At 54.8% G+C, this 47,572-nt stretch carries 48 protein-coding genes and 1 other RNA gene; 6 read left to right on the top strand and 43 right to left on the bottom strand.

Annotation, left to right across the window (positions count from 1 at the left end; all coding sequences use genetic code 11):
- Positions 1-120 precede the first annotated feature (120 nt).
- The 8 genes from VNL73_03650 to VNL73_03615 all read right to left on the bottom strand — a co-directional run bounded on the left by VNL73_03650 (position 121) and on the right by VNL73_03615 (position 12,214).
- Positions 121-1,308 (bottom strand): hypothetical protein, encoded by a 1,188-nt coding sequence (locus VNL73_03650; protein HXF48507.1) that lies wholly within the window; start codon positions 1,306-1,308, stop codon positions 121-123.
- 18 nt (positions 1,309-1,326) lie between these two features.
- A complete protein-coding gene (locus VNL73_03645; protein ID HXF48506.1) occupies positions 1,327-2,001 on the bottom strand; it encodes a hypothetical protein in 675 nt (224 codons plus the stop codon).
- Between the two features lie 473 nt (positions 2,002-2,474).
- Entirely contained in the window at positions 2,475-5,090 is a 2,616-nt protein-coding gene (locus VNL73_03640; protein ID HXF48505.1) for a DUF5916 domain-containing protein, read from the bottom strand.
- A 144-nt stretch (positions 5,091-5,234) separates the two neighbouring features.
- Positions 5,235-8,495, bottom strand: coding sequence for an LPS assembly protein LptD (gene lptD / locus VNL73_03635; protein HXF48504.1), 3,261 nt, complete (start codon positions 8,493-8,495; stop codon positions 5,235-5,237).
- Complete coding sequence (locus VNL73_03630) at positions 8,488-9,678, bottom strand: alanine--tRNA ligase-related protein (GenBank protein HXF48503.1); 1,191 nt, start codon at positions 9,676-9,678, stop codon at positions 8,488-8,490. The genes lptD and VNL73_03630 overlap by 8 nt, the downstream gene beginning before the upstream one ends.
- Positions 9,675-10,073, bottom strand: coding sequence for a DMT family transporter (locus tag VNL73_03625; protein ID HXF48502.1), 399 nt, complete (start codon positions 10,071-10,073; stop codon positions 9,675-9,677). The genes VNL73_03630 and VNL73_03625 overlap by 4 nt, the downstream gene beginning before the upstream one ends.
- On the bottom strand, positions 10,037-10,579 hold the full coding sequence (locus tag VNL73_03620; protein ID HXF48501.1) for a DMT family transporter: 543 nt from the start codon (positions 10,577-10,579) through the stop codon (positions 10,037-10,039). The genes VNL73_03625 and VNL73_03620 overlap by 37 nt, the downstream gene beginning before the upstream one ends.
- On the bottom strand, positions 10,580-12,214 hold the full coding sequence (locus VNL73_03615; GenBank protein HXF48500.1) for a serine/threonine-protein kinase: 1,635 nt from the start codon (positions 12,212-12,214) through the stop codon (positions 10,580-10,582).
- A gap of 85 nt (positions 12,215-12,299) precedes the next feature.
- Between VNL73_03615 and VNL73_03610 the strand changes: the two genes are divergently transcribed.
- The 6 genes from VNL73_03610 (at position 12,300) to VNL73_03585 (ending at position 19,437) form a co-directional block, all read left to right on the top strand.
- The gene (locus VNL73_03610) at positions 12,300-13,697 is read left to right on the top strand and encodes an MATE family efflux transporter (protein HXF48499.1); all 1,398 of its coding nucleotides are present in this window, start codon (positions 12,300-12,302) and stop codon (positions 13,695-13,697) included.
- Between the two features lies 1 nt (position 13,698).
- Positions 13,699-14,637 carry a histone deacetylase gene (locus VNL73_03605; GenBank protein HXF48498.1) on the top strand — a complete coding sequence of 313 codons (939 nt, stop codon included), beginning with the start codon at positions 13,699-13,701 and terminating at the stop codon, positions 14,635-14,637.
- Entirely contained in the window at positions 14,638-15,405 is a 768-nt protein-coding gene (locus VNL73_03600; GenBank protein HXF48497.1) for a fumarylacetoacetate hydrolase family protein, read from the top strand.
- Between the two features lie 77 nt (positions 15,406-15,482).
- Positions 15,483-17,330 carry a M1 family metallopeptidase gene (locus VNL73_03595; GenBank protein ID HXF48496.1) on the top strand — a complete coding sequence of 616 codons (1,848 nt, stop codon included), beginning with the start codon at positions 15,483-15,485 and terminating at the stop codon, positions 17,328-17,330.
- A gap of 36 nt (positions 17,331-17,366) precedes the next feature.
- On the top strand, positions 17,367-18,281 hold the full coding sequence (locus tag VNL73_03590) for a hypothetical protein (GenBank protein ID HXF48495.1): 915 nt from the start codon (positions 17,367-17,369) through the stop codon (positions 18,279-18,281).
- Complete coding sequence (locus VNL73_03585; GenBank protein ID HXF48494.1) at positions 18,271-19,437, top strand: aminotransferase class I/II-fold pyridoxal phosphate-dependent enzyme; 1,167 nt, start codon at positions 18,271-18,273, stop codon at positions 19,435-19,437. The genes VNL73_03590 and VNL73_03585 overlap by 11 nt, the downstream gene beginning before the upstream one ends.
- A gap of 28 nt (positions 19,438-19,465) precedes the next feature.
- On the opposite strand, the gene aroQ is transcribed toward VNL73_03585, so the two are convergent.
- From aroQ to VNL73_03410, 35 genes are all read right to left on the bottom strand, one after another.
- A complete protein-coding gene (aroQ, locus tag VNL73_03580; protein ID HXF48493.1) occupies positions 19,466-19,909 on the bottom strand; it encodes a type II 3-dehydroquinate dehydratase in 444 nt (147 codons plus the stop codon).
- The gene (gene aroB / locus VNL73_03575; protein HXF48492.1) at positions 19,906-21,021 is read right to left on the bottom strand and encodes a 3-dehydroquinate synthase; all 1,116 of its coding nucleotides are present in this window, start codon (positions 21,019-21,021) and stop codon (positions 19,906-19,908) included. Before aroB ends, aroQ begins: the two co-directional genes overlap by 4 nt.
- Positions 21,011-21,559, bottom strand: a complete 549-nt coding sequence (locus VNL73_03570; protein HXF48491.1) for a shikimate kinase — start codon at positions 21,557-21,559, stop codon at positions 21,011-21,013. Before VNL73_03570 ends, aroB begins: the two co-directional genes overlap by 11 nt.
- Entirely contained in the window at positions 21,540-22,004 is a 465-nt protein-coding gene (locus VNL73_03565) for a nucleoside recognition domain-containing protein (protein ID HXF48490.1), read from the bottom strand. Before VNL73_03565 ends, VNL73_03570 begins: the two co-directional genes overlap by 20 nt.
- Positions 22,001-22,459, bottom strand: a complete 459-nt coding sequence (locus VNL73_03560) for a nucleoside recognition domain-containing protein (protein ID HXF48489.1) — start codon at positions 22,457-22,459, stop codon at positions 22,001-22,003. Before VNL73_03560 ends, VNL73_03565 begins: the two co-directional genes overlap by 4 nt.
- Before the next feature lie 7 nt (positions 22,460-22,466).
- Positions 22,467-23,315: a shikimate dehydrogenase gene (gene aroE / locus VNL73_03555; GenBank protein ID HXF48488.1), complete on the bottom strand. Its 849-nt coding sequence runs from the start codon at positions 23,313-23,315 to the stop codon at positions 22,467-22,469.
- Complete coding sequence (aroA, locus tag VNL73_03550) at positions 23,312-24,673, bottom strand: 3-phosphoshikimate 1-carboxyvinyltransferase (GenBank protein ID HXF48487.1); 1,362 nt, start codon at positions 24,671-24,673, stop codon at positions 23,312-23,314. The genes aroE and aroA overlap by 4 nt, the downstream gene beginning before the upstream one ends.
- 5 nt (positions 24,674-24,678) lie before the next feature.
- Positions 24,679-25,704 carry a 3-deoxy-7-phosphoheptulonate synthase gene (aroF, locus tag VNL73_03545; protein ID HXF48486.1) on the bottom strand — a complete coding sequence of 342 codons (1,026 nt, stop codon included), beginning with the start codon at positions 25,702-25,704 and terminating at the stop codon, positions 24,679-24,681.
- 2 nt (positions 25,705-25,706) lie between these two features.
- Complete coding sequence (locus VNL73_03540) at positions 25,707-26,540, bottom strand: prephenate dehydrogenase/arogenate dehydrogenase family protein (protein HXF48485.1); 834 nt, start codon at positions 26,538-26,540, stop codon at positions 25,707-25,709.
- Positions 26,537-28,234 (bottom strand): arginine--tRNA ligase, encoded by a 1,698-nt coding sequence (gene argS / locus VNL73_03535; protein ID HXF48484.1) that lies wholly within the window; start codon positions 28,232-28,234, stop codon positions 26,537-26,539. Before argS ends, VNL73_03540 begins: the two co-directional genes overlap by 4 nt.
- Positions 28,234-29,247, bottom strand: coding sequence for a 3-deoxy-7-phosphoheptulonate synthase (aroF, locus tag VNL73_03530; protein HXF48483.1), 1,014 nt, complete (start codon positions 29,245-29,247; stop codon positions 28,234-28,236). The genes argS and aroF (VNL73_03530) overlap by 1 nt, the downstream gene beginning before the upstream one ends.
- Positions 29,247-29,528 (bottom strand): chorismate mutase, encoded by a 282-nt coding sequence (locus VNL73_03525; GenBank protein HXF48482.1) that lies wholly within the window; start codon positions 29,526-29,528, stop codon positions 29,247-29,249. The genes aroF (VNL73_03530) and VNL73_03525 overlap by 1 nt, the downstream gene beginning before the upstream one ends.
- Positions 29,515-30,306, bottom strand: a complete 792-nt coding sequence (gene trpA, locus VNL73_03520) for a tryptophan synthase subunit alpha (GenBank protein ID HXF48481.1) — start codon at positions 30,304-30,306, stop codon at positions 29,515-29,517. Before trpA ends, VNL73_03525 begins: the two co-directional genes overlap by 14 nt.
- Positions 30,303-31,505 carry a tryptophan synthase subunit beta gene (gene trpB / locus VNL73_03515; GenBank protein ID HXF48480.1) on the bottom strand — a complete coding sequence of 401 codons (1,203 nt, stop codon included), beginning with the start codon at positions 31,503-31,505 and terminating at the stop codon, positions 30,303-30,305. Before trpB ends, trpA begins: the two co-directional genes overlap by 4 nt.
- Positions 31,483-32,112: a phosphoribosylanthranilate isomerase gene (locus VNL73_03510; protein HXF48479.1), complete on the bottom strand. Its 630-nt coding sequence runs from the start codon at positions 32,110-32,112 to the stop codon at positions 31,483-31,485. Before VNL73_03510 ends, trpB begins: the two co-directional genes overlap by 23 nt.
- A complete protein-coding gene (gene trpC / locus VNL73_03505; protein HXF48478.1) occupies positions 32,099-32,902 on the bottom strand; it encodes an indole-3-glycerol phosphate synthase TrpC in 804 nt (267 codons plus the stop codon). Before trpC ends, VNL73_03510 begins: the two co-directional genes overlap by 14 nt.
- Positions 32,899-33,909, bottom strand: a complete 1,011-nt coding sequence (gene trpD / locus VNL73_03500; protein ID HXF48477.1) for an anthranilate phosphoribosyltransferase — start codon at positions 33,907-33,909, stop codon at positions 32,899-32,901. The genes trpC and trpD overlap by 4 nt, the downstream gene beginning before the upstream one ends.
- Complete coding sequence (locus VNL73_03495) at positions 33,902-34,489, bottom strand: aminodeoxychorismate/anthranilate synthase component II (protein ID HXF48476.1); 588 nt, start codon at positions 34,487-34,489, stop codon at positions 33,902-33,904. Before VNL73_03495 ends, trpD begins: the two co-directional genes overlap by 8 nt.
- Complete coding sequence (trpE, locus tag VNL73_03490; GenBank protein HXF48475.1) at positions 34,486-35,964, bottom strand: anthranilate synthase component I; 1,479 nt, start codon at positions 35,962-35,964, stop codon at positions 34,486-34,488. The genes VNL73_03495 and trpE overlap by 4 nt, the downstream gene beginning before the upstream one ends.
- Positions 35,961-36,782: a diaminopimelate epimerase gene (dapF, locus tag VNL73_03485; GenBank protein ID HXF48474.1), complete on the bottom strand. Its 822-nt coding sequence runs from the start codon at positions 36,780-36,782 to the stop codon at positions 35,961-35,963. Before dapF ends, trpE begins: the two co-directional genes overlap by 4 nt.
- Before the next feature lie 205 nt (positions 36,783-36,987).
- A complete protein-coding gene (locus tag VNL73_03480) occupies positions 36,988-38,514 on the bottom strand; it encodes a glycosyltransferase family 39 protein (protein ID HXF48473.1) in 1,527 nt (508 codons plus the stop codon).
- Between the two features lie 12 nt (positions 38,515-38,526).
- Positions 38,527-39,303: a hypothetical protein gene (locus VNL73_03475; protein ID HXF48472.1), complete on the bottom strand. Its 777-nt coding sequence runs from the start codon at positions 39,301-39,303 to the stop codon at positions 38,527-38,529.
- Between the two features lie 81 nt (positions 39,304-39,384).
- Positions 39,385-39,756, bottom strand: coding sequence for a VOC family protein (locus VNL73_03470; protein HXF48471.1), 372 nt, complete (start codon positions 39,754-39,756; stop codon positions 39,385-39,387).
- Between the two features lie 98 nt (positions 39,757-39,854).
- Positions 39,855-40,199 (bottom strand): cupin domain-containing protein, encoded by a 345-nt coding sequence (locus VNL73_03465; protein HXF48470.1) that lies wholly within the window; start codon positions 40,197-40,199, stop codon positions 39,855-39,857.
- The gene (locus VNL73_03460; protein HXF48469.1) at positions 40,196-40,426 is read right to left on the bottom strand and encodes a LapA family protein; all 231 of its coding nucleotides are present in this window, start codon (positions 40,424-40,426) and stop codon (positions 40,196-40,198) included. Before VNL73_03460 ends, VNL73_03465 begins: the two co-directional genes overlap by 4 nt.
- Entirely contained in the window at positions 40,419-41,213 is a 795-nt protein-coding gene (locus VNL73_03455; GenBank protein HXF48468.1) for a PhzF family phenazine biosynthesis protein, read from the bottom strand. The genes VNL73_03460 and VNL73_03455 overlap by 8 nt, the downstream gene beginning before the upstream one ends.
- On the bottom strand, positions 41,214-41,792 hold the full coding sequence (locus VNL73_03450; protein ID HXF48467.1) for a GNAT family protein: 579 nt from the start codon (positions 41,790-41,792) through the stop codon (positions 41,214-41,216). It lies immediately after the preceding gene.
- 10 nt (positions 41,793-41,802) lie between these two features.
- Positions 41,803-42,081, bottom strand: a complete 279-nt coding sequence (locus tag VNL73_03445) for a hypothetical protein (protein ID HXF48466.1) — start codon at positions 42,079-42,081, stop codon at positions 41,803-41,805.
- A complete protein-coding gene (locus VNL73_03440) occupies positions 42,066-42,668 on the bottom strand; it encodes a hypothetical protein (GenBank protein ID HXF48465.1) in 603 nt (200 codons plus the stop codon). The genes VNL73_03445 and VNL73_03440 overlap by 16 nt, the downstream gene beginning before the upstream one ends.
- Positions 42,669-42,753: 85 nt before the next feature.
- Positions 42,754-43,113: a transfer-messenger RNA gene (gene ssrA, locus VNL73_03435) on the bottom strand.
- Between the two features lie 115 nt (positions 43,114-43,228).
- Positions 43,229-44,038: an inositol monophosphatase gene (locus VNL73_03430; protein ID HXF48464.1), complete on the bottom strand. Its 810-nt coding sequence runs from the start codon at positions 44,036-44,038 to the stop codon at positions 43,229-43,231.
- Between the two features lie 295 nt (positions 44,039-44,333).
- Positions 44,334-45,536, bottom strand: coding sequence for a restriction endonuclease subunit S (locus VNL73_03425; protein ID HXF48463.1), 1,203 nt, complete (start codon positions 45,534-45,536; stop codon positions 44,334-44,336).
- A gap of 12 nt (positions 45,537-45,548) precedes the next feature.
- Positions 45,549-46,067: a hypothetical protein gene (locus VNL73_03420; protein ID HXF48462.1), complete on the bottom strand. Its 519-nt coding sequence runs from the start codon at positions 46,065-46,067 to the stop codon at positions 45,549-45,551.
- Positions 46,064-46,651 carry a hypothetical protein gene (locus tag VNL73_03415; protein ID HXF48461.1) on the bottom strand — a complete coding sequence of 196 codons (588 nt, stop codon included), beginning with the start codon at positions 46,649-46,651 and terminating at the stop codon, positions 46,064-46,066. The genes VNL73_03420 and VNL73_03415 overlap by 4 nt, the downstream gene beginning before the upstream one ends.
- Positions 46,648-47,572, bottom strand: a 925-nt coding sequence (locus tag VNL73_03410; protein HXF48460.1) for an N-6 DNA methylase, incomplete at its 5' end; no start/stop codon positions are given. The genes VNL73_03410 and VNL73_03415, both read right to left, overlap by 4 nt.

Here is a 47,572-nt window from a genome sequence, read left to right as displayed (position 1 = left end):
AACGGCTGGATCGAAACGTACAACGAAACCTACCTGCACTCGGCCCTGGGCTACCAGCCGCCGAACAGGTTCGAGAAAACCTATAACCTCAGCCCGATGACTCCATATCAGGCCGCTTGACTAAAGGGGAGCAGTACAGTGTCCTGTGCCGCCAGTTCCCGGCCCACTTAGCTTTTCTAATTCAAGAGTTGCTATTTTGTTCAGTTCTTTTACCGCTTCTTGAAATCGTTTTCTGGTATTTTCGTTTTCAAGCTCTCTTTCTCTCTGTTTTTCTTTTTCTTTTTCCTCTTCAACTATGGTTTTCAAAATTTTCTTTGCTTCCCTGACCAAACATTTTGTGAACGGATGGTTTCTCATCAAACCATCGCGATTCCTGTCCACAACTGGCTCAGAGGAATGTTGGAGTTCATATATGTATTCACATCTTAATTCCCCAAATAAATTAGCAGCAAATGGATCCGAATCATATTCAAATAGCGTTGCTTCATGGACCGTTCTACGTGTAGTAATAAGAATTCCCCCTGTCCGGCAGGAACCTTCCTGGCTTAGTGGAAAGGAACCTTTTGCTTTCTTAACTGTAAATTGGATTTGGGCGTTTGGAAATTCCGGAATTGGTACGACTTTGTCGAAAAGAATTGCATCGATTTCCGGTTCTTGATAAAAAAGTGTGCTCTCATTTCCGCTCCGCAAGTCTCTTAATACAATAGTTCGATGTGTATCGGACATTATTAAACGAAGCAGAATATGATTTTGAAGATCTTCTCGGAGGTTTTCAAAATATGGAATTCTCACTCTCGGATTCGTTACGAGAATTTCCACGACTGTTCCATTATTGGGAATAGAGAGCTCCTTCCGAATCCTTTTGTCAGCAGTTGTAGGATTGTAAAGAGTAAAATCATCTGCTTTAAGTTTGCACCGATAATACTTTGCATCCTTTATTGATTTTATCTCTCCTTCCCCAAAATTGATGATGGTGTCTTTTAATCCCATCCCAAAAAACCCTCTTCCTGTATCGCCGCTAACGTTCTCGCCGTAGTAGCCTACACACTCGTCCATTCTTTGATTGTCGATACCCTCGGCAAAATCTCTTATTCGGATTAGAGTTTGTTTGCTTTTCGGTCTTCTGTCAATTTCTATTTCAATTTTGCCCGACCCCGGTATTCCTTTACTTTCGAGTCGATAATAACTGTCGTCACCGTTTGTAATTATCTCCACCAACCCTTTTAATAGATCGTTCCCTATTGATTGAGAAGCTAAGGTTACAAATGCTCTGCGGCCTGCCAGCAGTTTCCTTTTAACCAAAACCATTTTGAACTCCTTTCGCGTTTACGTCTTCTGGGGTAACATTCCACCCCTCATTTTAGCAACCACGAACCGATTAAGAAATTTATTACGGAGAGCTTTCAAGAATTCGATCAGGTCATTTCGCGGAAAATCATTGAGATTTTGAATAACTGTTTCATAATTTTTTGCTAAAGTCTCCGGCGAACTCTCAAGTGTACCATAAAGCAAATCACACATCTCATATTCGGTAACATTTTCTATAGAATTATTTTCAAGGAATTTTTTATATGCCATACTTTTCTCTACTCTTGAAACGACTCTCCCGGCAATACTTCGTCGGTCGCCTTTTTTTGTGGCTGTTTTTATTTCAACAAAATTCAACCTTAAAAGCGTTTTTTCTGCGACTTTTTCTCCTTTGGGGGTTAAAGTAAATCCAGTTGCTACACTACCGGTTATTAGTTGCTTATCTGCTCTGCACCTCAACCAGGATTTGTTTATTAATGCTGAGTCGGGCCATTGAGGATACCCGACCATCGCAAAACGCTCGGGAAATAGTTCGTACGCTTTCGCCACAAGATTTTCAAATGTTGGGGTTTTCTCGGATCTTTGAAGGAAGTATAGAGCGGCTGTAACGAGGTCATCCATACCAATCTTCAAATACGTAGAAGGTGCAAATTCTTCCTGGACAGTTTGCTTTGAATTTATTTTACTGGTCATCAGAGTTTGAATTCCTTTTCTTTGGGAAAATAGAATCGGGTTTTTACTTCTTGAACCTGCTTTTCGATGATCGAAAATATTTTTTTTATGTCCTCCTCCGAGTAATCGTAGTAATGTCGATTTGCACAGTTGCCAAGAACCTTTAGCCTTCTTAGTACAGCATTTGTTCTAAGCGAAGCCAATCGCTTAAAACGGTCCCTGGCCGTTTCAGGGTTAACACTTTGTTCTTCACCATTGTAAATACGCTTCATATTTTGGAATGTACAACGCCCTTGCAAATCTGTCAAGCGGTTTTTTGTCGGTGGTTTAGATTCTTTTCACGAGGCCCCGGGTGACGTTGTAGGGCAAGAAGAAACGGGCGAATACCCATTCGGCTACGCTCAGGGCAAGCAAGATTCGCCCCTACGAAAGCAGGAATTGGTGAAAAACAAAAAGCCCTCCAAAAAGGAGGGCTTTTTGCGCGGAAGGAACCCCTAACTGACCGGGATCCAGTAGCTGATTTTTAACGCGACGAAAACATCCCCGCCGGTGGTAAAGGCGTCCCAAAGCCGGCTCGGGCGAACGTGCCGCCCCTGCGCTTCAAACTCGGATAAATTCCGCGCCCAGACAAAATACATCGTGCTCCCCCGCAGCCACTCCCATCGCAAAACCACGTTGCTGCGGAAGGAGAGAATGTTGAAATCCGGATTGTCGAGCGTAAAGCTGGACGTGCCGTCCGTCACCGTGTACGTCCGCGAAGAACTGTCGTAAGTAATGGTGGTGCCATTGGTTCCATACTGCGCGGGCAAGGTCGTCTTGGGCGCCTCCAGCTCCCCGAAGTTGTAAAATTTTCCGGAGGCCGCAAACGGCTCGGCGTACAGTTCAAGCGTCAAATCCGGGGTGAAGGCGTAGTTGATTCGAAACTGCGTCGCCAAAGTGCTCTGGTCGAGATAGGCAAAAACGTAGCGGTTGCCGAACGTTTCCGGCCTCCCCCCGCCCAGTGTGGCGATATACTGCCGAATCGTAAGCCCCCGTTCGTAATACGGCAGAACGGAAAACTCCCACCGCCCCGAAGTCCGCACCCCCAGTTTGCTTTCCAGATAGTAATACCAGTGCCCGATTTCGTTTTTGTCATACATCCCGTACAAATACCAGTTGGTATTGGAGGCGAAATTGCTTGAAATCTGCGCGGCAACGTTCCAGCCGAAGGGGTCTTTCATCATGGGGCCGCCGCGGGTGACGTCGTCGCTGAAGGAGCGGGGATAAATTTCGGAGCCGAGAAAAAGTCCCCAGAAATTCTTGAAGGTGAAGTTGTTTTCGAAATCGAAAAAGGTGTACTGGTGGGCGCCGCCGAAATTCCACCCCCGCCCGGCGTAGAAGGCGAGGTTGTAGTTTTGCAGATATTTCCCCGGCTGGTTTTCCCGGTATTTCAAAGCGCCGAAAAAGTCGATGTCGTCCGCCGAATTCAAACGGCCGGCGTCGTTCAATTCGAAGCCGGGGGATTCCGCCCCGATGCTCGTTTCCCAAAGCCAGTGCTTGCCGCTGTTTTTTGAAAAGCGGAGAAACCCCTGGTAGCCGGAAAGGGAGGTGCGCCCCGGTTTGAATTCCACGTGGTCCGCATCCGGCCTTTGGAAGTAATGGGCGCTGGAGGTTTGCACCCGCTGGAGGGCGTTCGAGTCCCCTTTAATGTGGCTGAAGCCGAACGTCCCCAAAAGCACATATTCCCCTCCCTTGAAACGCAAATTCAGATCTCCGCCGCCGGCATACGCCTGGTGGGTCAGGAGCTGCCAGAGCTCCCGGCTTTTTGACAAATCCCGCCCCACGCCGGTGAGCGAAAGCCCGGCCGTAGAGGCGGAGGGGCCGAACTCCTGCTGCAGACGCAACACGCCAAAGCCGGTGCGGGGGGCGACCAGCGTTTTGCTGTAGGAAACGCCTGCCGTGTCGTAGCTTTCGGCAAACTCCTCGTCGGTGAGCGCCGCCAACGCCCCGATGGAAAGTCCGGAGGCCAGCCGCCCGGTCAGCTTGCCGGCCCCCAGAATGGTGGAGGTGTTGGGACGGTCCACGTAATCGCCGGAAGCCGAACCCCGCGGCGGCGCGCCGATCCGCCGGGAGTAGTAGTAGGCCGGGCCGTTCCCCCGCAAAAGCTGGTTTCCCTCGACAAAGAAGGGGCGCTTTTCGTCAAAGATGATTTCGAAGGCGGAAAGGTTCACCCGGGCCGGGTCGGCTTCCACCTGCCCGAAGTCGGGATTGACAGTGGCATCCAAAGTCAGATTTGGCCCCAAACCCATTTTGATATCCGCCCCGGTGCGCCCTTTCATGTTCACCCCGTCGTCGAACGGGTTTTTCTTGTCCCGGCCGTAGGTGAAAGTGGCGTCCGAGGCGCCGTAGGGAATCACTTCCAACCGCCGGGCGGGCTTGATGCCGGTGATGCCGTTCAAGCGGGCCATGCGGGAGGACCAGCCGGTCTCTTTTTTCGGAATGTACACGTAATAGTCATCCTCGTTGCGGGTGGGAACCCAGCGGTTGATGTTGAATCCCCAAGTGTGCACATCCTTGGCGTTGAAGCGCAGCTGTGAAAGCGGAATGCGCATCTCCGCCGTCCAGCCGGCCGAATCGATTCTCGTTTTCGCCTCCCAGACCGGGTCGAAGGAATAATCCCGGTTGTATTCGTCGTCCGTGGCGTGGTAGTAGTCGGCCCGCGTGCCGGAGGCCGCCACGGCGAAGGTGTAGGCGGTGCGGCGGTCCAGATAGGTGTCCAAGGAGATGATGATCCGCTCCGAATTGCCGGTCTGGTCCCGGCGGGAAACCAGGGAGCGGATGCCGAGCGAATCGGGGCAGTGCATCCGGGCGCCGATGAAAAGCGCCTCGTCGTCGTAGGCGAACCAGACTTTGGTGGAATCGGAAGCGGGCTGCCCCTCCTTCGGGTCTTTTTGGATAAATCCGGTGACAGGGGGGGTCTGCCATTCCGTCTCGGAGAGGATGCCGTCCAGTTTTATGGGGTTGGTGACCCGGACGGCCTTGTGTTCGGGGACTTTTCTTTCCGTGGAATCCGGCTCGGCCGCCAAAAGCAGCGCCGGTGAAGCCAGCAAAAAAAAGATAGAGACCCGCATAAATCCTCCTGCACCCCCGGTTTCGCCTTTACCCGGCATCGGCAATATAAAAACGCAAAACGAACCTGCAACCAGAGCCCATTGCGGTATCTATTACGGGCGGAGGCCGTTTCGGGTTGCGATTTTTTTGAACCGGCGCCCGGATTATCTAAACGTGCTGGGCAGGAAAGTGCCGAGGCCGACCGGTTCCTTGGAGATTTTGAGTTCGGGGAGGGCCTTGACCGAGATGGTGAAGTAGTATCCTTTGCGGAAGCCGGAGGGGCGCCAGGAAAAATACCCCTGCCAGCAGTGCAGGTCTTTGTTCAAAACCACCTCCTGATAGCTGGAGGCCTTGGAACTCAAATCGTAGCTCTGGGCATAGGAGATCTGCCAGGTTTTGGTCAGCCGGACGGAGGCGTTCAGATTTACCTGCTGGGTGGTTGCGACCGGGCGGGGCTGCTTTATTTGCGTGATCGTGTGGCTGATGGAAAAACTGAAGGGCAAATTGTCATCCCCGCCCAATCCGGCCAAGGAAGCAAAACCTTCACTTGGTGACAAGGGCGGGCCGAAGGAGAAGGTGCGGTTGAAATTGTAGGAGGAGGTTATCGAAAAATTCAAAAGCCGCGGGCGGTCAAGCCCGTTGCCGAGCGTGTCATAAAAATCGTGGCGGGCCGAAAAGTCGACGGAGAAATTCGGGACGGCCGAGGTGCGAACGGCCGTGGCCAATTCCGACCAGCGGCGGAAGTTTGCTTCCGCATTGTAACTGGCGCTCATGTTGGCAGTGAACAAATCCAGCTTCCGTTCCCCTTTTTCCCCTTGAAATTTGGCCTGGAAAAGCTGGGACAAGGAGAAATTCAAAACCTGTGCGGTCCGGGTCTGCACGCCGACCCCGACAAAGGCGGCTTCCTTTTGATGGCGGGTGGACTTCGGAATCCAAGAGTAGGAAACAGATGGACTCAACACGTGGCGCAGTCCGGTCAAACTTCCCAGCCGGAAAAGAAACGTGCCGTAGAGATTCGTGGTGGAAGAGATTCCCATCGAGCCGGAGCCCCGGCGGAAGCTGCCGGAAGAGACCCCGGCCGCCTCCGAGCCGTTCGTCCGGTAAATGTGAAACCAGTTCTCCGTGTAGCTGAAATTGGGGGACAAGGTCAGCCAGAAAATCTTCTGCGGGGCGGAAAGCCCGAAACTATGGTTGGCGGTGGCCCGCTTCCGGTCGGTGGTGGTCGAATCCGTGTTGCGCACCCGGTTGTAGTAGTTCAAAAAATTGCCGCTGTAGCTGTAGAAAATCGAATGGTACCAGGCCGGGCCTTTCCCCCGGCCCGGGGAGAAAAACGGCTTGGCCGGCTTGGTCAGCGATACCGAGGGGAAGGAGGAGGTGCGCTCGTCCGTGTCGAGATTGAAGGTTTTCTGGGCGACGATCGAAAGCCCCCCCCAACCCAGATTTTTGCTGAAGTTGACCTGCGGGTTCAAGACCCGGTTCAAACGGGTGGAGAGGTCGAGGGACTGGTCCGGATAATAATTTTTGTCGGAAACGAAATTGCCGGAGCCGGACAAGGTGGCCGTGGGGGACAGGGTCTGGTAATGGTTGAAGCGAAAATCCCAGCGGTCGGAGCGGCTTTTCAACAAATTGGCGGCGGAATCGATGGCGAAAACGGAACGGACCCGCCCGTAGGAACCGCTCAAGCTCCCGTTGAACCGGTAACGCCAGGCGTAGTTGACGCCGGAGCGGAAAAGCAAATTCAAATCCCCGCCCGTTTCATCCACGTCCACCGCGGTGGTCAAATCGTAGTAGTCGGACAAGGCGAAATAGTAGCCGATGTTGTGGATGCCGCGCCGGTCGTTGCCGAAGCTGCCGATGCGCAAATTCAGAATGCCGGAATGCCGCCCCGGCTTTAACGGGAAGATGTAAAACGGGATGGCGGCCAAAGGGACGCCGGCGATGCGCAGAACCACCGGCTTGGCAATCATCCGGTTCCGGTGGATGAGCTTCATATGGGCCGACGAAAAGTAGTAATGGGGGTGCTCGGCGTCGCAGGTGGTGAACCAGCCGTTCCGGATGAAAACCTCTTCCTCGGAGACGCGGGAAACGTCCGCCCCCCGGTAGTACCCCTCCACCAACTGGGTGCGGGAGCTTTTCATCTTTCCCTTCTTTGTGGAAAAATCGTACGCCAGCCGGTCGTAGGCCACCTCATCCTTGCCGTCTTTCAAGACCCGCTTGGTCACGTTCTTCATCGTATCCGCAAAGCCGGAGGCGTACAGGAGCTCGGCTTTCCCGTCGTAAAGCATCGAGTCCGCTTCCAAAGTCAGATTTTGATAGCGGGTTTCGGCCCGGCTTAAAAGAAAGATTTTATTGGGGGGGATTTGATATTCGATTTCCCCGGCCTGATAATAGACGGTATCCCCCCCCGGTTTATTCTCCGGAAAGGCGTAATAAGTCCCCTGCCCGCCGCCGAGGACGGAGACCTTTTCAACTCTTCGGTCTTTCAAATGCAGATGAACGGAATCGCCGGAGGCGTGGTTTTTTAGTTTGCCGTCCGCCTGATTATAGTAGATGTACGCCTGCCCCAGGGCGCGGATCAAAGCCGGAGCATCCCCTTCAAAATGGAAGGTGATGGAATCGGCGGCCAGCTCGGAACGGGTGGTGTCGGCCAAGTCCCGATAGAGGGCGCGGGCTTTCTTTTCGGCCGAAAGCCGGTGGACGCGGTTATTCTTGAAATGCAAAGTCAACCGCTCGCCCGCGACTTCTGATTTGTCATCCCCGCCGCGCGGCTTTTCGGTCAAAACGAGTTTCTCCTCTTTGCGCAAAAAGACCGCCTTCTGCGAGTACGCAAAAACCTTTCCCCGGCGGATGCGCACCGAGTCCGTCCCAACTCCCTTCTCCTCGTCGCCGTAAAATTCCAGTTTCCTGGCCCAGACGAAAGTGGTTTCCGGCTTGGAAGTATCGGAGGCGGCCGGCAAAAGCTGCATTTCCGGCTTTTGGTCAATAAGTAAATATTTTTTTTCCCGCTCATAGCGCCCCCGTTCTCCAAGCAGAACCGTTTTTTCCTTCAAATCCTCGTAGCGGATTTTGCCGTAAGCCCACCCCTCTTTGGTCTTGGCGTCGTAGCGGACGGAATCGGCGCGCAGCTCGTATTCCGGGTAGCGGATTTTGACCCGCCCGGCCAGAACCACCCGGTTGGCTTTTTGATGCCAGCGGGCGGAATCGGCCCGGAAATCCCCCTCCCCCTGCCGGAAATGTACGTTGCCGACGACCCAGGTCACCTCCTCCCCGCGCACTTCGGTGTGGAACAAACTGCGTGCGCCGGGAAGCAGCTCCAGCCGTTCGCTTTTTTTGGAAGAGGTTTGCTGGGCAAAAACTGATTGACACGGAAGGAACAACAAAAGGAAAACCCCGACAGCCGGTAAAGAACGAAGAATGTTATGCACCAAGTTTGTTCTTCAAATATTCAAGGACTTTCGAACAGGCGGCGCCAAAATCTTTCAACCCTCCTCCCTGCCGGAAGTTGCCGCTGCCGCCCCCCTTGGCTCCCAGCGGAAAAAGAATCTCCTTCACCAAAACCGTCAGATCCACGGCCAAGTCGGGGGAGGTTACCAAAACCCAACTGCCCGCATTCGAGGCCAGAAAGACGGCGCGGCCCGGCTTCTGAACCAGAAGTTGTGCCAGCTTTTTCATCTCCTCGGCCTCCCGGTCGTAAATTTTACCCAGAAAGGAAAAACCAGCAGCGTTGGCGAATTCTTTTTCAAGCTCGGCCGCTTTCTGCGGCAGGAGCTGTTCGCGCAGAAAGGAGGCCTCCCGCCGCAACTTCTGGCTTTCTTCTATTAATGTGGAAACCGCCGGGGCGACCTCGAAGATTCCACGGGTCATCTTCTTGGCCAAAGCCGCCAAATCCTCGTAACTCTTGGCGAAAAGCCGATACGCCCCCCAGCCGCAGGCGAAATAGACCCGTTGCGTATCGCGCACTTTTTCGGTGGAAAGAATTTTAATCATCCCAATCTGGCCGGTGGAATCGAGATGGGTGCCGCCGCAGGCGGAGCGGTCCACCCCCTCGATTTCGACGATGCGGTATTTTCCGAAAACTTCCGGCGTTTTGCGCAATCCCAGGGCAGGCAATTCTTCTTCCGTTGCCCAGAAGATTTTGACCGGGACGTTTTTGAAAACGAGCCGGTTAGCCCGCTCTTCGATCTTCCTCAAAACTTCGGCACCAAGCTCCCGCCCGGACAAATCCAGGGTCGATTCCTCTTCGCCAAAGTGCACGGAAACGGTCGGCCACCCTTCTTTTAAAAAAACGGCGGACAGAAGATGCTGGCCGGTGTGCTTTTGCATGTTGTGGAAGCGCCGCTCGCCGTCGACTTGTGCGGAAACGGTTGCGCCGATTTGCGCCGGAAGGGGCTTTTCCAGAACGTGCCAGACCGCGCCGTCCGTTTTCTGGCAGTCGAGCACGGCGACCCCGCCGACGAAACCCCTATCCGCAGGCTGCCCTCCCCCCTCCGGGTAGAAGGCGGTCTGGTCCAGCTCCACGGCCGGTTTTCCCTTGAATTCCCCGGCGGCGATCACCGACGCGGAGAACTCGAAAAGCCATTTGTCCTCGTAGTACAAAAGTTTGGTCATCGGTTTTTTCCCAGCTCGGCAATCAAGATGGCGGTCAGCATCAGCCCGCCGCCAATCCAGTCCTGCCGGGAGAGCTCCTCGCCGTGAATAAGATAGGCAAAAAGGACGGCAAAAACCGGCTCCAGGGCGTAAATAATCCCCGCGCGGGTGGAGCTGGTGTCCTTTTGATAGCGGGTCTGCAAATAAAAGGTGAGCGTGGTGGCCAAAGCGGCGGTGACCAAAATGGAGGTTATGAGATTGGGGGTGAAGGCCGGCGTTTCCGGCTCAAACAAAAGGGCGCCGGGAACCGAGAAAAAAAGACAGGTGAAAAGCTGAAGAAAGGTGAGCTTTTCCGCCGAGTAGCGGCGGGCAAAATGGCTTAGGAATACGACCTGCAGGGCAAAAAAAAAGCGCACGCCAGGGTGAGCCAGTCCCCCCGGTTCAACTGCCCGGTCTCCGGCCGGTTCAAAAACCACATCCCCGCAATCGCCACGCCGATGGCGGCCCAGTGGGAGAAGGCCGGGCGCTCCTTTTCCACGAAAAGGGAGATGAACGGCACCCACAAAACCAATAAGCTGGTCAGGAAGGCGGAGCGGGAAGCGGAGGTGTAGGCCAGCCCGTAGGTCTGGAAGGCGAAACCCAAAAAAAGAAAGATGCCGACCGCCACGCCGGCCCGGAGGGAGAGAAAATCGAGCGGAAAGATCTTTCTGTAAAAAAGGGCCAGAAAAATCAGGGCGGCCAGCAAAAAGCGGATGGCGTTGAAGTAAAACGGCGTGGTGTCCGCAAGCGCCCCTTTGACCACGGTGAAGGTGGAGCCCCAAATCAGGGTTATAAAAACGAGGACCAAATCCGCCCGGAGCTGTTTTTTTCCCTCCGGCAAGGGAGTGGAGCCCGAGGTCAACGGTTCGGAGGAGGCGGCCACTTACGGCGTGCGCTCCCGCCGCAAATCGACGTTGACCAGCTTCGATTCCCCCGGTTTGATCTTCACGTTTTTGGTTTTGGTCTCGTAGCCGGGATAGGTGTAGATAATGGTGTGCCGCCCCCCCTCCACTTTGAAGGCCCGGGGGGGCGGGACTTTGCCGTACGGCTTGCCGTTGATTTTGATGTAGGCCCGGCGCTTGGCGGAAACCACCAGATACGCCTCCTGCCCGGCGGGAACGGGACCCAACTGCACCCAGGAACCGGGGACGGGCCGGGTGGAGAGCGCCTCTTCATCCCCGTCCGTTTCCTCCCCGCTGAATTCCGGACCATAAAATCCGGCGTTTTCTCCCCCGGCGGCATAGGGGCTGATCGGTTTGCGGCGGGCGTTTATGGCCGCCAGCCGGTTTTCCTTCTCCTTCAACTCCTTTTCCACCTTGAACTGGCGGGTGGCGGTTTCCAGAACGCCGAAGCCGAAGTACAGAAAAATCCCCAAGACGAAAAGCAAAACCAGCCCGTAGGGGAAAAGCTTCCGATTCAACGCCTCCTGCTCGACGGCCCAGGCCGCCTCCAAAGACTCGGTCGGCTCGGCGGACATCCGCTCCAGGTATTCGCGCGCCAGCGGGTTTTCCCGATCCCAGCGCAAGGCCTCGCGGAATTCCCGCTGGGCCTCGGCCATTTTTCCCCGCCCCAGATGGAAATAGTAAATGCCGGAATCGAGGTGGCGTTTTATCCTCTGGCTTTGCGCCTCGCGGGTGAACTGGTCCGGGGAGGCCAGAAATTTCCCCAAAAGCCCGCGCCGCTGCACGCCGTAGTAGCGCATCAACTCTTCCAGCCGCTCGGCCGCCTCCTCCATTTTGGAAACCCGGCGGTCGGGGTCCTTTTCCAGCATCTGGGCGACCAAAAGGGAGAGGCGCACCGGAATTTCCGGCGAAAGGTCGCAGAGCGGTTTGGCCTCGGTGGTCAGAATGGAGGTGATGACCGCGGAGTAGTTGTCCCCGTCGAACGGTTTTTTGCCGGAGAGCATTTCGTACAGGACCACCCCCAGGGAAAAAATATCCGCGCGCCGGTCCACTTCCATGCTGCGGAGCTGTTCGGGGGCCATGTAGGCGGGGGAACCCAGGGTGGTGCCGGTGACGGTGATGGAGGCGTCCTGCGCCTTGGCGATGCCGAAGTCGGTCAGCTTCACCTCCCCCTCTTCGGAGAGGAGGATGTTGGCCGGCTTGACGTCCCGGTGCACCACGCCTGACTCGTGGCAAAAGGCGAGCCCCGAAGCCACCTTATGGGCCACCATCAAGGCCACCTCGAGGGGGACTTTCCCCTTTTCCAAAACCTCGCGCAAAGTCCGGCCGTGGACGTATTCCATCACGATGAAAAAACCCTCGGCGTCCCGGCCGTAGTCGATGACGGAAACAAGGTTTTCGTGGCGCAACGAGGCGGCCGATTTGGCCTCCTTTTCGAAACGGGCCAGAAAGGTCTGGTTCTGGATCAAGTAGGGGTGCAGCCGCTTGATGGCGACTTCCCGCTCGAGGGAAATCTGAATGGCGCGGTAGACGTTGGCCATTCCGCCGGAGCCGACCAGCTCCACCAGGCGGTAGGGGCTCTGCTCGGCCGGTTTTTCTTCCAGTTCGTTGGGCATCTAAAAGGTTTGCTTAAATTTTTTTTCGTCCTATCTTTTTAAACTTTGCCAAAATAAAAGTTCAACTTGAAAAGGCAAACCTAAAATGACGACCCTGCCCGAATCCCCCCCGCTGCCGACCGAGCCGACCCATCCCCTTTCCGGACCGCTTTCGGTCCAGATTTGGCGGCTTTTCTGGCCCGCTTTTCTGGCCATGCTCTTCGAGACCGCCAACACCGTGGCCAATGTCTTCTGGGTCGGCAAACTGGGGACTCAGCCGGTCGCCGGGGTGGTCTCCTCGATGTTCATCCTCTGGCTTGCCTTCTCCTTATTGAATATCGTCATCTCCGGCGTAATCGCCACCGTGGCCCGCGGTCTGGGAGCGCGGCGGCCGGGGCAGGCCCGGCATTACGCCACCCAGGCCTTTTTCTTCGCTTTGACCTTCGGCGCGGCGGTCGGCAGCGGGGGGGTCCTCTTTGGCGAGTATTTTTTTCGGGTGATGGGGAACGAACCGGAGGTGGCCAAGCTGGGCTACCGTTATCTGGCCCCCCTTTCCGCTTTTCTCCCGTTTCTTTTCGGGGCGGAAACGGTGGCTTCCATCTTCCGTGCCTCGGGAGATGCCAAAACGCCGATGATGGTCACCAGTTCCGCCTTAGTTTTCAACATCGCCTTAAACCCCTGTTTGATTTTCGGTTTGGGGCCCTTTCCGGAATTGGGGGTAAGCGGCGCCGGGCTTTCCACCGGAATAGCCTATTTTGCCGAGCTTTGCGCTTTTGTCGTTCTGATTTACCTCCGCAAGCCCCCCTTTGCGCCGGGGGTTAACGCCAGAATCAAACCGGACTTTAAAACAATCGGGGAGATCGTAAAAATCGGCCTGCCGATTTCAATTTCCGGCATCGCCTTTACGATTGTGTATCTTTTTTTGGACAAATTGGCCTCTTCCTTCGGGGTTTTTGCCTTGGCGGCGCTCGGCTTTGGCAACCGCATCGAAGCGATCTCCTTTTTGACCTGCTTTGCCTTTTCGGTGGCGGCGGCGACTTTGGTGGGACAGTACTTGGGGGCCAAAGACCCGGAGGGGGCCCAGCGGGCCGCCTACAAGACAACCTATTACGCCTCCCTCGTAACGGGCGTGCTGATGCTGGTTTTTTTAATCCTGCCCCACCCCATCGTGCGGCTTTTTTCCTCCGACCCCCAGGTGATTGAAGCGGCCGCGGCCTATCTGCGGATTATCGCCCTGTCGCAGATTTTTATGGGGTTTGAAATCGTTCTGGAAGGGGCTTTTTCCGGCTCCGGCGATACGTTGCCGGCGATGCTGATCTCCGTTCCGGGGTCGCTCGCGCGAATTCCATTGGCTTACTTTTTCGCCCAGAATCTCGGTTGGGGGGTTTCCGGCATTTGGTGGGCGCTTACGTTGACCACGGCCGTCCGGGGAGCGGCGATGCTTTTCTGGTTTTCCCGCGGCGGCTGGAAGAAAAAGAAGGTGGCCGGACTCTCGGCGGTGTAAGATGGCGACCGGTTTTTTTTATCACCCCGATTTTTTGAAGCATGAGACCGGGGCGGGGCATCCGGAAAGAGCCGAACGGCTGGCGGCCATTCTCGAAAAGTTAAAGAAGGAAAAGCTTTTCGATACGTTAATCCGGCCCGGCTTCGGGCCGGCCCGCCTGGAAGCGCTTTCGCGCGTGCACAGCATTGACTATCTGAATTTTTTGGCCAAAACCGAGGAAAAAAAGTTTTTCGCCTTGGACCCGGACACCGTCGGCGGCAACAAAAGTTGGCACGCCGCAAAATTGGCGGCGGGAGCGGTCGTCCAAGCGGTCGAGGATGTGGACAAGGGGAAGTTGAAAAACGCCTTCTGTGCCGTCCGCCCGCCCGGCCATCACGCCGAGCGTGACCGGGCGATGGGGTTCTGCCTCGTCAACAACGTAGCTGTGGCCGCCGCGCATTTGACGGAGGCGTTCAATTATGAACGGGTTTTGATTGTGGATTGGGACGTGCACCACGGCAATGGTACGCAAAATATTTTTTACAGCGACCCAAAAGTGTTTTACTACAGCTCTCATCAGCACCCCTTCTATCCCGGCACGGGGGCGGCCTTTGAAACGGGAGCGGGGGCCGGCAAGGGAACCACGCTGAATTTTCCGCTTGCGGCCGGGAGCGGCGATGCGGAGTTTTTGTCCGGCATAGAGGAAAAATTAATTCCGGCGGCCCAAAATTTTCGGCCGGAATTTATTATAATCTCGGCCGGGTTCGACGCCCATGCCGAAGACCCCCTGGCCGGGCTTAACGTGACGGACGAAGGGTTCAAGGAGGCATCCCGGCTGGTGAAAAAACTGGCCGAAGAAGAATGCGGGGGGAGGCTGGTTTCGGTTTTGGAGGGAGGATACGACTTGGAAGTGCTGGGGCGCTGTGTTTGCGACCATATAAAAATTTTATGCGAGGAATAAATGGCGACTTTTGCGGCCTTTGACAAGGACGGGACGAGATCATACGGCAAGCTGGAGGGTGAAACCATCTTCGAGCTGGCCGCACCCCCCTGGGTTTCGGATAAACCCTCCGGAAAAAAATTTCCGATTCGGGAAATGAAACTCCTCTGCCCGGTGGAGCCCTCAAAAATCATTTTGACCGGCCTGAATTACAAGGACCACATCAAGGAATCGGCCTCCGCCACCAAAGAGTTTGACGAACCGGTGATAGCCTTGAAGGCCCCTTCCGCCCTGATCGGGCCGGAGGAGCCGATTCGCCATCCGGGGGGCGGGCTGGAGGTGCATTTTGAAGGGGAGCTGGCGGTGGTCGTCGGCAAAAAAGCGCGCAAGGTTTTCAAAGAGGAGGCTCCCAAGTACATTTTGGGTTACACCTGCCTGAACGACGTGACCGCCCGCAATTTGCAGAAAAAGGACGTGCAGTGGAGCCGCGCCAAGTCGTTCGACAGCTTCTGCCCGGTCGGGCCCTGGATTGTGACCGATATCGATCCGAGCCATTTGAAACTTACCACCCGGCAGAACGGCTTGGTGCGCCAGAGCGGCGACACCTCCAAAATGATTTGGAATCCCTTTGAGCTGTTCAGTTTTATTTCCAGCGTGATGACCCTCCTTCCCGGGGACGTGATTTCGACCGGAACCCCTTCCGGGGTGGGAGCGGTTCTGCCGGAGGATGTCATCGAAATTGAGATTGAAAAAATAGGCGTATTGAGGAATAAGGTGGCGGCCGCCTAAATCCCTCCCCTATCGGGGAGGGAAAAACTCTATCTTTAACCCAAAAAATTCAATCTTTTTAAAAAAGGTTGGCAAAAGTGAAGAAGCGATATATCTTCCCGGCCAAGATGAAAAAAATAGCGTGGGGGATTTTTCTTATTCCCGCCCTGGCGTTCTCGCAAACGCTGCCCAAACCGTTTTTAAGTTATCAGATTGCCGGGGAGCTGGACACGGCCAAGAAGGAGTTTTCCGGAACGTGCGTCGTCCGGCTGGAAAACCGCACCCCCAAGGCGCTCGACCGGCTGGTCTTCAACTTGTATCCCAACGCCTTTCGCAACACGAATACCACTTTTATGCGCGAATCGGGCGGACTGAAGGGGGAGGCGAAGGAATTTCTGGACTCCGGGTTTCTTATCGTGGAAAAAGTCACGGACGGCGCCGGGAACAATCTGACCGGCAACCTGAAAGAAACCATCTACACCCTCCCCCTGCGGACCTCCATCGGCTCCGGGCAGACCGGAACGGTGGAGTTGAAGTTCAAAACCCATTTTCCCCGGCCGGTGGAGCGAATCGGCTGGACCAAGGACGGCAGCTTCATTTTTGCCCAGTGGTATCCGATTCTGGCCAAGCTGGATTCGGACGGGGAGTTTAAGGCGTACCCCTTCCACTATATGTCGGAATTTTATTCCAATTTTGCCGACTTTGACGTGACCGTGACCTTGCCCAAGGGGTACAGCTTCGAGGCGACCGGCTATCCTTTGCGGGACTCGGTCATCGGGGAGAAGAAAAGCTTTCAATTTCAGGCGCAGACCGTGGTGGACTTTGCCGCCATGGCCGCGCCGAAGGCCAAAAGCTACTCCCGCATCTTTCAGGGGGTGCTTATCACCTTCTTTGGCCCCAAAAGCAACGAGGCCAAGCTTGCCGAAATTTTTTCAATTGCGGAATCCACCCTGAGCTACACCGGGCGCACCTACGGGCCGTACCCGTACAAAAAGCTGGTGATTGCGGAGGCACCGGTGGGAGCGGGAAGCGGGATGGAGTTCCCGATGTTTGTCACCGCCAGCTTTTCCCGGCTGCCGCCGGTCATCGGAAAGCTTTTTTTCCGTGAAATCATCTCCCACGAAATCTGCCACCAATACTGGTATCAACTGGTGGCGACCAACCAGTTCGAGGAGCCCTGGCTGGATGAAGGGTTCACCACCTACACGACGGCCAAGATTCTGGAGCGATACCATCCGGTTCATCCCATCTGGGCCACCCGGCTGGGGTTCGAGCTGGCTCCCGCCACCCTGTATTCTTTGACCCTGCAGCGTTTCGGGATGTACGATTCCCTCACTTCCAAGGCATGGGAATTTCTCTCCCCCCGGCAGTATTTTTCCAACGTCTATTCCAAAACCTACCTCTGGCTGGCCACCATCGAACGGCACATCGGGACGTTGCGCACGAACGTGATGCTGCAGACGTACTACGACAAATACCGCTTTACACACCCCACCGCCAAGGATTTCCTGAAGACCGCGGAGGAGTTCGTGCCGGATTCCATTCTGACCCCCCTTTCCAAATGGCTCTACGGCCCGCCGCCGGTCTGCGATTTTGCCGTGGGAAATTTCGGCTCCAAAAAGGAAAAGGACAAGGTGTTCAAGGGGCGGCTCGAACTGTTCAACCGGGGGAACTTCGCTTTTCCGGTCGGCGTGAAGGTGACGTTTGAAAACGGCTCCGTCAAGGAGACCACCTGGACGGGGGAACCGAAGGCGGTCCGGATGGAGCTTGCCGGCCCGGCTAAAATCCGCTCGGTGGAGATTAACCCCGGGCGGAAGCTGGCCCTGGAAACCGATTACACGAACAACTTCAAGACCGCCTCCGGCAACAAAGCCGGGGGCTGGGCGCAGGTTTTGCGAAAGGTTTACGGGATGGAATCGGTAATCAGCTGGCTGACGGCGCTATAAATTATGTGGCTCCTTCTTTTTCGGGGATTCCCTCTTTTGCGGCGAAATTTCCTGCTGGCGGTCGGTTTTTACTTTTTCAAGCTTCTGATGTCCCTTCTGGTCGTTCTGCCGGTCGGGTTTTCGCTGGTTGGCTTTTTGTCGCAGATGTCCGAGGCCAAAAACTTTTTGCGGAAAATCGACTGGAATCTTCTGGCGGAGTTCTTCGCGGCCCGGCCGGGAAGCTTGACCACCTTGGGGGTCAGTTTCCTTGTGGCCCTTCCCCTGGTCATCCTCGGCTATCTTTTCTTTCTGGGGGGGGCGCTCCGCTCGCTCGATTATTCCCGCGGCGGCGGGCAGTACAAGGTCTCCGGCTGGACCTTCTTCGCCGACTCGGCCCGCTTTTTCAAGCCGCTGCTTCTCCTTCAGCTTCTGCTCTATGCCCTCTATATTTTCGCCGTCGTGGCTGGTCTGCTCTTGAACACCGCGTTCTCCGCCTTAATTCCGGATTCCTTCGAATATCTCGGCCGGATTTTCTGGGGGGCAATTATCTTCGCAATCGCCGCCCTGCCGTTCTTTTTCGTAAACATGACCGGCGATTTTGCCAAGCTGATTTTGGTGACGGAAGAGCGGAAACCGATGGAAGCGTTCCGCGATTCCTTCCGCTATGTCAAAGGCAACTTCCGGCTGACGGCGGGGGGCTACTTCATCCTTTTGGGCGGGCAGCTTTTCCTTTCCGCCGTTCTCTTGATTGCCGAAAAGGGGCTTTCCCTGCCCACCATCTTTCTGGGGATTTTCGGCCAGCAGTTGGCCAGTTTGCTTAAATCCGCCTACCGGGTTTTTGCCTTCGGAGCGGAACTGGAAATTTTGAAATCCCTACCTCCTTTGCCGGTCAAGCCAGCAACCCTGCCGGAGGTTGAAAAGACCCCGGTGATGGACCCGGCCTCTTCGCTCGACGCGAAGAATGATGGCTAAATTCCAGACCCAAGCCCCTCACGCCGGGGAGGAGAGGAAATTAGTGGCCGGCGCGGTCGCCCCGGCGATTCTTCAGACCACCAATTTTCAATGGAAAACGGTAGCCGAGTTTGAGAAGTATCTGGCGGGCGACCCGCACACCTACATCTATACCCGCTACACCAATCCCACATTAGAGATTGCCGAGCGGAAACTGGCCCGGCTGGAAAATGTCGAGAAAGCGCTCGTTTTTTCCTCCGGAATGGCGGCCATCAGCTCGACCATTTTGGCCTTCGTAAAAACTGGACAAGAAATCGTCTCCGCCAACACGCTTTATGGGGGGACGTTTGCGTTTATGACGCAAATTCTCCCTAAGCTGGGAATCAAGACCCGGTTTGTTCCGACCACACGAATTGAGGAAGCGGAAAAAGCCATCAACAAAAGAACGGCCCTTCTTTATCTCGAATCGCCGACGAACCCGAACAATTACATCATTGATTTGAAAAAAGCCGCCGCCATTGCGAAAAGACACAGGCTGCCGACGGCTTTGGACGCCACCTTCGCTTCGCCCTATAATCTGAACCCGTCCGGGTTCGGCATTGACGTCATTTTGCACAGCGCCACCAAGTATTTGGGGGGGCATTCGGACGTGACGGCCGGGTTTGCCGCCGGGTCAAGGGATTTGATGAAAAAAATGGAACTATACCGCCGCCTTTTGGGGGGCTGCTTGGAGCCGCTGACCGCTTTTCTTTTGATTCGCGGGATGAAAACCCTGGCCGTGCGGGTCCAAAAACAGAACGAAAACGCCCAAAAGGTGGCCGAATTTTTAGCCACCTATCCAAAAGTAAGCCGTGTCTTTTATCTCGGCCTTCCCTCCCACCCGCAGCACCTACTGGCCAAAAGTCAGATGAAGGGTTTTGGCGGGGTGGTTACGTTCGAGGTCAAAGGGGGATTGAAAGAGGTGAAGCGGACGGTCAACCGGTTGAAGCTGATTATGCACGCCACCAGCTTGGGAGGTGTGGAATCGACCGTGCACATTCCGGTTTTGACTTCGCACATTCAATTCTCCAAAAAGGAGCTGAAAGCGGCCGATGTTTCCGAGGGGATGATTCGGCTTTCCTGCGGGATTGAGGATGCGGAGGATTTGATTGCCGATTTGAAACAGGCGCTGCGCTAATCCCGGCATCGAAGCCAAAAGGCTTTCGCTACGCTTTCCTATTCTTCATTTCCGCCAAAACCTGCAACGCTATAAGGTAGCTGTTTACGCCGAAGCCGGAGATTTGGCCCAAACAGACCGCGGCGGTGACGGAGTGGCGGCGGAATTCTTCCCGGGCGGCAATGTTGGAGAGATGCACTTCGATGGCGGGGAGATTAATGGCGGAAAGGCAATCCCGCAGGGCCAAGGAATAATGGGTCAAGGCCCCGGGATTGATGATGACCCCGTCCGCCCATTTCCGCTCGTTGGTCAGAAAATCAATGATCGCCCCTTCCCAATTGGATTGAAAAATCTTCAACTGAACTTTCAGCCGCACGGCCTCTTTTTCCAGCATTGAATTAAGTTGAGGCAACGTTGTTTTGCCGTAAACCTTCGGCTCCCGTTCCCCAAGCAAACCGAGGTTCGGCCCGTGCACGACAAGGATTTTTTTCATTTTTCCACCTTTTTGGTTTTAAGTTCGGCCACCCAATTCAAGGCAAAGCCCAAACTGTCGCGGATGATTTTTTCATCCAGATTTTCCACGATTTCCACTTCCCCAATAGATGTGGGCAGAACGAATACCAAGGCGTCTTTTTTCCGTTTTTTGTCCACTTCCATCCCCTTCATCACCAACGATACATCGGTTTGTGGAACTGAAATTTCATTCCCCAGAATTTCGAGCAGCCCAATGGCCTCCCCCACCTCCGGCCTCCCCATTCGGCCCGAAAGAAACGAGGCCTGAAAGGCGGCCGCCATTCCCAGAACCACCGCTTCGCCGTGGCGCAGGGCGCCAAAGCCGGTGGCCTGCTCCAAGGCGTGGCCGAAGGTGTGCCCCAAATTCAAATAGTGGCGCACGCCGCGGTCTTCCTCATCTTTTTCGACCAGTTCCGCCTTGACCGACAGGGCGCGCAAAATGACTTCCTCGATACCGTTCCAGTCGCCGTCCAGAAAACCGGGCAGCCGCAGCTTTAAATCGGCAAAAAAGCCATCTTTTATCAAAAAGGCGCATTTGACCACTTCGGCGAAGCCGGAGATGATTTCCCGCCGGGGAAGCGTAAGCAAAAACTCCGGGTCGATGACAACGGCTTTGGGGTGGTACAACGCTCCGATAAGGTTTTTTCCCAAAGGATGGTTGATGCCAACTTTGCCGCCGACGGAGGAATCGACCTGCGCCAATAGCGTGGTCGGCAATTGCAGATACGGCACGCCCCGCTTGTAGGTGGCGGCGATGTAGCCGGCCAAATCCCCCACCACGCCGCCGCCAAAAGCGATTAATAGGAAATCGCGCCCCAGTTTTTTTTGCAAAAGCTCCCCCATCACCCGTTCATATTCCCCCAAGGATTTGGAGCCCTCCCCTTCCGGGATTACGATGATGTGGGCGGGCTGGGGGAGCGTTTTTTCAATGGGGTTGAGGTGAAAACGGGCCACCGTGCGGTCGGTGATGACGACCATCGCCTCGAAGGCGCCCAAGCCGGCAATCAAATCCCCCAGCCGGTGCCGAATGCCGCGGGCGACATACACCGGGCAGGTGGCGGTGGGCGTTCTCAACACCAATTCAGGCGTCAACGAACTGCTCCTTTAACTGCCTGTACACTTCATCCGCCGCCTGCTCGGAGGATTTGCCGTCGGTGGCAAAGGCAAAGCGGGCCCTCTTGTATTCCTTCTCCCGCTCGGCCAGAAAGTTCAAAAACATTTGCGAGGGTTTGCCGTTCTCCACCCATTCCGGCTTCACCAGGGGGCGAAGATAGCTTTTGGAAAGCCGTTCCAAAAGCATTTCGGGGGAGGCGGACAGCCAGATCAAAACGCCGGTTTCATAAACCTTGGAGCGGTTTTTTTCGGAAAGCAGAGCGCCCCCCCCCAGCGAAACGACTTTCCGCTCCGAGCGGGAGGCCCAGCCAATCATCTCCTCCTCGCGGGAACGGAAGTAGGCCTCGCCGCGGGCGGCGAAAATATCGGAGATTTTCTTGTTTTCCAGCTTTTCCACCTCCCGGTCGATATCCACGTAGCTCCAGCCCAGCCGGGCCGCCAGCCGCTTGGCAACGGAGGATTTGCCGGAACCCATGAACCCGCAGAGGTAGATGTTTTTACCCTCTAACTTTTCCATAGAACCGTTCGGGCAAAAAGCCCAGCAAATAGACGACGAGGGAGGCGGCAATCAATCGGGGGATGACCAAAAGCAGCCCGGAAGCGCCGACGGCGACGAAAAGGAGCGTGTCCTCGAAAACGGCGTGGCAGATGCCCAGATAGGCGGCCACGAGAAAGGTCTGTTTTCCCTCCAGCCGCCCCTGGCGGGCTTCGTCGAGCAGCACCCCCGCGCCGTAGCTGATTCCGAAACAAAGCCCGGCGATGAGCGGAAAGATGGAGGTTTTCTTGAAATGCAAAACGGCAAAGAAGCGCTCCAGCTTTTTCCCCAGCCAGTCCAAAATGCCGCGCCGCTGGGCGTATTCAAGCAGAACAAACAGCGGGATAATGATGAAAAAAATCTTGAGCAAAAGCCAAAAAAGGTCGCCGGCCATCCCTCCAACCACCGAAGTCCAGTTCCCCATCATAATAAAACCAGCTTCATCCCCCAGGCCAGGAGAAAACCGACCGCGAGGCGGAGGAAAACGAGCGTTAAAAAGCGGGTCTTCATCTTGTACATAATGGCGGCCTCCATCGGGTGGGAATGGGAAACCCCCAGAAAGATGGCGGCCACGGTGACCTGCTGCCAGGAAAGCTCCAACGGGGCCAGAACGGCCACGGCGGAATAGAGATTGACCAAACTCCCTACGATTACGGCCAAGGCGGCATCCCCGGGGAGCCCCAAAATCCCCATGTAAGGCCGGAAAAAACCAGCCACCCGGTCAAAGACCGGGGTCTGCCGCAAAAGGTATACGGCGATGAAAACCGGAATCATCACCTTGGCCAGCATCCAGAAGGTGGCGATGCCCCGTTTGAACCCTTCCCGCATGACATCCAGCAGGGAGAAGGAACTCTGCGCAGCGGGTGGATAGGAAATCTTCATGGGGGGGTTAAAAAGAACCCAAAAGTTCCCGGCGCACCTTTTCCACCGGCAGTTCCTCCCCCGTCCAGAGTTTGAAGGAGACCGCCGCCTGTTGGACCAGCATTTCCAGCCCGCCCACGGCCTTGGCTCCCCCTTTTTTGGCCAGCCGCATAAAGGGGGTGAGCGGGGGGTTGTAGATCAGATCGCAGGCAACCTGTCCGGGCCGGAAGGCAAGTGGGGAGACGGGGAAGCTTTTCTTGCCGTCCATCCCGACCGGCGTGGCGTTGACGATGAGATCCGAGGCCCGCACAGCCCGCTCGGCGTCCTCCCAGTCCACAAAGTCGGCCCACATCCGCTCCGCAAAGAAGGGTTTCCCGGAAAGGTTTTTTTTCGCCTTGCGCCAGTTGCGGCAGATGAAATGGAAATTGCGGGTTTCAAAACGTTTGAAAAGGGCGAAGGCCACGGCGGCCGCCGCGCCGCCCGCGCCGAAAATCGCCGCCGTTGGAAAGTCGCGCTCCGGCATTCGCAATTCAAGGGAGCGTGCAAAGCCGTCGATGTCCGTATTGTATCCTTTCAGCGAAGATCCCTTCACCACCAGCGTATTGACGGCCCCCACCGCTTCCGCTTCCGGCGAGAGTGCATCGAGCAGATCAACCACCGCCTCTTTATGCGGCATGGTGACGTTGGCGCCGATGAATCCCAAATCGGCCAAAGCTCCGATGGTGCGGGAAAGTCTGGCGGGCGGAATTTCGATTTTTACGAAAACGTAGGGAAGCTTTCGGGCCGCAAAACCCAAATTATGGATGAACGGGGAAAGGGAATGGTCCAAGGGCTGGCCGATGATGCCCGCCAATCCGGGATGCTTGGACTTTTTCATTTCGCCAGCCCCTCGAGCGCATCGAAGAATCCAGGGAAGGAAACCTCCACGCACTCCGGCTGCGAAATCAAGGTTTCGCCCGAAGCGGCAAGACCGAGAACGGAAAAGGCCATGGCAATCCGGTGGTCGCCGAATGTTTCAATATCAGTTCCAGTAAGCTCGGCAGGCCCCTCGATCGCCCAGCCATCTTCCAGCTCCCCTACTTTCACACCCATCTTGCGGAGATTGGAAGTGACGGCGGCAATCCGGTCCGATTCCTTTTTGCGCAGTTCACCCGCATCGCGGATAACCGTGGTTCCTTCAGCAGTAGCGGCCAAACAGGCCAGTAAGGGTAGCTCGTCAATCAAGTTGGGAACCATCTCCCCGGCAATTTTCGTCCCCTTTAATCCGCTGTGTCGGGCGGTTATCGTGCCGACCGGCTCGCCGGTTTTTTCCTCCTCCACTTTCCAGTTCAGTTCGGCTCCCATCCGTTTTAGCACGTTCAAGAAGGCCGTGCGGGTCGGGTTGAGCCCCACTTCGCGAACGGTAATCTTTGACTTCGGAACCAAGACGGCGGCGGCAACCAGAAAGGCGGCGCTCGACAGATCCCCGGGGATTTTCAAAGTCAACGGCGCAAGCGACTCCGCCCGACTGACCGAAATCCGCCTTTCTTTTTGTTCCTTGGCCAACCGCCCTTCAAGCGTCGAAAGGTCAAAAGCCGGCGCTGAAATTTCAATCGGAGCTTTCATGGCCGCAAGCATTCGTTCCGTGTGGTCGCGGGTCGGGGTCTTTTCCACCACGACGGTCTTTCCTTCGGCCTGCAAACCGGCCAGCAAAATGGCCGATTTGACCTGCGCCGAGGCGACCGGCAACGCGTATTCGATTCCGGAAAGTTTCGCTCCCGCTATGGTGAAGGGCGGCGGGCCGTTTTTGACGATTTTCAATCCCATTTTAGAAAGGGGGGTTAAAACCCGGTCCATCGGGCGGCCGCGCAACGAGGCGTCGCCGTCCAGCGTGACTTCAAAATCCGATCCGGCCAAAAGCCCGCACAATAGGCGCATGGTGGTGCCGGAGTTGTTGCAGAAAAGGGGCTCGGCGGGGGCGCGAAACTGTCCGAATCGTTTTCCGATGACGGAAAGCTTATCCTCCTTTTTACGGATTTCAACCCCGAGAGATTCCAAACAGGTCAATGTGGCTAAACAATCCAAACTGGGTGAAAAGTTGGAGAATTCCGAGCGGCCGGAAGCGGCGGCGGCGAGCAACGCCGCCCGATGGGAGATGGATTTGTCGCCGGGTACAGTTGGTTCCCCTTTCAACGACCCGGCGTGGCGGACGACTCTGAATTCCGGGCCGGTTTCCGCCTTGCGGGTCAAAACGATTTTTTTCACACTTCCCGACCAATCACTTGGGCAATGGCTGAAATTTCCTTCATCAAGGTGGCAAACTGTTCCGGATAAATCGATTCCTGCCCGTCGGAAAGCGCCTCCTCCGGTTTGTGGTGCACTTCGATTAAAAGCCCGTCCGCGCCGGCCGCCACCGCCGCGCGGGACATCGGCAAAACCTTTTCCCGCCGTCCCGTGCCGTGGGAGGGATCGGCTATGATAGGCAAATGGCTGGTGCGCTCCACGAACGGGATGGCGGACAGATCGAGGGTGTTGCGGGTGTGGTCGGCGAAGGTGCGCACCCCCCGCTCGCACAAAATCACGTTTGGATTGCCTTCGGAAACGATGTACTCCGCGGCCATCAACAGTTCCTGCAAGGTGGCGGACATTCCCCGTTTGAGCAAAACCGGCTTTGCGGACTTGCCGACCCGTTTCAAAAGCGAAAAGTTCTGCATGTTGCGCGCCCCGATTTGGATAACGTCGGCATATTCTTCCACCTGGCTCAAACTTTCCGTGTCAATCGCCTCCGTGACCACCAGCAAGCCGAATTTTTCCCGCACGGCGGCCAGAATTTTCAACCCCTCCTCCCCCAAACCCTGAAAACTGTACGGCGAGGTGCGCGGCTTGAAGGCCCCGCCGCGAAAGATTTTGGCGCCGGAGGCTTTGACCTTTTCCGCCACGGCAAAGGCCTGTTCCTTGCTTTCCACCGCGCACGGCCCGGCCATCACGCAAACTCTTTTCCCGCCGATTTCAACGATATTTCCGGACGGGCCCACGCGGACAATCGTGTCCTCTTTTCTGAACTCCCGCGAGACCAGCTTGAACGGCTGAGTGACGTGGATAACCTCGATGACCCCGGCAAGTACTTCCAGCCGGGCGGCGTTGACCATTCCGAGATTGCCGGTGATGCCGACCACGGTCCGCTGGGCCCCGGGCAGGGCATGGGGTGTAAGCCCCATTTTGCGCACTTCGGCGCAGACCGCTTCCACCTGTTCCGGCGTGGCGTTTCTCTCAAGAACGACCAGCATTTCTACTGCAACATCCTTCCCACCCGGTTGGCGATTTCAAACTGCCGTTTGACACCGTCCAAATTCGGAAAATTGTCGGCAAGTTCGGCCGCTTTTTGGACGAACAGTTCCAATGCTCTTCCAAGTTCACTCCGGTTCGACGAAAAAACATCTCTCCATATGGAAAAGGGGGAGCGGGCCAAGCGGGTGGTGTCGCGCAATCCCGCTCCGGCAAAAACCGACATTCGTTTTGTTTCTTTCTCCAACAGTTCCGCAATCGTCGCCGCAAGAAGTGTCGAAACCAACTGCGGCAGGTGGGAAGTGGCGGCCAGCAGCCAGTCGTGCTTTTCTGGCTCGACAATCACTGGCCGGGCGCCAAGCAACCGGACGAACGATTTCAGTCGGGTTAGCGCTACTGAATTTCCATTCGGACACAAAAACCAATTCTTTCCGGTGAACAGTCCGGTCTCGGCGTTCTCGATTCCCCCTTCCGCCTTTCCTGCGAGTGGATGTCCGCCGATGAAATTCCTTAACTCCTTCGAAGCTAAGTTGCAAATTTCCTTTTTGGTGCTGCCCACATCCGTGATTAAAGTCTCGGCCGGAATCATCGCTGCGAGCTTGGGAAGCAAACCAAGAATTTCTCCTACGGGTGTTGCTAATACTACCAAATCAGTCTCTTTCACCGCTTCCTGTAAACTTTTTGCTCCGCGGTCGATGGCCTTCTTCTTCAAAGCTTTTCGCAAAACCTCTGGACGGTCGAAACCGATGCGGAGAACTTTCTTCTTCCGCAAGGCGAGTCCGATTGAGCCGCCGACAAGACCCGTGCCGAGGATGGCCACCCGACGAAACGGCTTCACATTTCCTCCGGCGATTCGATACCGAGCAGAAACAATCCCTCTTTAAGCACGGATTTGACACACGAACAGAGCACAATTTTAGCGTCAGTGGCGGTGGCATCACCGGTCAAGATTCGCTCCGTTTGATAGAAGGCGTTGAACGCCTTGGCCAAATCGAGGAGATAGGTGGCGATAAAGGAGGGTTCGTACGCCTCCGCCGCCGCCAAAATCGTCGGTGGAAAATTCCCAAGTTGACGAATCACGGGCCAAACCGACTCGGAGGAAATCAAATCAAAATTTACATCTCGGCTCACCGGTTTGCCGTATTTGCGCAGAAGGGAAGCAAGCCGGGCGTGGGTGTATTGCAGATACGGCCCCGTTTCCCCCTCGAAATTCAAAACCTCCTCCCAACGAAAAGTGATATCCTTGTGGCGGCGGGCGGACAAATCGGCGAACAGAATGGCGCCGACGGCGATCATCCGGGCGGTTTTGTCCATATCCTTCAGGTCCGGATTTTTTTCCCGAATCGTTTTTTCCGCCAGTTCGATTCCTTTATCCAGCACTTCCTTAAGAAAGACAATGTTCCCCTCCCGGGTGGACATCACCGCGTCGCCGAACTTCACCCAACCAAAATCGACGTGCACGAGGCGGGAGGCCCAGTCAAATCCCATAAGCGCCAGCGTCTTGAACAACTGCTTGAAATGCAAACTTTGCGCCACTCCGACCACGTAGAGTGACTTTTCAAACCGGAACGTGTCCCAGCGGTAAATCGCCGCCGCCAGATCGCGGGTGGAGTAGAGTGTTGCCTCATCTTTTTTGCGCAGAAGCAAAGGCGGCATTTCGTACGCCGACAAATCCACCACCAAGGCCCCTTCTGAATGGCGCGAAAGCTTTTTTTCCTCGAGAAGCTTGATTACTCCTTCAATTTTGTCGTTGTAGAAGCTTTCCCCCCAATAGTAGTCGAACGTAATGCCCAAGGCGGCGAAAATCCATTCAAATTCCTTCAAACTTAAATCCTTAAAGTGCTGCCAAAGCTTGCGCGTTTCTCCGTCCCCCTCTTCCAATTTTTTGAACCAAAAGCGCCCCTCCTCCGCCATTTGGGGATTCTCTTTGGCTTCCTTGTTGAAACGGACGTACAGCTCGAACAAATGGGTAATCGGGTCTGTTGAAAGCCTTTCCTCGCTTCCCCATTTTTTAAAGGCGGCAATCAACTGGCCAAACTGCGTTCCCCAATCCCCGAGATGATTGATACCGACTGTTTTGTAACCCAGCTTGCCGAAGATTCGATAGAGCGAGTGTCCGATGGCCGTGGAGCGCAGGTGCCCCACGCCGAAATGCTTGGCGATATTGGGGGAGGAATAATCGATGACAATCGTTTTGCCTTCGCCCAGTTTGCTGGAGCCGTAGGCGGTTCCCTCATCAAAGATTTTCCTCAAAACCTCTTGGGAAGCCCGCGCCCGGTCAACCCAGAAGTTGACGTAGCCGGCGACCGCCTGCACTTTTTTCACCCCGTTGCCAAGCACTATCGAGGAGGCGAGCTCGGAGGCAATTTGCGCCGGATTTTTGCGCATCACCTTGGCCAAACCGTGGCAGGGAAAGGCGAAATCACCGAATTCTGCCTGGGGGGGCACTTCGATGACTCGCACCAACTCTTCCCAGCGCTGTCCGGTTTTCTCCGCCAGCTTTTTGGCGATTTCGGTTTTGAACGATTCCACTAAATCTTTCTCCCGATGGCCTGGGCCATTATGCGCAGCTCACGCACCAGCTCTGCAAACTGCTCCGGATAGAGGGACTGGGCGCCGTCCGAGAGCGCCTTATCCGGCTCGTGGTGCACTTCGATCAAAAGCCCGTCCGCCCCCGCTGCAACGGCCGCCCGCCCCATCGGCGCCACGTGGTCGCGCAGGCCGGTGCCGTGGGAGGGGTCGGCGACAATGGGCAGGTGGGATTTCTTCTTCACCACCGGAATGGCAGAAATATCGAGTGTGTTGCGGGTGGAGTTTTCGAAGGTGCGGATCCCCCGCTCGCACAGAATTACCTGCCGGTTGCCGCCGGCCATGATGTATTCGGCGGCCATTAAAAGTTCGTCGATGGTGGCGGCCATTCCCCGCTTGAGCAAAATCGGCTTGTTCAAGTTTCCCAATTCCCTAAGCAAAGTGAAGTTCTGCATGTTGCGCGCACCGATCTGGATAATGTCGGTATAGCGGATGGCAATCGGGATATCCATGCGGTCCATAATTTCGGAAACGGTCAAAAGTCCATTGGCGTCCGCCGCCTCCCGCAAATATTTCAGTCCCTCTTCGCCCAGCCCTTGAAACGAGTACGGGGAGGTTCGCGGCTTGAAAGCGCCGCCGCGCAGCACTTTGGCGCCGGCCTCCTTGACCAGTTTGGCAATTGTTTTAATCTGCGCGCGGCTTTCCACCGAGCAGGGGCCAGCCATAATCACCACTTCCGGCCCGCCGAACACCACGCTGCCAATCTTGACCTGCGTGTTTTCCTTCTGGAAGGTTCTCCCCGCAAGCTTGTACGGCTCGGTGATGCGGATGACTTCCTGAACGCCTTCAAGCAGCTCAAAGTCGCGGATGTCGATGCCGTTCTTGTTGCCGATGGCCCCCAGAACCGTGCGTTCCACGCCGGTGGAGCGGTGCACGTCGAACCCTTTTTCCACCAGCCGTTCGATGGCCGCTTGAATCTGTTCTTCCCGCGCCCCCGGCTGCATGACGATGACCATTACGCGCCTTTCTCCCCTTCTGCTATTTTTCGCTCCAAACTGCGCGATTCATCCAGAATCCGCTCGAAAAGCCGCAAAATGGCGGCGTGGGAAAACGGGCCGCCGTTGGCGGACGCCGCCAGCTCCAAAATCTGCTTTTCCCGTTCCGGCGTGTAGATTTCCATCCCCAGTTTTCTTTTCAGCTTGCCGACCGCTTCCACCAGCCGCCCCCGCTCGTTCAGCAGTTCGACCAACCGGAGGTCGACGACGTCGATTTGCCGGCGCAGTTCATCCAGTTCCATTCAGACTCCCGGCCATTTGGGCAACCAGTGAACAGGCGCGGCGCAAAGCGGTGTTTTGGTTTTTTTCCTCCAAGAACATTTTAATCAAAGCGCTGCCGACCGCCACGCCGTCTGCGTGCGGCGCAACTTGCCTCGCCTGTTCCGGCGTGGAGATGCCGAATCCGACCACAAAAGGTTTCTTCGTTCTCATCCGGACGGAAAGTAAAAAATCTTTCAGTTCCGCGCTCATGTTTTTTCGTTCGCCGGTGACGCCGGTTACCGAAACGCAGTAGGAAAAATCGGACGAGGCGGAAGCGATTTTCGAAATGCGTTCCGGCGGCGTGGTGGGGGCAATCAAATAAACCAAAGACAGATTTTGTCTTCGACAGGTTTTTGAAAGTTCTGCCCCTTCTTCCATCGGCAGATCGGGGACAATCAATCCATCCACGCCGGCATTGGAAGTGTCTTTACAGAATTTATCCAAGCCATAGACGAAAAGCGGATTGTAGTAGCCCATCAAAAGCAAGGGGATGTCAATTTTGGCGCGGGTTTTTTCCGCCATCCTGAAAATGTCCACAAGCCGGGCTCCCCGCTGCAAGGCGATTTGTGAGGAGGCCTGAATGGTCGGCCCGTCCGCCAAGGGGTCGGAAAAGGGGATTCCGAGTTCCACCATATCGGCGCCGGAATCGGCCAGCCCCCAAACGATTTCCGGAGTAAAATCTCTTTTTGGAAAGCCGGCGGTAACGAACGGCACCAAGGCCTTTTTCCCTTTTTTCCAGAAAGAGGCGATGCGGTTCACAGTTTCAAATGCTCCTGAATGATTCCCATATCCTTGTCGCCCCGTCCGGAAAGGCCGAAGATGACGGAGCATCCGGCAAAGCGTCGGCGGGCTTTCAGCAAATAGCCGATGGCGTGGGCCGGTTCCAAGGCCGGGATGATTCCTTCCGTTTGGGAAAGGAAACAAAATCCTTCCAGCGCTTTTTTATCTGTAACAGCTACATACTCGACCCGCCCGGAGTCCTTCAAAAAGGAATGTTCCGGCCCGACGCCGGGGTAATCGAGTCCCGCGGAAATGGAATGGGGCGGTGATACTTGGCCGCTGGAATCCTGCAAGAGGTAGCTTTTGCTTCCGTGCAGAACGCCGGGACGGCCTTTGGTCAGGGTGGCCGAATGACGATTGGTGGAAAGGCCCAGGCCGGCTGCTTCGACACCAATCATTGCGACTTTTGTTTTCAGAAAGGGATAAAAAAGCCCGATGGCATTGGAGCCGCCGCCGACGCAGGCAACGAGATAGTCCGGCAGCCGTTTTTGCCGCTGAAAAAACTGTGATTTTGCTTCTTTCCCGATAATCGATTGAAAATCCCGCACCATCATCGGGTAGGGATGCGGCCCCACCACGGAGCCAACGACGTAAAACGTCGTGCGCACATTCGTAACCCAATCACGAAGTGTTTCGTTGATGGCATCCTTCAAGGTTTTTGAGCCGGAAGTAACCGGAACCACTTTGGCACCAAGCAGTTGCATTTTGTAAACATTGGCGGACTGACGGTGAACATCCTCTTCCCCCATATAAACAATGCATTCCAAACCGTATTTGGCGCAGACCGTGGCGGTCGCCAAGCCGTGCTGACCGGCGCCGGTTTCGGCAATGATGCGCTTCTTCCCCATCCGCAAAGCCAACAAGACCTGCCCCAAAACGTTGTTGATTTTGTGCGCACCGGTGTGGTTCAAATCCTCGCGCTTCAAGAAAAGCCGGAATCCCAGCTCTTTGGAGGCCCGCTCGGCAAAAAACAACGGCGACGGGCGGCCGGCGTAATCGGTGAGCACACGCTTCCATTCAGCTTGAAATTGAGAATCGTTTCTGGCCTTTGCGTATTCCTTTTCCAGCTCAAAAAGCGCGGACATCAAGGTTTCCGGCACAAAACGTCCTCCGTAGGGGCCGAAATGGCCGCGGGCGTCCGGCCGGCGGTAGTTTTTAACGGCCGAAGCGGATTTCATTCGCCACCTCAAAAAAGCGTTTCATCTTTGCCGCATCCTTTTTCCCCGGCCGTTCTTCCACCGAACTGGTCAAATCGACCGCCGCCGGCTGCAAGACCTCGTATGCCTGCCGTAGATTTTCCGCGCCGATGCCTCCGGCCAGAACCAGCCGGGCGTTCCCTTTCAACGCCGTCAATTTCCGCCAATCGAAGCTTTTTCCGCTCCCACCGTAGCAGCCGTTCACTTTGGCATCCGCCAGCGTAAGCAAAGCCGGCGATTTTTGCAAAACTTTGGGCCGAAAATCTTCTCCAATCCGAAACGCCTTTATGACCGGAAATTGTTTTTGAATTTTCTTGACATAGGCATCTCCTTCCTCGCCGGCCAACTGCACAAAATCGAACTCCAGCTTTTCGGCCATTCGCAACACTTCTTCCACCGGTTCGTTTACGAAAACTCCGACTTTTCGAGTGAGCGGTGAAAGCGCCGCAACAATTCGCGCAACTTTGGCAGGGTGGGCAAAACGCGGGCTTTTACCATGGAAGATAAACCCCAACATATCGGCTCCCAGCTTTTCGGCCAGAAGGGCGTCTTCCAGATTGGTTATTCCGCAAATTTTAACTTTTAACATGGGTCAGTTTCTTCAGTTCGGTCAAAAAACGTTTCAATTCCTTCCCCGGTTCGGGCTGGCGCATAAAATGGGTGCCGATTAAAAAACCCTTGTAGCCGGCCCGATGTAACCGGACAGCCGTTTCGGGGGAGTCGATGCCCGACTCGCTGATGAAGGTGGTGTGTCCGTCCATCCATTCCGCCAGTTCAAAAGAGGTTTTCACGTCCACCCGCATCGTTTTCAAATCCCGGTTGTTGACGCCGACGATATCGGCGCCGAAGGCCAGGGCCCGTTCCAGCTCGCTTTTGGTGTGCACCTCCACCACCGCTTCGAGCTCCCATTTGCGGCAGGCCTGCAATAGAATGGAGAGCTTGGCGTCCGCCAGCATGGCGGCAATCAATAACACGGCATCCGCCCCCCAGCTTTTGGCCTCCAAAATCTGGTACTGGTCAAAAATGAAATCCTTGCGCAAAATGGGCAATTTGGAAGTCTTTTTCGCCGCCTTCAAATCCGACTCGGAACCCCCGAAAAACTGCTTTTCAGTCAAAACGGAGAGAGCCGCCGCGCCAGCGGAAGCGTAATCTGCGGTGATTTTTTCCACGCTGCCGTTGGCAGAAATCACCCCGGCCGACGGGGAGGCCCGCTTGAACTCGGCGATGACTGCGGGGCCGGGCTTCCTAAGCGCCGAAAGAAACTTGGGAGGATTGACCGACAAACTCCGAAGCATGGTCGTCATCGGGAGCTTTTTCTTGGTTTCTTCCAGCTCTTTTTTCTTGTAAGCGAAAATCTGCTGCAGGGTGTTCATCATCATTTTGTGCTCGTTTCAACCAACAATTCCAATTTTTTCTTCGCCCTGCCGGAGTCAATCGCCTCTTCGGCCAAAGGCAGCCCATCCCGAACGGTATCGGCTTTTCCAGCCACATACAGGGCGGCGGCAGCGTTCAAAACCGCAGCATCCCGGCGGGGACTTTTCTCCCCGTTCAAAATTGCAAGAATAATAGCCGCATTTTCGCCCGGGTTTCCGCCCGCCAATTCCCGAAATCCGGCCGGGCGGTAGCCCCAGCCGGAGGTTTCCAGAACAAATTCCCGCACCGCACCGCTCGAAAGCTCGACTGCCTGCGAGGGGAAATCGAAGGAGAGCTCGTCCATCCCCCCGCGGTTTGAGAAGCTTAAAATACGCTCGCTCCCCAGAAGCTGCAAAACGGCGACCAGTTTTTCGGTCCAGCTGGGATGAAAAACCCCCAGAAGCTGGCGCTTGACGCCGGCTGGATTGGCAAGCGGGCCCAAAAGATTGAAAAAGGTGCGGAAGCCAAGTTCCTGCCGCACCGGCGCGGCGGTTTTCATTCCGGGGTGAAAAACCGGGGCGAAGCAGAACCCGATGCCAACCTCCTCTACACACTGCCCGACCACCTCCGGCGACGCGTCGATTTTAACTCCGAGTTCGGCGAAAACATCCGCGGAACCGCAGGCGGAAGAGATCCCTTTTCCGCCATGTTTGACGACCGTGGCTCCCGCGCCGGCGGCAATCAGAGCCGCCGCCGTGGAGATGTTGAAGGTGCCGGCCCCATCCCCCCCCGTGCCGCAGGTGTCAATGGCGTTTGGGTCGGAAACGGCCAGCTTGACGGAGCGCTGGCGCATTGCGGTGACGAACCCGGCCAGTTCCTCCACCGTTTCACCCCGCAAACGCAGGGCGGTGGCGAAGGCGGCGATTTGCACGGCAGGCGCGCCGCCGGACATTATCTCCTCCATTGCCTGCCCGGCTTCGGAGAAAGTCAAATGCTCGCCGGCCATCACTTTTTGCAGAAAAATTTTAAACATTGGCCTGAACCGTCCGCGCCATTTTTACGAAATTTTCCAAAAGTTTTTTTCCGCAGGAGGTCAAAAACGATTCCGGGTGAAATTGAACGCCTTCGATGCAATAAATCCGATGCCGCAGCCCCATTATCGTGCCGTCATCGGCGGTGGCCGTCACCTCCAATTCCGGAGGCACGCTTGAGGGCTCCACGGCCAACGAATGGTAGCGGGTGGCAAAGAACGGATTTTCCAGCCCTTCGAAAATCGTCTGGCCGTCGTGGTGGATGGCCGAAACCTTCCCGTGCATAATCCGCTTGGCGCCGACGACCCGTGCGCCGAAGGCAACGGCGATGGCCTGGTGTCCCAGGCAAACCCCCAGAATCGGGATTTTGGGACCCCATTTTTGGACGAGTTCGACTGAAATTCCGGCCTCCTCCGGCCTTTTCGGGCCCGGCGAAATCACAATGGCCCCGGGGAAAAGTTTTTCGATTTCAGTCACCGTAATTTTGTCATTCCGCGCCACTTGAACCGTGCCGTTCAGTTCCACCAGATACTGGTACAGGTTATAGGTGAAAGAATCATAATTATCGAGAAGATAAATCATATTTTCCCCTGGTTGGCCCGTTGGACGGCCAGAAGCACGCCGGCCGCTTTGGAGACCGTCTCTTCGTACTCCCGTTCCGGAACGGAGTCGTACACGATGCCCGCGCCGGCCTGCACGTAGGCCCGGTTTCCGTTGCAAACGACTGTGCGGATGGCGATGCAGCTGTCCAGGTTGCCGGAAAAATCAAAGTAGCCGATGGCGCCGGCATAAATTCCCCGGCGGGAGGGTTCCAGTTCCTCGATGATTTCCATCGCCCGCACCTTGGGAGCACCGGTTACCGTGCCAGCCGGGAAGCAGGAGGCCAGCACTTCAAAGCGCCCGACGCCGGGGCGCAATTTTCCTTTTACCCCGGAGACAATATGCATCACGTGGGAGTATTTTTCGACTTTCATACGATCGGTGAGCGCCACCGTCCCTCCGACGGAGACCCGTCCGATGTCGTTGCGCCCCAAATCGACTAACATCACGTGCTCGGCGGTCTCCTTTTCGTCGGCCAGAAGTTCGCGCGCCAGCTGGGTATCCTCTTCTTCGCACTTTCCCCGCGGGCGGGTGCCGGCTATGGGGCGGGTTTCGGCAAACCCCTCCTCCACCCGTACCAGCATTTCGGGGGAGGAGCCGGCAATGGAAACATCCCCCAGTTTAAGAAAATAGAGATAGGGCGAGGGATTGACTGAACGCAGAGCGCGATAAACGGAGAAGGGATCAGCCGCCAGGGGAACGGAGAATCGCCGGGAGAGCACCACTTGGAAAACGTCCCCGGCAACGATGTATTTCCTGGCTTTCTCCACGGTTTTCAAAAACCGTTCCTTGGATGTGTTGGAAACCGCCTCGCCGCCCTTCTTTTTGCCGGTTTTCAAACGGGGGAAACGGAGCGGTTTTGCCAGCAGGGATTTTACTTTCGAAACCTCCTTAACTGCCGCCGCATACAGCTTGTCCAGTGGCAATTTGGGGAGATGTAAATCGACTGATTTGACAATCAAAATCTTATGTTTCAAATGATCAAAGATAAGAATCAAGTCATAGATGCCGAACCACGAATCGGGCTGTTTCAGGTCATCCTTCAAACGGTTGGGAAGTTTCTCGATATGCCGCACGATGTCATACCCGAAGTAGCCGACGCCCCCTCCCCAAAAACGGGGCAAACCTTCCACCCTCGGTGCGCGGTACTTGGCAAACAAATCCTCCAATTGGGTCAACGGATTCCCGGTAAAGCTTTTCTTCCTCTTCCCATCCGAGATGAATTCAATATTCTTCCCCTTGCTTTTGAAAATCATCCTCGGGTTGGCGCCCAGAAAAGAGTAGCGGGCCAGTTTTTCCCCTCCTTCGACCGACTCGAGCAGGAAGGCAAACTTTGCTCCTTTGGAAATTCGCAGAAAAGCGGAAACCGGCGTTTGCAAATCGGCCGGCGCCTCTTCCCAGACTGGAAGAATGTTCCCCTCGCGAGCAAATTTCTCAAACTCTTCAAACGAGGTCACAACTCAAACTCTCCTGAAAAGAGATAGCGAACCGGGCCGGAAAGATAAAGATGGCCATCTGTCTCCCATTCCACGTTCAGAACCCCTCCCGGCATTTGGATCTTGGCTTTGCGCGCCAGCCGCCCGGTGATGACGCCGGCGGCGAGCACGGCCACCGAGCCGGTGCCGCAGGCCAACGTTTCCCCCACACCCCGCTCCCAGACCGCCACGGTCGCCCGTTTTTTGCCGTGCGGGCGGACAAATTCGATGTTGGCCCCTTTGGGAAAAAGCCGGTGGCGTTCCAGTTTCTCCCCCAATTCCGCCCAGTTTACAGGAATCGAATCGACGAACAAAACCAGATGGGGATTCCCAACGGAAACGGCCGTGCCGGTAAAGACCCGGCCGCCCGCCTCGATGGACTGGTTGATGAAAGCGTTTTTGGTCGAGTTGAGCGGAATGGCACCGCCGTCCCAAACGGGGCGACCCATGTCGACACGGTAATAATCCCCGCGGGTACGCACCACTTCGGTCGCCCCCCGGACGGTCTCGAAGACAGCCCGTTTTCCGACCACCCAGCGCAAACGGAAAAGGAGATGGGCCAAACAGCGGGCGCCGTTGCCGGAAAATTGGCCGTCCGAGCCGTCCGCGTTGAAAATCCGCATCCGCCACTTGGCGGCCCGCCCTTTTTCCAAGATAATCAGGCCGTCCGCTCCGATGCCGGTGTGCCGATGGCAGAGCCGTTTTACCAAAGCGACCGGCGGCATTTTAGGCAAATTTCGTTCTAAAACGATGATAAAATCGTTTCCGGCCGCTTCCAGTTTGTAAAATTTCAGCTTCATATTCGTTTTCCAGCAACAAAAAAGCCCCGCTTTCGGGCGGGGCCAAGCTTACGCACAAACAAAGCTAACCCGCCCGCAAGCTCGAATACCAGTACCAACCCCCATTCAAACAAGCCGGCGAGCAGAATAGCGCTTTCATTCTTTAACCTCTTACGAATTAATATAGCCCGGCCCCATACCAAGTCAAGCAAAAAGTCGATATGACTCACTTTTCCACCTCCAGCCGGCAGACCCAGGCCTCCTTGGAGTGGTTGTATTTCGGGTTGAGCCAGAGCAATATTCTATCGGCCAAACTTGGGGAAATGTGGGCAAGTACTTCCGTTCGTCCCAGATGCTCATTGATCATTTTCAGGTGCATCACCGGTTTTCCCTGCGAAAAAATAACAGCATAATCAAGGGAGGCAACCGGCGGACCGATTCTTCCCGAATGCCGCAAACGCAGGGTATCGAAATCAGCCGAAGTGTAGGCCCGGTATATCTCGGGTTTGGGGCGGGATGGGTCGGCGCCGTCCAAATAATACAGAGGAAGAAGCGTGCCCCGTTCGGTGAAATCCACCACCACACCCCGGGCATCCCCACTTTCATAGAGACTGATAAAGGAGGCGATGCGGGCCTTCTGGCTGTAATTGAAAGTGGCCAGAATCAACAATACGGCGTTCACGGCCCAAAACCAGCGCCAACCCCAGCGAATCCAGGAAGTGAGAGATGACCGGTTTTCCTGCCAGAAAAAAAGCCCGGCCGTTCCCATCAAAGCCAAAAGCGGAAAAATGGGGAGAATGAATCGTTCTTGTTTACCGGGAACGGCGGAGTGGATAATTAAAAAGGCCAAAGCGGCCCAAATCAATACGCCGAAACGTTTGGCCCAGCGAACAATGGCGGCCAGGAAAAAAAGCGAAAAGGGGGGGATGAAAAGACCCACAAGCAAAAGCAAATAGCGATACCAGGGACCTACGATGTAATCCCGTGCGTGCTCGAGATTGTGTTGGATATAGACCCGGAAGGAGCCAAAGAAAACGCCGTGCGCCCACCAGTCCCAAACCGCCTCGGCCAGCACTGGAATCAGTCCAAAAGTTGTCATTAAAGCCAACCCCCGCCATGCTTGGCGATAAATCAAATAAAGCCCAACCCCCAAAATGGCCGCCGCCACCTGCCAGCGGACAAGAAACGCCAATCCAAAAGTAATACCTGCCAAAGCCCAAGAGCGGTTCGAGTTTCTTGACTTTCCCATTTCCGCTTTGACGGTTTCATAAAGCCCCCACAGAAGGAAAGGAATGCAGAAGGATTCAATCAAGTTGCGGACCGAGACGTAGGGCATCAAGAAATAGGCGGCTGACAAAAGCCCTGCGGTGAAGGCGACGCGGCGATCGAACAGCAATAGGCCAAGCTTGTAGGTCAAGGCAATCGTCCAAAGGGAAAACAAGGCGTGCAAGAGCCGGTTGACCAGCATTATGGCGTCCGGATGGTAAATGCCGAGTTGATGCAGAAGAGCCATCAAAAGCCAGTTGAGCGCGGGGTAGAAAAGGGAGCGATAGAATTGCACATCACCCGGCAGAAAGACGAAATTTTCCCGCTGCCAGTCGGCGGCGATTTCGATTACCTGAAAATGATCGTCCGTCCCCATATAGCCGCGGGCGAAAAAGGCGGCCCAGAGACGGAGAAAAAGCCCAAGGATTAGAAGAAGTTCAAGCGGATGGCCAGAGGCCCAAATCCGGAAACGTTCAAACCGCGGCATTCGGGGAAAACCTTACAACCGGAAGTTGGAACCGAAGCCGATGTAGAAACCGGAGAAATCGAGCTTGACCGGCTGGGCCGTGTTGCTGCCGGGCGGGAAGAATGTGGCCTCTACCTCGTTTTGCGTGGTGCCGCCGTCGTTCCGGCTTCCCGTGAAGGCCTCTATCGGATTCAACCGCCCGAGCGCCTCGACGAAGAAGTTTTGACCGTTCACAAGCGAAAACGGGAGGATGTAAATCGCGCGGAGCTCGCCGTATATTGCCAGTGAACTGTATTTTTCCAAGAGAAAACGGGTGAGCGAATCGGGCTGGCCGGGGTTGCGTCCGTAAACTTTGACGTCGTCCCGAAAACGGGCGAAGGAGAATCCGCTGCCGACTCCCAAGAGGATGTTTTCCTGCGGGCCCAGCCGCCAGAAGGCATCCAATCCGAGATTTATTTCTCGCGGACGGGTCAGGGCATGCACCCGAACCGTGTCGTTGACTGCTTCGTTGACGCGGGTGGCTTGCAAATATTCAATCGTTCCGAGCAGCGTAAGTTTGGGCAGGACGTCAAATTGTAGCCCGAGATTGAAAGAGATATGGCTGGAGGGGAGGTCTTTGAATACGTAATTGCTGTCGGCCCGGTCGAAAAACGGCTTGCGGTTGGGTATCCGCTGGTTCAAATCCTCCAGCTTCCAGTAGGAGTAGCCGGAGGAAATTCGGCCGAACCACTTGGGAAAAAAGCGGGCTTCGGCAACCGGCGAAAAAAACCAGAAAAACCCGACTATCAAAAGGGAAAACCGCCTCAACATTGGCAAAAGGTAGCTTTCACGAGTTTAATGTCAACCATAAAAAAGCCCCGGCTTTCGGCCGGGGCTTGGGTAAAAAGTAGCTTATCCCGCGTTCGGGTCGTTCTGCCAGAGACCGAAGACGTTTCCTTCGGGATCCAAGCAGACCGCAAACCACCCCATCTGCGGTACAGGGGATTTCGGCATAATCACTTGTCCGCCGGCCGCCGCGACCTTCTTGCTCCACTCCTCCACCGAAGCCACATCGATGTAATTGGTGGGAACGTGTCCCGGGTTCATTTTTTTCATCAGCCCGCCGTTGATGCCGGGTTTTTCCTGGGCCGACTTGGTGGTCACGAACCAGTACTCCATTCCGGGGACTTTTTCGATTTTCCAGCCGAAGATGCCGGTGTAAAAACCGGAAAGCTTTTCGGGATTATTCGCCGGAATTTCAAAATGCACTACCGGAGCATCCATAAAACCTCCCAACCTTTGAAAGTTAATTTCCTGCGCGGCATCTTCCGCGCACAACCTTAATACGCAAATATAACTGAATCGGTTCCACGGGAAACGTTTTATTTTTCGGGCGGATAGCCCCCCTCCGGGCCGAAGAAGATGACCCAGACCGCCAAATCCTCCGAAAAATCCTCGAAACGGTGGGCCACTCCCGCCGGGGCGAATAGGAAATCCCCCGCGCCGAATGGCTGGCGGGTTCCGCCGCAGAGATAGAGCCCTTCGCCGTGGGCCACGAAGTAAATTTCATCCCGAGTATGAGGCTGTTGGGGATCGACTCCGTGCGGGGCATAAATTTCCACAGTCAAATCGCCTCGCTTAAAGACATTCGCAAATAGTTTTCCCTCCGGCGTTGGCAACCGGGCCAGCGCTTCCTCCACGGAGATACGGAATTTCTCTTCCCTCATTTTGCAGCCCTGCCTTTTTTGGCCCGGACGGAAAGAAAAATGCCGAAAATCAGACCAAAAAGGGCGGATATTAAAATCAGGATGGCACGGGGCATCGAAACCGCCCAGAAAAGAAACTTGAGCGAAACCGGCTGGGTGTTTTGTAGGACGGCCACGGCAAATAGGAAAAGCAGAACGGCTGTGAAAATCAATCTTCCCGAACCGGCGGCATCATGCGGTTTAGCCATTGACCAGTTCCGCCACCAAAACAGTTACCGCCCGCCCGCCCAGATGCACCCGGTCTCCATCCACCCGCACCCGAACCGTTCCGCCCCGGCTAGAGGCCTGATAACCGACCAGTTCCTTCTTTCCCAATCGTTCGGCCCAGAAAGGAGCCAGCGTGCAGTGGGCCGAGCCGGTGACTGGGTCTTCGTCCACCCCCACCGCCGGGGCGAAGAAGCGGGAGACGAAATCAAAGCCCTCGGATTTTGCTTTAGCCGTAACAATAACGCCCCGAACGGGCAATTGCTTTACCCGGCCGATATCGGGATTCAAACCCTTGACCATGGCTTCCGACTCAACTTCTATCAAATAATCAAACCGGCTTTTCCCTACGTATTTTGCATCAACTCCCAGAGCTTGCAGCAATCCCGGCGGGGCTTCTACCGTTGCGGCGGGTGTGGCAGGAAAATTCATTTCAATAAGTTTGCCAGCTCGTTTAGCGGTTAAAAGCCCGCTTTTAGTGTGAAAACGGGCCTCTTCCCTAACCGGCAATTGCCCCGTCTCCCACAATACATGGGCCGAGGCCAAGGTGGCGTGGCCGCAGAGGTCAACTTCGACAGCGGGGGTGAACCAGCGCAGGTTGTAGCCGTCGGATTGCTTGACCAGAAAGGCCGTTTCGGCCAGATTCATTTCCCGGGCCACGTCCTGCATCCATTTTTCGCTCCTTGCTTCCGGCAAAATACAGACACCCGCCGGATTGCCGGTGAAGGGGCGGTCGGTAAAAGAGTCAACTTGATAGATTTTTTGTCCCATCTATGTCTTTCTTTCTCTTTTTTGCATCCATTCATCGCGCAAGATAGCATACTGATATTCATCCCGCCATTCCCCTCTGTTACTGATGCTTTGGAGAAAGTGTCCCTCTCTTCGCATTCCAAGCCGCTCCAAAAGGCGGATAGAGGCCGCGTTTTCGCAATCCGTAATGGCGACAACCCGATGCAGGCCGAGTTTAGCAAATGCGTATTCCAGCAGCGCAGAGATGGCTTCGGAGGCAAACCCTTTTCCCTGATGCCGGCGCGCAAGGGTGAATCCAATTTCCCCCTGACGGCTATCCTCCATACCGGTCCTCAACACGCAGTCGCCGACCAATTCGTCGGTCGATTTCAAGGCAATGGCCAACTGGAACCATTCTCCGTGCGTTCCCGGTTGGAGGGATTGTTGATTCTGAATAAAAACCCGCAATCCCGATTCATCCGTCACGCTCCAGTTTTGATAGCGGGCAACTTCCGGGTCGTTACGGTAGGCAAAAAGAGCGTGCAAGTCGGAATCGGCGAACCGCCGCAAAATCAGCCGGTCGGTTTCGAGTCGGGAAAAAGTCAACCTATTAGCGGCCATCGAAGATATTTTACCGAATCAAACCCGGCCCCAGAATAAAAAAGTAGACTCCCAGACCGGTCAGTCCAAACAAAATCCAACCGACCTTACTGGTGACTGTAACCGGATTTTCACGGGTTGTCTGGCGTGGAGTGCCGACGGCCGCGGGAACCCAGACCAAAAGCCAGGTGCCGCCGAAGGTGGCCAAGGCGGCGGAGAAAAGAATGGCTTTCATCCCACCGGGGCCCATGGCCGCCGCCAGAGAGTTTGCCGTTCCGCCGACCAGATACGGCGTCAAGGTAAGCGCCAAAGCCCGTTTTCGACGATTGGTCGGGCCCAAAAATTCATCGATGGTGCGGACGGCGTAAAAAAAGTGGCCATATGAATGGTTATGCCAACCAATGTTAATCCGATTTGCCAAGGAAGTTTCGGCTCCAAGCCGTGCAAAAAATTATGCCAGTCGCCAAAGGAAGCGAAAGACAAAGCAAACATATAACCGCTACCTTTGAGGAAATTGATGGTTCCCAAAAGCCAGAGAAAATAGCGCAGGTGGGCGGAGCCGCCCCGAAGTTTGCGGTGCCAGATGAGGAAAACCGCGCCGAAGATGAAGTTGGCGGCGCAGCCGCCGGCGGAAATGGCCCGCACGGCCCAAGCGGAAAGGCCGGTGTGGTCGGTTTCGACGTAAGCGTTCGTAATCTGGAGCACTTTTGCGCCGACAAGAAATGCGGTCAAACCATGGCCGATCGCTTCGTGGATGAAAGCGGACAACAAATAGACGGTGATTCCTATCGCCGCGACAGTTAAAAGGTCTGTCTTCAACTCCGCGATAGGTTCAGCCGGCAGTCCGTTCACCGCTTCCTTTAATTGAACCAGTTGGAATCCGGCGACATGGCTCAAAAAGGATAGATTCCCTCTCCATCCAAGTCAAGCCGGAAATTTGTTTTGGTTTTAACTAATCAATGATCCCTAATCCCTGTTTTTAAAGTGGAGGCGGCGGGAATCGAACCCGCGTCCGAAGGAAATTCAAAAAAGCCCTCTACCTGTATAGCCCTTCTTCTTTTTTATTCATCCGGACTTATGCCTCGGGCGGGCTCAAGAGCGGACCAGTTCGAGAAAGCTCCTCGGTCTCCGGTCCCGAACACCCGAAAACCCAGCCCTTTTAGTCGACGTCAGCTCTCCAGCCAAAGGGCAAACCGGAAAGGGACGGGCTACGCTATTTTATTAGGCAGCCAGTGCAACGTGATCGTTGGCACTTGAATTGTATCCCGCGAGATTAGCGAGCGTGCAGGGAGCTCGACAGGCCAGCTTTTTCTCCTTGTCCTCGTCGAAACCGGTCGCCCCCAAGATTTGGCCCCGGGGAAGCCGGAAGGCAGGATGCTGGTGGGCGGGGTCATGCCCGCCCGACAGTATAATATACGGCAAAAAGGGCCGTAATTTCCACTGTTAATTTAACGGTTTTAGCCCGGCGTTGGTTCCAGACCTCCCCCCTGCGCACGACCGTGAAGAATCTTCAAAACCTGTTCATGCAGTTTGCCGTTCGTCGCCAAAGCCGAGCCGGAATAAATGGTGGGGCGTCCCTCAAGATCGGTGAGTTTGCCGCCCGCCTCCTCGACGATGATTTTGTTGGCGGCGATATCCCATGGGGCAAGACCATCCTCAAGGTAGATTTCCCCCTGCCCTTGCGCCACGAGCATGTAGCCGAGATAATCCCCCGGGCCGCGCTGGTATGGAGTTTTTTCGACCAACCGCAACAGCCCGTCCCAATAAAAACCCTCTTTGCTTTTTCTTAAACCGCTGTGGAAAAATATGGACTTGTCCAGCGAGCCGGCGTTCGATACGGAAATACGCTTGCCGTTGCGATACGCTCCGCCCCCCTTGCGGGCGCTCCAGAGTTCGCCAGTGGCGGGACTATGTACGACTCCGGCAGTGATTTCTCCTTTTTCCTCAAAAGCTATCAGAAGTGCCCAGATAGGAATACCCCGGACGAAGTTCCGGGTACCGTCGATGGGGTCGATAATCCAGCGCCGTTCTTTCGAACCCTGTTGGCCGAATTCTTCGCCTAAAAATCCACAGCCGGGCATCCCTTTCTGCAACGTTTCAATGAGGATTTCTTCCGTTTCTTTGTCGGCTTTGGTGACCGGCGAGCCGTCGGCTTTTCTCTCAGCGGAAACGCCCCTTCGGAAATAACGGAGGGCAACTTTCCTGGCTTTCAGCGCGGCTTTTTCGGCTAATTCAAGCGGAGATTGCTTCAATGAATTTTTGGGCATATTAAATGCGCCATGGAGGACTCGAACCTCCGACCCGCTGATTAAGAGTCAGGCGGCCAGCCAGCGAAGCAATTGTGTTGCAGCACAACGAGTTAGGTATTTAGAAGTTTCAGGTTTGTGTAAGAATCAGGCGGCCTTTTTAGCTCTTGTTTCCTTGGTTCTTCGGACCGCCCTCCTATTTTCCTCCCTCCTTTCTTCCGTCCAATAGGTTGCCGTTTCTACCGCTCGTGCGAAAGCTCCGGCGGCTCGATCAATTAATTAGCAGAAATGGCGGTGTCAAGTGGAAACGCACACTTTACGATGAGCCAAGTTCGTGCGCGAGGATGGACTGCCGCAGCACCACAAATTCGTTTGCCGTCGCCTCCTGCAGGGATTGGAGCTCTCGAGTCTTGGCAGAGAGTGCGTCCAAATACTCAACTATCTTTCTCTGCTCGGCGAAAGTCGGAAGAGGAATCGTTTGGCTTAGAACGTCCTTATCAGAAACGGCCGGATAGGACGCACCGCGCTGTAGCGGAATAATTTTTGAAACAAAATTATCGGAATTAACGATGTGAAAAACGTAGCTGGAATCTGCAATTCCTTCTTTCGGTCGTAACACGCAAAAACCTGTAGAAGCGATCGAATTACTCAAATCCTTTGGAATAAATGCTATGCGTTTCAAGTACGGTCGCGTCGTGGCAAAAATGGTATCGCCTTCTCGAACCAGTTTGCGCGCACGAGAAGGGGCCTCTTTTACCGGTAAAACTCGCGCGGTTATCGCACCAATTCCGTCCATCTCGCTTACCGAGGTTATATCAATATAGTTGAAGCTGCCTTTACTGATTTTCTCCGGTTGGACCAACTTAGTTTTTTCGCAAATATCGATAAGTTTTATTTCCTCCCAACCTTCTCTTCCGGCGCGGCCAAACACATCGTGCAGGGCGGAGGGCAAAAGGGCAGCGGAGGCGGAGAGGGCTTCAGCGCGTAGGCGGCCGGCCTCGTCAAGTTTCACAAAAAGTTTTTCGATTTTAGATATGATCCTCTTTTGTTCGTCGAGGGGCGGGAGCGGGATCTTAATAGCTTCTAATTTTGTCTGATTGATACCGGCCTGATTCACCCATTGAGTGCAGAGCCGGGCGAATAAGCCTTCTTGCCAGAATTTCCAAAACATCAGAACCACATATTTTGGCATCGCGACTTTTTCATCCACACGAATTCTCGTCAAATGGTTACTAAATGCATACGGTAAGTCACTGTCGACAAGTAAGGTTTTACCTACAAGTTCGACACTATTTGTGTTGTTAAACAAGATGTCGTTTTTCTTTAAAGAATCTGCCTTTTCGTCGACAAATCGTTTCGGTATTTTTGTAATGGTCGACAAGTCCAATCTCCCGTCTAAACTTATGTTGTTGGTACGCAAGTGAATAACACCATCCTCGACTCGTTTTGTCTTGGCACACGCGAAGCCAGACCTTATTTCTTTTGCAATTTCTCCTAATTTTTTTGTTGGCCAAGACATTCTATTTATTTCCTATCTGTTTCGATCGTAGAAAGCGGAGTGCTGTATCGCTCGTAACAATGGATACGTTTCTGGAATCACGTCATTTCGTGGATTTTTATTTCTCAGTTCAGAATTGATTTGCCTCAAAAACTCCGGAATGTGCAGAACTTCTATCCCGATTCCTTCCCAAGGAGAGCCGGAAGGTGCCGATGATTTCCAAGAATTCACTTCTGGGCAGGGGTTAAGATTTAGGCCCACCAAAGCAATCTGCCTCGGTTTCATGCTCATCTGTTTGAAAGGAAATATCTCCATATAATACTTTCTTGCATCTGTAAATTTCCGTTCAAAATTTCGCTTTCTCCTTGCCCAGGAATAAGAGTCGGCTGACGTTTCTATATGTATTAATTCTTGCGCTTCCGGTTTATATCCTACGACATCCATCTCACCAGCGTATCCGCCTCCCCGCAACGGTCCGAATTTTATGTTTGTTCTGACAAAATATCCCTTGTATTCATACCACTCTGCGGCAAGCTGTTCCAGAAAATTCATGGCCTTATTTTGTCCACAGAGCTACCTGTGGCAGCATTTTCGATTTCGTCAGAATTAATTGCAACGCTAAATTTCTTCACACTGTCCAAATTCCTTAGGAAGTGGTCTTTTAGATGCACATCTTGAATTGGATTTAGCTTTGCCTCTTGAACTTTATGAAATTGGCCATCTGGAGTGGCAATGATAAAGCCTATTGGTGTGACGTTAAATACCCGGCGTTCGTAATTCTCAAACGTCGGGCTTTGCCGGGCGTGGGCAAGGTAAACGTGATCGAAGACGCCGCCCTCAAATAGCATCTTGTTGTTAACGTCAAACACATAGGGCAGGTTCAAGTAGTTCAACGCCTGATCTAACCCTTCATATAAAGCCGGTGGCTCCTGTTTTCCCTTATTTTTACGAAATCCTTTAAGCTCATACCCGATAACTTGGTTGTCTTTTGTGATTTCTAAAATATCGATGTCGGTGCCGCAGTAATAATTCCAGTCGCGGTCTAAATTGGTGTTGTGTGAAAACTTTCGGAATACCCTGCTTTCTTTTGGAAGGTATTTTGAAATCATCGATCGGGCTAACTGTTCTTCGGTCATACTAACTCTCGAATCTCCTCCAAAAGTTTTCCAATCTTGCGCTCCTTTTCCTCGATTTCCCGAACCAGCTCTGCAGGCGGCTTGTGAGCCAGATCGGATTTTCCGTTGGGGTTTTTGGCAGTGAGATCAAAGAATTTGAGATTCTCGGCTGGAACGATCCACGAGGAATCGGATGCAACGCGCTTTTGATATTTTTTCCAGCTATCTTCCAAGGCCGTATCGCTAATTGGTTTTCCTTTCGAAAATTTTCCGGTTAGCTCATAGTACCAAACCTCCTTGGTCGGCTTGCCTCGTTCGAAGAAGATAAGGTTGGTTTTGACGCCTGTGCCAACGCCGGTAAATACCCCTTGTGGAAGCGAGACCACGGCAAAAAGATTGTTTTCCTCCAACAGGTCTTTTTTGGTGCTTACGAACGCCTTTTCGTTAATACGGGAAAGAAAGCCCTCGTCCACGACCATTCCACACCGACCACCGGGCTTTAGCCGCCGCAATATGTGCTGCACCGCAAGCACCTGGGTTGCGCTGGTGGGATAGGGAAAGTTCTCCAAAAGCGTGGTTTCTTCCTCCCCGCCAAAGGGCGGATTGGTGAGCACCACGTCAACCCGTTCCGCCGGGTCGAGCTGGCGGATGTTCTTGGAAAATGTGTTGCCGCGCGTCAGCTTTGCCCCATAAAGGCCGTGCAGAATACAGTTCATTACGCCCAAAAGAAACGGCACCGGTTTTTTCTCCTGTCCTTGAATGATACCGGACTGCAGTCTTTCGTATTCCTTTGCGGAAGGATGTTTGGCTTTGAGGTGCTGGAAAGCTTCAACCAGAAAGCCGCCTGATCCCATAAAGGGGTCAAGAATGGTTTCGCCAATCTTGGGGTCAATGATTTTGATAACGAGGCGAATGATAGGTCGCGGCGTGTAGAACTCGCCG

Source organism: Verrucomicrobiia bacterium (genome assembly GCA_035574275.1).
In the GTDB taxonomy this organism is placed as follows: domain Bacteria; phylum Zixibacteria; class MSB-5A5; order DSPP01; family DSPP01; genus DSPP01.
This window is presented reverse-complemented; position numbering and strand designations above follow the sequence as displayed.

Bases quoted from the DNA above. Each gene is read 5' to 3' on its own strand.
- VNL73_03600 (HXF48497.1), top strand. From the start codon at position 14,638: ATGGCGACTTTTGCGGCCTTTGACAAGGACGGGACGAGATCATACGGC.
- VNL73_03650 (HXF48507.1), bottom strand. From the start codon at position 1,308: ATGGTTTTGGTTAAAAGGAAACTGCTGGCAGGCCGCAGAGCATTTGTA.
- aroF (HXF48483.1), bottom strand. From the start codon at position 29,247: ATGGTCATCGTCATGCAGCCGGGGGCGCGGGAAGAACAGATTCAAGCG.
- VNL73_03605 (HXF48498.1), top strand. From the start codon at position 13,699: ATGGCGACCGGTTTTTTTTATCACCCCGATTTTTTGAAGCATGAGACC.
- dapF (HXF48474.1), bottom strand. From the start codon at position 36,782: ATGAAGCTGAAATTTTACAAACTGGAAGCGGCCGGAAACGATTTTATC.
- VNL73_03610 (HXF48499.1), top strand. From the start codon at position 12,300: ATGACGACCCTGCCCGAATCCCCCCCGCTGCCGACCGAGCCGACCCAT.
- trpD (HXF48477.1), bottom strand. From the start codon at position 33,909: ATGTTTAAAATTTTTCTGCAAAAAGTGATGGCCGGCGAGCATTTGACT.
- VNL73_03425 (HXF48463.1), bottom strand. From the start codon at position 45,536: ATGTCTTGGCCAACAAAAAAATTAGGAGAAATTGCAAAAGAAATAAGG.
- VNL73_03525 (HXF48482.1), bottom strand. From the start codon at position 29,528: ATGGAACTGGATGAACTGCGCCGGCAAATCGACGTCGTCGACCTCCGG.
- VNL73_03570 (HXF48491.1), bottom strand. From the start codon at position 21,559: ATGGAAAAGTTAGAGGGTAAAAACATCTACCTCTGCGGGTTCATGGGT.
- VNL73_03465 (HXF48470.1), bottom strand. From the start codon at position 40,199: ATGAGGGAAGAGAAATTCCGTATCTCCGTGGAGGAAGCGCTGGCCCGG.
- VNL73_03640 (HXF48505.1), bottom strand. From the start codon at position 5,090: ATGCGGGTCTCTATCTTTTTTTTGCTGGCTTCACCGGCGCTGCTTTTG.
- trpC (HXF48478.1), bottom strand. From the start codon at position 32,902: ATGATGATGAACACCCTGCAGCAGATTTTCGCTTACAAGAAAAAAGAG.
- trpB (HXF48480.1), bottom strand. From the start codon at position 31,505: ATGAAATCCGCTTCGGCCGTTAAAAACTACCGCCGGCCGGACGCCCGC.
- VNL73_03415 (HXF48461.1), bottom strand. From the start codon at position 46,651: ATGACCGAAGAACAGTTAGCCCGATCGATGATTTCAAAATACCTTCCA.
- VNL73_03565 (HXF48490.1), bottom strand. From the start codon at position 22,004: ATGATGGGGAACTGGACTTCGGTGGTTGGAGGGATGGCCGGCGACCTT.
- VNL73_03630 (HXF48503.1), bottom strand. From the start codon at position 9,678: ATGACCAAACTTTTGTACTACGAGGACAAATGGCTTTTCGAGTTCTCC.
- aroE (HXF48488.1), bottom strand. From the start codon at position 23,315: ATGAAAAAGTCCAAGCATCCCGGATTGGCGGGCATCATCGGCCAGCCC.
- VNL73_03455 (HXF48468.1), bottom strand. From the start codon at position 41,213: ATGGGACAAAAAATCTATCAAGTTGACTCTTTTACCGACCGCCCCTTC.
- VNL73_03475 (HXF48472.1), bottom strand. From the start codon at position 39,303: ATGTTGAGGCGGTTTTCCCTTTTGATAGTCGGGTTTTTCTGGTTTTTT.
- VNL73_03560 (HXF48489.1), bottom strand. From the start codon at position 22,459: ATGAAGATTTCCTATCCACCCGCTGCGCAGAGTTCCTTCTCCCTGCTG.
- VNL73_03460 (HXF48469.1), bottom strand. From the start codon at position 40,426: ATGGCTAAACCGCATGATGCCGCCGGTTCGGGAAGATTGATTTTCACA.
- VNL73_03430 (HXF48464.1), bottom strand. From the start codon at position 44,038: ATGCCCAAAAATTCATTGAAGCAATCTCCGCTTGAATTAGCCGAAAAA.
- VNL73_03510 (HXF48479.1), bottom strand. From the start codon at position 32,112: ATGTTAAAAGTTAAAATTTGCGGAATAACCAATCTGGAAGACGCCCTT.
- VNL73_03470 (HXF48471.1), bottom strand. From the start codon at position 39,756: ATGGATGCTCCGGTAGTGCATTTTGAAATTCCGGCGAATAATCCCGAA.
- VNL73_03480 (HXF48473.1), bottom strand. From the start codon at position 38,514: ATGCCGCGGTTTGAACGTTTCCGGATTTGGGCCTCTGGCCATCCGCTT.
- VNL73_03585 (HXF48494.1), top strand. From the start codon at position 18,271: ATGATGGCTAAATTCCAGACCCAAGCCCCTCACGCCGGGGAGGAGAGG.
- VNL73_03420 (HXF48462.1), bottom strand. From the start codon at position 46,067: ATGAATTTTCTGGAACAGCTTGCCGCAGAGTGGTATGAATACAAGGGA.
- VNL73_03615 (HXF48500.1), bottom strand. From the start codon at position 12,214: ATGCCCAACGAACTGGAAGAAAAACCGGCCGAGCAGAGCCCCTACCGC.
- VNL73_03450 (HXF48467.1), bottom strand. From the start codon at position 41,792: ATGGCCGCTAATAGGTTGACTTTTTCCCGACTCGAAACCGACCGGCTG.
- VNL73_03645 (HXF48506.1), bottom strand. From the start codon at position 2,001: ATGACCAGTAAAATAAATTCAAAGCAAACTGTCCAGGAAGAATTTGCA.
- aroF (HXF48486.1), bottom strand. From the start codon at position 25,704: ATGCTGGTCGTTCTTGAGAGAAACGCCACGCCGGAACAGGTGGAAGCG.
- aroQ (HXF48493.1), bottom strand. From the start codon at position 19,909: ATGAAAAAAATCCTTGTCGTGCACGGGCCGAACCTCGGTTTGCTTGGG.
- VNL73_03495 (HXF48476.1), bottom strand. From the start codon at position 34,489: ATGATTTATCTTCTCGATAATTATGATTCTTTCACCTATAACCTGTAC.